44 protein-coding genes and 1 pseudogene (2 of these 45 only partly in view) are annotated in these 57671 nt (G+C 54.2%); 18 read left to right on the top strand and 27 right to left on the bottom strand.

Annotation, left to right across the window (positions count from 1 at the left end):
• Positions 1–61: the 3' portion of a YwiC-like family protein gene (locus tag NYE24_RS28290; protein ID WP_036690983.1), read on the top strand. 653 nt of this gene lie to the left of the window's left edge; the window shows 61 of its 714 coding nt (coding positions 654–714); the start codon falls outside the window, past its left edge; its stop codon occupies positions 59–61.
• An 83-nt stretch (positions 62–144) separates the two neighbouring features.
• Here the strand turns inward: NYE24_RS28290 and ilvB are convergent, their stop codons facing one another.
• From ilvB to NYE24_RS28270, 4 genes are read right to left on the bottom strand one after another with little or no spacing between them, the layout of a single operon-like run.
• The gene (gene ilvB / locus NYE24_RS28285) at positions 145–1821 is read right to left on the bottom strand and encodes a biosynthetic-type acetolactate synthase large subunit (protein ID WP_076155378.1); all 1677 of its coding nucleotides are present in this window, start codon (positions 1819–1821) and stop codon (positions 145–147) included.
• Positions 1822–1849: 28 nt separating this feature from the next.
• On the bottom strand, positions 1850–2866 hold the full coding sequence (gene moaA, locus NYE24_RS28280) for a GTP 3',8-cyclase MoaA (protein ID WP_342477207.1): 1017 nt from the start codon (positions 2864–2866) through the stop codon (positions 1850–1852).
• A 32-nt stretch (positions 2867–2898) separates the two neighbouring features.
• Positions 2899–4149, bottom strand: coding sequence for a gephyrin-like molybdotransferase Glp (gene glp / locus NYE24_RS28275; RefSeq protein ID WP_342479315.1), 1251 nt, complete (start codon positions 4147–4149; stop codon positions 2899–2901).
• A 42-nt stretch (positions 4150–4191) separates the two neighbouring features.
• Positions 4192–5682, bottom strand: coding sequence for a nitrate/nitrite transporter (locus tag NYE24_RS28270; RefSeq protein ID WP_036690992.1), 1491 nt, complete (start codon positions 5680–5682; stop codon positions 4192–4194).
• 302 nt (positions 5683–5984) lie between these two features.
• On the opposite strand from NYE24_RS28270, the pseudogene NYE24_RS28265 reads away from it, so the two are divergent.
• Positions 5985–6397, top strand: a pseudogene (locus NYE24_RS28265) (Rpn family recombination-promoting nuclease/putative transposase); the annotation flags it as partial.
• 70 nt (positions 6398–6467) lie between these two features.
• On the opposite strand, the gene NYE24_RS28260 reads toward NYE24_RS28265, so the two are convergent.
• Genes NYE24_RS28260 through NYE24_RS28225 form a run of 8 tightly spaced genes read right to left on the bottom strand, consistent with a single transcriptional unit; the run spans position 6468 to position 15727 of the window.
• Positions 6468–6995 (bottom strand): hemerythrin domain-containing protein, encoded by a 528-nt coding sequence (locus NYE24_RS28260; RefSeq protein WP_342477206.1) that lies wholly within the window; start codon positions 6993–6995, stop codon positions 6468–6470.
• A gap of 23 nt (positions 6996–7018) precedes the next feature.
• Positions 7019–7666, bottom strand: a complete 648-nt coding sequence (locus tag NYE24_RS28255) for a response regulator transcription factor (RefSeq protein WP_036691001.1) — start codon at positions 7664–7666, stop codon at positions 7019–7021.
• A 28-nt stretch (positions 7667–7694) separates the two neighbouring features.
• Positions 7695–8705: a sensor histidine kinase gene (locus tag NYE24_RS28250; protein ID WP_051493182.1), complete on the bottom strand. Its 1011-nt coding sequence runs from the start codon at positions 8703–8705 to the stop codon at positions 7695–7697.
• Between the two features lie 32 nt (positions 8706–8737).
• Entirely contained in the window at positions 8738–9196 is a 459-nt protein-coding gene (locus NYE24_RS28245) for a GAF domain-containing protein (protein ID WP_036691004.1), read from the bottom strand.
• A gap of 53 nt (positions 9197–9249) precedes the next feature.
• Entirely contained in the window at positions 9250–9936 is a 687-nt protein-coding gene (narI, locus tag NYE24_RS28240; protein WP_036691006.1) for a respiratory nitrate reductase subunit gamma, read from the bottom strand.
• Positions 9933–10499, bottom strand: a complete 567-nt coding sequence (narJ, locus tag NYE24_RS28235; RefSeq protein WP_036691008.1) for a nitrate reductase molybdenum cofactor assembly chaperone — start codon at positions 10497–10499, stop codon at positions 9933–9935. Before narJ ends, narI begins: the two co-directional genes overlap by 4 nt.
• Positions 10492–12063: a nitrate reductase subunit beta gene (narH, locus tag NYE24_RS28230; RefSeq protein ID WP_036691010.1), complete on the bottom strand. Its 1572-nt coding sequence runs from the start codon at positions 12061–12063 to the stop codon at positions 10492–10494. Before narH ends, narJ begins: the two co-directional genes overlap by 8 nt.
• Positions 12053–15727 carry a nitrate reductase subunit alpha gene (locus NYE24_RS28225; protein ID WP_342477205.1) on the bottom strand — a complete coding sequence of 1225 codons (3675 nt, stop codon included), beginning with the start codon at positions 15725–15727 and terminating at the stop codon, positions 12053–12055. The genes narH and NYE24_RS28225 overlap by 11 nt, the downstream gene beginning before the upstream one ends.
• A 312-nt stretch (positions 15728–16039) precedes the next feature.
• Between NYE24_RS28225 and NYE24_RS28220 the strand changes: the two genes are divergently transcribed.
• A complete protein-coding gene (locus NYE24_RS28220; protein WP_036691013.1) occupies positions 16040–16459 on the top strand; it encodes a hemerythrin domain-containing protein in 420 nt (139 codons plus the stop codon).
• 173 nt (positions 16460–16632) lie between these two features.
• Here the strand turns inward: NYE24_RS28220 and NYE24_RS28215 are convergent, their stop codons facing one another.
• On the bottom strand, positions 16633–17376 hold the full coding sequence (locus tag NYE24_RS28215) for an Ig-like domain-containing protein (protein ID WP_342477204.1): 744 nt from the start codon (positions 17374–17376) through the stop codon (positions 16633–16635).
• A complete protein-coding gene (locus tag NYE24_RS28210) occupies positions 17363–17833 on the bottom strand; it encodes an Rrf2 family transcriptional regulator (protein WP_083677823.1) in 471 nt (156 codons plus the stop codon). The genes NYE24_RS28215 and NYE24_RS28210 overlap by 14 nt, the downstream gene beginning before the upstream one ends.
• Positions 17834–17996: 163 nt before the next feature.
• Between NYE24_RS28210 and hmpA the strand changes: the two genes are divergently transcribed.
• On the top strand, positions 17997–19178 hold the full coding sequence (gene hmpA / locus NYE24_RS28205; protein ID WP_342479314.1) for an NO-inducible flavohemoprotein: 1182 nt from the start codon (positions 17997–17999) through the stop codon (positions 19176–19178).
• A 70-nt stretch (positions 19179–19248) separates the two neighbouring features.
• Here the strand turns inward: hmpA and NYE24_RS28200 are convergent, their stop codons facing one another.
• From NYE24_RS28200 to NYE24_RS28185, 4 genes are all read right to left on the bottom strand, one after another.
• The gene (locus NYE24_RS28200) at positions 19249–19644 is read right to left on the bottom strand and encodes a DUF488 domain-containing protein (RefSeq protein WP_051493168.1); all 396 of its coding nucleotides are present in this window, start codon (positions 19642–19644) and stop codon (positions 19249–19251) included.
• 140 nt (positions 19645–19784) lie between these two features.
• Positions 19785–21071, bottom strand: coding sequence for a cellulase-like family protein (locus NYE24_RS28195; RefSeq protein ID WP_342477203.1), 1287 nt, complete (start codon positions 21069–21071; stop codon positions 19785–19787).
• Positions 21072–21111: 40 nt separating this feature from the next.
• Positions 21112–23064, bottom strand: a complete 1953-nt coding sequence (locus NYE24_RS28190; protein ID WP_342477202.1) for a sugar-binding domain-containing protein — start codon at positions 23062–23064, stop codon at positions 21112–21114.
• A 21-nt stretch (positions 23065–23085) separates the two neighbouring features.
• Positions 23086–26577 (bottom strand): DUF5107 domain-containing protein, encoded by a 3492-nt coding sequence (locus NYE24_RS28185; protein ID WP_342477201.1) that lies wholly within the window; start codon positions 26575–26577, stop codon positions 23086–23088.
• 142 nt (positions 26578–26719) lie between these two features.
• Here NYE24_RS28185 and NYE24_RS28180 point away from each other — a divergent pair, with 142 nt between their 5' ends.
• Positions 26720–27616 (top strand): helix-turn-helix domain-containing protein, encoded by an 897-nt coding sequence (locus NYE24_RS28180; RefSeq protein ID WP_051493169.1) that lies wholly within the window; start codon positions 26720–26722, stop codon positions 27614–27616.
• Positions 27617–27676: 60 nt separating this feature from the next.
• On the opposite strand, the gene NYE24_RS28175 is transcribed toward NYE24_RS28180, so the two are convergent.
• The 3 genes from NYE24_RS28175 to NYE24_RS28165 form a co-directional block, all read right to left on the bottom strand.
• On the bottom strand, positions 27677–28342 hold the full coding sequence (locus NYE24_RS28175) for a serine/threonine-protein kinase (protein WP_036691020.1): 666 nt from the start codon (positions 28340–28342) through the stop codon (positions 27677–27679).
• 143 nt (positions 28343–28485) lie between these two features.
• Positions 28486–29523 (bottom strand): Gfo/Idh/MocA family oxidoreductase, encoded by a 1038-nt coding sequence (locus NYE24_RS28170; protein WP_036691022.1) that lies wholly within the window; start codon positions 29521–29523, stop codon positions 28486–28488.
• Position 29524: 1 nt separating this feature from the next.
• Positions 29525–31057, bottom strand: a complete 1533-nt coding sequence (locus tag NYE24_RS28165) for a DUF5605 domain-containing protein (protein ID WP_342477200.1) — start codon at positions 31055–31057, stop codon at positions 29525–29527.
• A 266-nt stretch (positions 31058–31323) separates the two neighbouring features.
• On the opposite strand from NYE24_RS28165, the gene NYE24_RS28160 reads away from it, so the two are divergent.
• Positions 31324–32364, top strand: coding sequence for a LacI family DNA-binding transcriptional regulator (locus tag NYE24_RS28160; protein ID WP_342479313.1), 1041 nt, complete (start codon positions 31324–31326; stop codon positions 32362–32364).
• 125 nt (positions 32365–32489) lie between these two features.
• Here NYE24_RS28160 and NYE24_RS28155 read toward each other — a convergent pair whose 3' ends face one another.
• The 3 genes from NYE24_RS28155 to NYE24_RS28145 all read right to left on the bottom strand — a co-directional run bounded on the left by NYE24_RS28155 (position 32490) and on the right by NYE24_RS28145 (position 40809).
• Positions 32490–38198: a HAMP domain-containing protein gene (locus NYE24_RS28155; protein ID WP_342477199.1), complete on the bottom strand. Its 5709-nt coding sequence runs from the start codon at positions 38196–38198 to the stop codon at positions 32490–32492.
• A gap of 4 nt (positions 38199–38202) precedes the next feature.
• Positions 38203–39432: an ATP-binding protein gene (locus tag NYE24_RS28150; protein WP_342477198.1), complete on the bottom strand. Its 1230-nt coding sequence runs from the start codon at positions 39430–39432 to the stop codon at positions 38203–38205.
• An 87-nt stretch (positions 39433–39519) separates the two neighbouring features.
• A complete protein-coding gene (locus tag NYE24_RS28145; protein ID WP_342477197.1) occupies positions 39520–40809 on the bottom strand; it encodes a DUF1963 domain-containing protein in 1290 nt (429 codons plus the stop codon).
• A gap of 418 nt (positions 40810–41227) precedes the next feature.
• On the opposite strand from NYE24_RS28145, the gene NYE24_RS28140 reads away from it, so the two are divergent.
• On the top strand, positions 41228–43150 hold the full coding sequence (locus NYE24_RS28140; RefSeq protein ID WP_342477196.1) for an ATP-dependent DNA helicase: 1923 nt from the start codon (positions 41228–41230) through the stop codon (positions 43148–43150).
• A gap of 7 nt (positions 43151–43157) precedes the next feature.
• Here NYE24_RS28140 and NYE24_RS28135 read toward each other — a convergent pair whose 3' ends face one another.
• Positions 43158–44225: an SGNH/GDSL hydrolase family protein gene (locus tag NYE24_RS28135; RefSeq protein WP_051493171.1), complete on the bottom strand. Its 1068-nt coding sequence runs from the start codon at positions 44223–44225 to the stop codon at positions 43158–43160.
• 150 nt (positions 44226–44375) lie between these two features.
• Between NYE24_RS28135 and NYE24_RS28130 the strand changes: the two genes are divergently transcribed.
• Positions 44376–45257: an AraC family transcriptional regulator gene (locus NYE24_RS28130; RefSeq protein WP_036691037.1), complete on the top strand. Its 882-nt coding sequence runs from the start codon at positions 44376–44378 to the stop codon at positions 45255–45257.
• A gap of 109 nt (positions 45258–45366) precedes the next feature.
• Positions 45367–46647: a glycoside hydrolase family 27 protein gene (locus NYE24_RS28125; RefSeq protein WP_342477195.1), complete on the top strand. Its 1281-nt coding sequence runs from the start codon at positions 45367–45369 to the stop codon at positions 46645–46647.
• Positions 46648–46752: 105 nt separating this feature from the next.
• Here the strand turns inward: NYE24_RS28125 and NYE24_RS28120 are convergent, their stop codons facing one another.
• Positions 46753–47802, bottom strand: coding sequence for an NAD(P)-dependent alcohol dehydrogenase (locus NYE24_RS28120; protein ID WP_036691043.1), 1050 nt, complete (start codon positions 47800–47802; stop codon positions 46753–46755).
• A gap of 118 nt (positions 47803–47920) precedes the next feature.
• Between NYE24_RS28120 and NYE24_RS28115 the strand changes: the two genes are divergently transcribed.
• The 6 genes from NYE24_RS28115 (at position 47921) to NYE24_RS28090 (ending at position 52329) form a co-directional block, all read left to right on the top strand.
• Positions 47921–48310 carry a MerR family transcriptional regulator gene (locus tag NYE24_RS28115; protein ID WP_342477194.1) on the top strand — a complete coding sequence of 130 codons (390 nt, stop codon included), beginning with the start codon at positions 47921–47923 and terminating at the stop codon, positions 48308–48310.
• Between the two features lie 104 nt (positions 48311–48414).
• Positions 48415–48621: a hypothetical protein gene (locus NYE24_RS28110; RefSeq protein ID WP_342477193.1), complete on the top strand. Its 207-nt coding sequence runs from the start codon at positions 48415–48417 to the stop codon at positions 48619–48621.
• 185 nt (positions 48622–48806) lie between these two features.
• Positions 48807–49502, top strand: a complete 696-nt coding sequence (locus NYE24_RS28105; RefSeq protein ID WP_342477192.1) for a response regulator transcription factor — start codon at positions 48807–48809, stop codon at positions 49500–49502.
• Between the two features lies 1 nt (position 49503).
• A complete protein-coding gene (locus NYE24_RS28100; RefSeq protein WP_036691052.1) occupies positions 49504–50547 on the top strand; it encodes a HAMP domain-containing sensor histidine kinase in 1044 nt (347 codons plus the stop codon).
• Between the two features lie 121 nt (positions 50548–50668).
• Positions 50669–51619, top strand: a complete 951-nt coding sequence (locus tag NYE24_RS28095; RefSeq protein ID WP_076155331.1) for an ABC transporter ATP-binding protein — start codon at positions 50669–50671, stop codon at positions 51617–51619.
• Positions 51619–52329 carry an ABC transporter permease gene (locus tag NYE24_RS28090; protein ID WP_036691056.1) on the top strand — a complete coding sequence of 237 codons (711 nt, stop codon included), beginning with the start codon at positions 51619–51621 and terminating at the stop codon, positions 52327–52329. Before NYE24_RS28095 ends, NYE24_RS28090 begins: the two co-directional genes overlap by 1 nt.
• Before the next feature lie 11 nt (positions 52330–52340).
• Here the strand turns inward: NYE24_RS28090 and NYE24_RS28085 are convergent, their stop codons facing one another.
• A complete protein-coding gene (locus NYE24_RS28085; protein ID WP_342477191.1) occupies positions 52341–54665 on the bottom strand; it encodes a helix-turn-helix domain-containing protein in 2325 nt (774 codons plus the stop codon).
• A 307-nt stretch (positions 54666–54972) separates the two neighbouring features.
• Here NYE24_RS28085 and NYE24_RS28080 point away from each other — a divergent pair, with 307 nt between their 5' ends.
• The 3 genes in view from NYE24_RS28080 to NYE24_RS28070 are tightly spaced (at most 58 nt apart) and all read left to right on the top strand, a layout consistent with a single transcriptional unit that may run on beyond the window.
• A complete protein-coding gene (locus NYE24_RS28080) occupies positions 54973–55824 on the top strand; it encodes an ABC transporter permease subunit (RefSeq protein ID WP_342477190.1) in 852 nt (283 codons plus the stop codon).
• 21 nt (positions 55825–55845) lie between these two features.
• Complete coding sequence (locus NYE24_RS28075; protein ID WP_342477189.1) at positions 55846–56718, top strand: carbohydrate ABC transporter permease; 873 nt, start codon at positions 55846–55848, stop codon at positions 56716–56718.
• Positions 56719–56776: 58 nt separating this feature from the next.
• Positions 56777–57671, top strand: the 5' portion of a protein-coding gene (locus tag NYE24_RS28070; protein WP_342477188.1) for an extracellular solute-binding protein. The gene runs 668 nt beyond the window's last position; only the first 895 of its 1563 coding nucleotides appear in the window; its start codon is at positions 56777–56779; its stop codon lies beyond the right edge, outside the window.

Below are 57671 nucleotides of genomic sequence, written 5' to 3'. Positions count from 1 at the left end.
AATCATCGAGATCGGCTTCTCCGTCATCTTATATGTGTCTGTGCTGGTGCTGTATTTCTAGGAGAATCACAATGCTTATTCGGACAAAAAACAGGAAGCTCCTTCGCCAATCTGCGCGAGCGGAGCTTCCTTCGGTCTGCCAGCCTATTCTACGATCATATCCTGATTGCTTGAGCCTGGCGGTACAATGGGATAGACATTATCCTCCTCGGTGATATCAAATTCCATCACAACCAGTCCTTCCGTATGCAGAGCCTGTTCAATAATCTGCTCCGCTTCAGCCAGCGTTCGCGCCCGGAACCCGTGGGCGCCGAAGGATTTGGCTAAGGCCACGAAATCCGGCGAACTGATCCGCACCGAGGAATAACGCCGGCCCAGAAACAGCTGCTGCCATTGCCGTACCATTCCCAGATACCCGTTCTTGAAGATTGCCACCTTGACATTCAGGCCGTGATCCACGGCGGTCATAATCTCCTGCATATTCATCTGGAAGCTTCCGTCCCCTGTAATACACACCACATCGCGGTCAGGAAAAGCAACGGCCGCCCCAATCGCAGCAGGCAGGCCGTACCCCATCGTTCCCAGCCCGCCGGAGGTCAGGAAGGATCGGGCTTCCGAGAATTCATAGTGCGTAGCCGTCCAGATCTGATGCTGGCCGACATCGGTGGCAATCATCGCATCGCCTGCGGTAGCCTTTTGGAGGGCGCGGATGACTTCCTGCGGGGTCAGCTTAGCGCCTTGTTCCCGGCCCGGCTTCGGCTTGCGCTGACGCCAGACCTTAATCTGCTCCTCCCAGAGCAGATGCTCCGCGGTATGTACCTGTTCCTGTATTCCTCTGAGCAGCTCCTCACAAGAGCCAGTCACTGCAAGGTCTACGGGGATGTTCTTGTTCAGCTCTGAGGTATCCAGATCCACTTGGATTTTATACGACCCCGGCGAGAATGCCTTCCGCTTGCCCGTTACCCGGTCGCTGAACCGTACCCCGAGACATAACACGACATCGGCGCCTTGCAGCGTACGGTTGGCTGCCACCGTTCCATGCATCCCGACCATTCCCAGATGCAGGGGATGCCCGGAAGGGAAAGCCCCGATCCCCATCAGCGTACTTGCTACGGGGAAGTGATGCCGCTCCGCGAATTCCCGCAAGAGGGCAGGGGTCTCTCCCTGCATGCAGCCTCCACCGACCAGCACCAGCGGCCGCTCTGCACGGCTCAGCCGCTCTGCCGCAAGCTGAATATCCGCAGGATCAATGGACGGATTCGGCTCGTATCCCCGGATCACCGGCGCAGAGCAAGGCTCAGCCGCTCCACTGACAGGAATGAACTCCGCATTCATCACGTTCTTCGGCAGATCAATCAGGACGGGGCCTGGTCTTCCCGTGACCGCTACATGGAATGCTTCGTGGACGATTCTGGGAAGCTCGGCAATATCTCTGACGATATAATTGTGCTTCGTGACCGGCATGGTCATTCCGTAGATATCCACTTCCTGAAAGCTATCCAGACCAATAAGGTCAGTGGCTACCTGACCTGTAAGCACAATTAACGGAACAGAATCCATGAACGCAGTAGCAATTCCGGTTACTGCATTGGTGGCTCCGGGACCGCTGGTTACCAGCGCTACCCCCGGCCGTCCCGTTACTCTGGCGTATCCGTCTGCAGCGTGAACCGCAGCCTGTTCATGGCGGACCAGCACATGCTGAATCCGGTCATTATCATAGAGCGCATCATATAGAGGCAATACGGCACCACCGGGGTAGCCAAACAGGGTCTCTACCTTTTTATCAATCAGCATCTCAATCAGCAGTTCTGCTCCGTTCATAGTTACACTTCACCCCTTGTCATGCGAATTATCCTCCAATATAGGACATACCAATCTTGGCCTTGCTTCTGCGGGTCGCTTCCGTCCGCTCATCGGAATAACGGTCGCTGCGCTGCTCCCATACCTGCTTAATTGCTGCCAGCAGCTCTTCGTCGCCAGCCCCTCCGCGCAGCATGGCCCTAAGGTCAAAGCCCTTGGAGGCAAACAGGCAGGTATACAGCTTACCGTCAGAAGACAGCCGGGCACGCGAACAGGTGGAACAGAACGATTCGGACACGGAAGTGATGAAGCCGACCTGGGCCGGACTGCCAAGATAGCCGTAGCGCTGCGCGACCTCGCCGTTGTAATTCTGCTCAAGAGCTTCCAGCGTATAGACGCTTTGCAGTTGCTGCAGGATTTCTTGCTTGGTGACGACCTTATCATAGCTCCAGCCGTTATCGTTGCCGACATCCATGAACTCGATGAAGCGCAGCGTGATCTTCCGCTTCTTGAAGTAGGCGGCCATCGGAAAAATCTCTGATTCGTTCACGCCCCGCTGGACGACCATATTCACCTTGACCTCGAACCCGGCGGCTGCTGCCTGATCTATAGCCTCCAGAATCATTCCCGGCCTGAAGCCGCGCCCGTTCATTCTGCCGAACAGCTCGGGCTCCAGCGCATCCAGGCTGACATTCAGCCTGCGCAGGCCCGCAGTATACAGCGGCGCTGCCTGTCCGCCCAGCAGGACTCCATTCGTCGTCAGTCCCATATCCTCTACACCGGGAATGGCGGAGATCTTGGTAACCAGCTCCGGCAGATGGCGGCGCATTAGCGGCTCGCCCCCGGTCAGACGGATCTTGCTTACGCCGAGCGAGACGAACAGTTTCGCCAGCCGGGTGATCTCTTCGAAGGTGAGCAGCTCACCGGATGGAAGAAAAGCATAGTCGTCACCGAATATCTCCTTCGGCATGCAGTAGGAGCAGCGGAAATTACACCGGTCCGTGACCGAAATCCGCAAATCATGGATAGGCCGCCGCAGCTGATCTTGCAGTGGATGATGATTCATGTGCGTCTATCTCCCTTCCCGTACACTTGGCCTTACAATACCCAATCATTCATGCCCTCTTCCACCCCGAGCAGCAGGACATCCACCTTATCCCCTGCGGCGAAGCCTCTTGTTCCGCCAGGCAGTACTATCAGGGAATTGCCGCGTGCGATGGACGAGACAGCATTCGATTTATTGAAGCCGGCAGGCCGGACCGAAGTGCCGTCATATACCGCCCGGACGAACCGGGTGAACGGATTCGCCTTGGCGAAATTCTCCGCCAGAACAGCTGTGGTACGCGGCAGATACAGATGGTCTGACCCCATCATCTTAAGTAGCGCAGGTCTTACAAACAGCTCGAAGCCAGTGAAGCACGCTGAAGGATTGCCGGACAGTCCGAACAGGAATTGATCCCCGGCCACTGCCACTGTAGTCACACTGCCGGGACGCATCGCCACCTTATTGAACAACACATCGGCTCCAAGGCGCTTGTAGATCTCCGGCAGGTAGTCATAATCACCCACTGATACTCCGCCCGTTGTGATCAGACAGTCGGTCTCAGCGAGCGCCCGACGGACAGTCTGCAGGCATTCCTCCAGCCGGTCCGCTGCCGTATCATAGATCCGGTACGGGATACCCATCCTGGCGAGCTGAGCGGCAATCATCGGCCCGTTGCTGTTACGGATTTTGCCAGGTACGAGCGCGTCTGTCACTGCCAGCAGCTCGGTGCCCGTAGACAGAATCCCCACCACCGGCCGCTTCCCTGCCTTAACCTCCCCGTAGCCGAAGGTAGCCAGCAGTGCCACAACCCCAGGATGAATGAAGCTTCCGGCCGGAATGACCGTTTCACCCGCTAGCATATCCTCCCCTTGCAGGGACAGATTCTCCTGCGGCGCAAACGCCTTACGGATCGTAAACGTCCGCCCCTCTGAGACTGCTTGTTCAAACATAACTACCGCATCTGCCCCAGCAGGCAGCGCTGCCCCCGTCATCAGCCGTACCGCTTCGCCAGTGCCGATTACAGCCTGCGAGACTTCCCCTGCGCCGATATGATCTACCACGGTGAAGCTGACCCGGTTGCTGCCGGAAGCCTCGGCCGAATCCCGGGAAGCGATGGCATAGCCGTCATACGGGGAACGGGTGAAATGCGGTACATCATGGGTTGCCGTGAGCGGCTCAGCCAGAATACGTCCATAGCTGGCGTGAAGCGGAACGGTCTCTGTACCTGTGCGGCATACTCTCCCGGTTACCCTCTGCACAGCTTCCGCTACAGTAACCGGAGTTCTGGTCTTCTCCACCTTCATCTGCTCCTTACCGGGTGACGGACTGAGCATCCGTACATCCGTTTATTTCTCTGTAATATCGCTGAAGGTGCCTACATACCGGACATCTTCACCGGTCTCATCCTTCACAGCGCTGATATTCAGCCACTGCAGGTATTCTTCTCCATTCTTGCGCTTGTTCCAGATCTCTCCCTGCCACATGCCCTTTGCCTTGACTTCACCCCACATCACGCGGTAAAAGTCCTTCGGCTGGCGGCCGGATTTCAGCAGGCTTGGCTGTTTGCCAAGCACCTCTTCCTCGGTGTAGCCGGTAAGCTTCGTGAAGGCCGGATTGACCGTCTTGATGTGGCCGGACACATCCGTAACCAGAATCCCCTGGCCGGTCGAATTGAACACCTCAGAGGTGAGAGCAAGCCGGTCCTGGAAGTACAGCCATACCACGAGCACCAGACTGGCCAGCGCCACCTGGGACAGCAGCATGAAGCCGATGGAATATTGTCCGGTTGCCGCATGAATCACAGATAGCATGATCGGAGGGAAGAATCCGCCCAGACCGCCCATCATCGACACGATCCCGTTGGCAATCCCCGCCTGCTTATTGAAGTACAACGGCACCAGCTTGAAAATAACACCGTTGCCGATTCCCGCACTTACAGCAATCGCCAGGCAGCCTGCTGTATACAGGCCCATGTCCGGCATGAATGCCAGAATAATGGCAGCCACGGTGTATACACTGAAGGTAAAGATAAGTAAGAACAAGGGCTGGAACTTGTCAGCCAGCCAGCCGCCAATCGGACGGAAGAAGGTCGCTACTGCGATGAAGCCGGCGGTGCGCATCCCGGCGTCCACTTTTTCCAGGCCAAAACTGGATACCAGAAAATTCGGCAAATAAATGGTAAAGGCTACGAAGGAGCCAAAGGTAATGAAATAGAACAATGAGAACAGCCAGAGCTTCTCGTTCCTTGACACGCCCTTGATCTGTTCAATAATCGGAGTGCGGAGCTTGGGCTCCTGACGGTCCCCGAAGAAGAAGTTAAGGACGATGAAGACCAGCAGCAGAATCAGATACATTTTGACTGCGTTCGCCCAGCCGAACTGTGCTGCCAGGATAGGCGCCGAGAAGGTTGTAACCGCTGTGCCGAGATTTCCGATTCCATAGATACCGTTAACCAGACCATGCTTTTCCTTCGGATAATACTTCGGCAAAGAGGTTACCCCTACAGAGAAGACCGCGCCGCCGACACCCAGGAACAGGCCGCCGATAATCAGATGGGTTACGGTTGAAGCCACACTGATGAAGTAGACCGGGAACAGCAGCAGCACGAAGCTGGACATAAAAATAATCCGCGCCCCCAGAATATTCGCATAATAGCCCAGCGGAATTCTCAGAATCGAGCCAAGCACGACCGGAATGGCCGTCACCATCGCCAGCCGCCCGGGAGGGATGCTGATATCCTCCGAGATAAAGGGCATCAAGGAGGAGATAATGACCCACACCATGAATCCGGTAATCAAGTTTAAGGTTTGCAGCGGCAATTGCATTTTTTTAATCATTCGTTTCACCTTTTCGCCGTTTTTTCTTGTGATGATTTCCTGTGATCTATACTTCCTGTACTCATTGTACCCGCCGTTCCCCGGCTCAGATATAGGGGAGTCCCCTTTCCCTGACAGGGGAAACCCTAAAATAACCCCACAAAGTGGGGCTTTAGCGTAGGTGATGATTCAGGTACTTTGCGGGGACCCCAAAACATATAAATCCTTGTAAAAAATAACGCCGCCTAATGGACTGTATGCGTTACAGAGTTTTAGGGACAGAATAGCATTGTTTGTATACAAAAAGGCTGATTTTGTTTACGTTAACTGAGATCATATTAATGAATCCTTACACAGATAAAGATGCTCCGGCTGAAAAGCAGTCCATACTGGACATCAAGGCGAAAACGGCAGAGGGCAAGCGAATTAACATCGAAATGCAATTGTTCAATCCTTACAATATGGAGAAGCGGACACTTTTTTACTGGAGTGAGATGCCCGGATGAAGTATTTGCGTGATGAGGCTTCACGGATGAACGGTGCTAAAGCGGAAGGACGTGCAGAAGGACGTGCGGAAGGAATTGCGGAGGGAATTGCTAAGGGTGAACAAAAAAGAGCAGAGGCCATAGTACTTGAACTTCTTGCGCTTGGAGTAGAGACCTCAGTTATTCTTAAAGCTTCAGGTCTCACAGAACAACAAATCCTAAGGTTAAAAGCACAGATGGGGAAGCACTGACCGTGAATAGTCCCCTGTTGAAAAAATATCAAAAAGCCGCCCCAGTTCAATGGAGCGGCCTGTTTTTTTGTCACGTAATCAGCGTATTTAACTGTTCACTTAAACGTTCCTTGTCCTTCGGACTCAGCTGGTTCTCGCCCATCGGGAAGATCACGGTCTCTTCTTTGACAAAATGGACGGTCAGCACCTCGAAGGCCTCTCCCGCATCGTGCACTGCTGAGCGGATTCCCGCGAGCGTCATTTGGTTAATATCTCCCTCAGAGTGATGCAGGAAATGCCCGATGTACCCGTCAATCTCGCGGTGCTCCTCCTGGATGCCTGCCAGCGGGCCCTGGTCGAAGCCGATATACTGACCCAGCAGCGGGAAGAAATACGTCTCTTCCTTCTCCGTGTGCCGCTTCAGCGGGACGCCGAACTCCTGCACTGCCTTACGCAGCTTCTCAAGCTGTGTCTTGGCCTCTTCCAGCGTAATCTGCTCCTGCTCAAACCAGAGGACAATGGCATGCCATTCCTCCATCAGAAAAGTCAAATAGCGGTGTTCATTCTCAAGGATGCGCATCGCGGGCAGCGTAAACTTAAGGTTTGTATGTTCCGGCATACAGCTAACCCTCCAGTGGCCGGTCAGAAATCCAGCATTTTTTTCCTCAAAGCGTATTCGACCAGCTCGGGCCGGCTTTTAAGGTTAAGCTTCTCCATAATTTTGGCCTTGTGGGCCTCCACGGTCTTGACAGAAATAAAGAGCTTCTCGGCAATCTCCTTATTCCCGTATCCCTTGGCAATGAGCGGCAGAATCTCCAGCTCCCGCTTGGACAGCAGCTCGAACAGATCCTCGGTCCCGCCGGTCTTGTCCTGCTTAATGAACTCACGGACCAGTGAGGTAGCCATCTTGGGATGAATATAAGTACCGCCTTCATAAATCGTGCGGATCGCCAGCAGCAGCTCCTCATCCGGTGCACTCTTGAGCACATACCCGGAGGCCCCGTTCTTCAAGACATGGAAGAGATATTCATCATCGTCATGCATCGTCAGAATGAGAATTCGGGTATCGGGATAATCCTCCTTGATCTTGCCGGTCGCGGTCAGCCCGCTTTCTCCAGGAGGCATGCTTAAATCCATAATCAGGATATCCGGCCGGAGCTTGGCGACCATGGTGTAGGCTTCCCTGCCGTCCGCCGCTGCTCCGATCACTTCAATATCATCCTGAAAATTAAGAATCATGGAGAATCCGCTGCGTACGATCGCATGGTCGTCTGCAATGACGATCTTCATCAGAAGCTCATTCCTTTCCTCGGGCCCATCATACAGGAACCTGCAGCATAATCCGGGTCCCCTTGCCGGTCTCTGAATCCACACTGAAGGTTCCGCCCACCAGTTCCGCCCGCTCCTGCATCCCGAACAAGCCAAGCCCGGTTCCAGTAGGCTCATCTCCCAGATGGAAGCCGATGCCGTCATCCTGAACCAGAAGCTGCAGCATGCCGCCGTTCTCGGTGAGCGAGACCTTGACGCTGTCTACCTGGGCATACTTCAAGGCATTCAGCACCGCTTCCTGGCATACCCGGTACATGACCGTCTCGATCTCACTCCCGTACCGCTTCTCGGGCAGCCGGGATTCATACTCAATCACAAGGCCATATGTTTGTTCTACCCGCTTGAAGTGGGAGCGGAAAGCCGCCTCCAGACCGAAATCATCCAGGGCAGCCGGCCTAAGCTCCACCGACAGGTTGCGGATATCACTCAGCAGCCGGGTCATCGACACTTCGGTTTGCTTCACTTTCTTCAACAGGCCATCATCGGCTGTCATATATTTCAGCACACGCAGATCAATCACGGCACTCATCAGCTCTTGCGCAACGCTGTCATGCAGTTCACGGGAGATCCGCTTGCGTTCATTCTCCTGGGCTTCAATAATATGCTTCATCATCTTGTTCTGGTAGAACTTCTCTTGCGTCTTGAACTGTCTCGTTAAATCCCTGAGCATAAAGATCCGGATTCCGTTCTCTTCATCTATCGTGTGAAAGGTCGCGGCATAAGGCACAATCCCCTTGTCCCTGGTCTCCAGATAGACCTGATAAGAGGTGAACTCCTCTGAGTCCGGGGTGTGAAAATAACAATTCAGGCAGGTACGCAGCTCCGTCTCACTGGTATATCCCCGGCAGGTTCCGCAGAGCGCTTCAGGATTCCCCTGATACAGCTGCCTTAGAATATCCTTGTCGACAATCGTCTCGGCAGCCGGATTCATCGCCAGGGCTTTCCCTTGCCGGTCAAAAAAGAACATCGCCTCCGAGCTGTTCTCGAACAGCTTCGTCATAAGCTCACTGCGCAAATCCGTAGCAGGGTTCCTCAACTGAGCAACAATTCCTTCCCGTTCAAGTCTCCAATGCCGCCCCGCGCTGTCGCTTCCAGGTCACGCAGCATCTCAGCGGTCACCTGCCGGTCCCCTCTGAAGCCGCCCAGAAGCACGCCAGCCACACGGGCATCATTCCACATCGGCACCGCCCCGATGCTGTTCAGATTCTCCATCTTAGTGATGGGGTAATTGAACAGGCTGTCGGGCTTCACCATAAGCTTCACCGAAGGGATCAGGAAGGGCTTGCCGGTCTTGAACACGATGCCGGCAATCCCTCTGCCGGATTGCAGCACAATCCGTTTGTAGCGGTCACTTATATTGCCTGAGGCGTATTTCCAGCGGATCGCATAGTCATACTCCGCCGGTTCGGCGAACGCCAGCGACATGAAGTCATATCCCAGGCACTTACGGATCTGGTCAAGCCGGGTCTGGTAATCCACCTTATTCATCATCGCTTTCTCTCCTCGGATTGAACAGGGAAAGAAGTCCACGCTGCTCTCTTCCGTTAATTTGATTTATTTCTTCTGTATAGGATATAACTTCTGCCTACATAATTCAACGGAACACTCCATACGTGAACCAGCCGGGTGAACGGCCAGAAGGCAAAGATCGCGAACCCTGACAGAATGTGCAGCTTGAAGGAGAACGGCACTCCGCTCATCAGCGACGGGTCCGGGCGGAACATGAACAAGCCGCGGAACCACACCGAGATCGTATCCCGGTAGTCGAACTCAGGCTGTACCACATTCGTGACAATCGTGGAGTACATCCCCATGAACACAATGAACAGCAGGAGCGTGTTGACGATCAGATCGGAGGCGCTGCTGAGCCGGCGGACGTTCTTCAGTGTGAAGCGCCGTGAGGTCAGGATCAGCATCCCTGCCAGGGTAGCCGCACCGAAGATTCCCCCGATGTATACAGCACCGATATGGTACATATGATCGCTGACACCGACAGCCTCCAGCCAGGACTTGGGAACGGCGAGACCGCCGATGTGGCCCAGAATGACCGGCATGATGCCGAGGTGGAACAGAATGCTGCCGAATTTCAGCTGTTTTTTCTCAATGAATTCGCTGGACTTAGCTGTCCAGTTGAATTGATCCTTACGGTAGCGGGCAATATGCCCGCCGATAAATACGACCATACACATATACGGGAAAATAACCCATAAAAACTGACCCATCATATTCATTGACTTAGGGCCTCCTGTTCCGCACAAGCTTTGAAGGTTTCTCGCAACCCTTTAACCAGGTGATAATATGGACTCTCCCGCTGCTCCAGCGCCTTCACCAGATGATACGAGCCATCCTCCAGAATCGCCATCAGCATCCGGAAGTTCTCCGGCGCGCCGGGAACGTCCAGCCACTCTGCAGCATAGATGAATTCGCACATCAGCGGCAAGTAATCGGGCAGCTCGCTCTCCGGCATTTCAAGGCCGAACATTTCGTACAGCAGCTTCAGTTTGGCGAGCATTTGCCCGCGTTCCTTGGCATCCTCGAACTTGAAATAGGTCATATAGAGCGCACAGTCCTTCTGAAAATCAAACGTAGCCGCATAGTTCTCCTGAATCTCTTCCAGGCTGAAGCTCTGCATGTGCTTCCAGTACGTCTGCACGTGGGCATATCCCGGGTGAGCAGGGTCAAACGCCTCTTCCAGAAAAGCCGGATGGAAATCCAGCTTCTCCGGGTACATAAGCTGCAAGGCGAAATAACCGAAGGACTCCTTGTATTGATGCAGTTTGTTCAGATCAATCACGCCAGATCCCCCCGTAGAAATTCTCTTCATACATCTCCTTGCCGGTCTTCATGGTGTCGCCGGAAGGACTGGCCGGTCCGCAGCCGTCACAGCCGGAGCCGAAGCCCGAGCCGCCCATGTCGCTGCCATAGCCAGCCGCGCCTTGCGCGCGGTAAGGGTTCATGTGCTGCTCCTTGTGGGAGGTCGGGATCACGAAGCGGTCCTCATATTTGGCAATCGCCAGCAGGCGGTACATCTCCTCGGTCTGCTGCGCCGTCATGCCGACACGGTCCAGACGGCTAAGATCGAATTCCTGACCGGTCGACTGGGCGCGCATGTAAGAGCGCATCATCGCCATCCGCTGCAGGGCTTCCTTCACAGTCTCCGTATCGCCAGCCGTCAGCATATTCGCCAGATATTGAATAGGCGTACGCATCTCTTCGATGGCCGGGAAGATCATATCCGGGTTCTTCAGTGAATCCTTGCCCTCAAAGTAATTCATGATCGGGCTAAGCGGCGGTACATACCATACCATCGGCAGCGTCCGGTATTCCGGGTGCAGCGGGAAGGCCAGCTTATGCTCAATCGCCAGCTTGTAGACCGGTGAGTTCTGCGCAGCCTCCAGCCAGTCCTCAGAGATGCCGTCCGCCCTCGCCTGGGCTCTAACCTCTGGATCATGCGGATTCAGGAACAGATCACACTGGGCCTGGTACAGATCTTTCTCGTCAGGGGTGGACGCAGCCTCCAGAACCTTGTCGGCGTCATACAGCAGAACACCAAGGTAACGGATACGGCCCGTACAGGTCTCGGAACAGACCGTTGGCAGGCCTGCCTCCACACGCGGGAAGCAGAAGGTGCATTTCTCCGCCTTGTTGGTCTGCCAGTTGAAGTACACCTTCTTGTACGGACAGCCGGTCATGCAATATCTCCAGCCGCGGCAGGCCTCCTGGTCCACGAGGACGATGCCGTCCTCATCGCGTTTGTACATCGCTCCCGATGGACAGGAAGCCACGCAGCTCGGGTTCAGGCAGTGCTCACAAAGACGGGGCAGATAGATCATGAAGGATTTCTCGAAGTTGAACTTGATCTCTTCCTCGATCTTCTGAATGTTCGGGTCCAGCGGGCCGGTCACATGCGCACCTGCCAGATCATCCTCCCAGTTCGGTCCCCATTCCAGATCCATCTTCTCGCCGGTTACAGCAGAGTGGGCCCGGGCAACCGGGGAATGCTTCTGCTCCCCGGCATTAGTCAGATGCTCATAGTTATAGGTCCAAGGCTCATAATAATCCTTCATTTCCGGCATATCAGGGTTGTAGAAGATTTTGCCGAGCGCGATCTTGGACAGCTTGTTGCCGGATTTCAGCTCCAGCTTCCCCTTGCGAAGCTGCCAGCCTCCCTTGTACAGTTCCTGGTCTTCCCAGCGCTTCGGATAGCCGATGCCCGGCTTCGTCTCCACGTTGTTGAACCACATATATTCCGCACCCTTGCGGTTCGTCCAGGTGGTCTTACAGGTCACGCTGCAGGTGTGGCAGCCGATGCATTTATCCAGATTCATTACCATTGCAACTTGCGCTTTAATTTTCAAGCCAGTTGACCTCCTTCATTTTGCGAACGGCTACGTAGACATCACGCTGGTTGCCGATCGGACCGTAGTAGTTGAAGCCGTAGCTGAGCTGTGCATATCCGCCGACCATCTGGGTAGGCTTCAGATGAATCCGGGTTGGCGCATTATGGCTTCCGCCGCGCGTATCCGTAATCTCGGAGCCCGGTACTTGAATATGCTTATCCTGGGCGTGGTACATGAACATGGTGCCTCTCGGCATCCGGTGGCTGACTACGGCGCGTGCAGTGACCACACCGTTCCGGTTATAGACCTCAAGCCAGTCGTTGTCCGCAATGTTATGAGCCGCCGCGTCCTCGTTATTGATCCACACCGTCGGACCGCCCCGGAACAGAGTCAGCATGTGCTGGTTATCCTGGTAAGTCGAATGGATATTCCATTTGCCGTGCGGCGTCAGGTATCTCAGAACCAGTGCATCCATCCCGCCCTTCACTTCCTTGTCGCGGGGTCCGAAGACCATTGGAGGCAGGGTCGGCTTGTAAACCGGCAACGCTTCGCCGAACTGCTGGAAGATCTCATGGTCAATATAGAAATGCTGTCTTCCGGTCAGGGTACGGAACGGAACGAGACGTTCGATGTTCGTCGTGAACGGCGAATACCGGCGGCCTTGCTTGTTCGAGCCGCTGAATACCGGTGTCGGAATCACCTCACGCGGCTGAGCGGTAATGCTCTGGAACGTAATTTTCTCAGCGGCCCGGTCTGCCGAAATATCCCGCAGCTCGACCCCGTGATCCTTCTCCGCCGACTCATAAGCCTTCTGGGAGACGCGGCCGTTGGTGGCGGAAGACAGATGAAGAATGGCATCCGCCGCCTGACGGGCCGTCTGCAGCTTCGGCAGTCCGTGCCGGATCGATTCATCGTAATGCACACCGCTGATCTTCTTCAGCTCTTCGTATTCCTCCGCAACCGAGAAGCTGACGCCGTGTGCGCCTGCTTTGCCGGTAGCCAGGTTCGGTCCGAGCGAGCTGTATTTATGATGAATCTGCGTGTAATCCCGCTCGACAATGGTGAAGTTCGGCATGGTTTTACCCGGAATGGCCGGCACTTCGCCCTTGGTCCAATCCTTGACCAGACCCATCGGCTGTGAGATTTCGCTAATGGAGTCATGGCCCAGCGGGGACATCACTACATCCTTATAGACTCCGGGCAGCTGCGATTTCGCCATCTCGGAGAATACCTCCGAGAGCTGACGGTAGATATCCCAGTCCGAACGGGATTCCCACAGCGGATTCACGGCCGGATTGAACGGATGGACGAACGGATGCATGTCGGTGGACGACAGATCTGTTTTCTCATACCAGGTTGCGGCAGGCAGAACCACATCGGCATACAGCGGCGTAGTGGTCATCCGGAAATCCAGCGCCACCATCAGATCCAGCTTGCCTTCCACATCCTCACGCCAGACGATCTCCTCCGGCTTCTGCTCCTCATTCGGCTCGGCCAGCAGACCATCTGATGCTCCGAGCAAATGCTTCATGAAGTATTCCTGTCCCTTAGCGGAGCTTGAGATCAGATTCGAGCGCCAGATGAACAGGGAGCGCGGGAAGTTCTCAGGTGCGCCGGGATCTTCTACAGCAAAGCGCGTCTTCCGTGAAGTAACCTCTTCTACAGCATGGCTGATAATCTCCGCATCCGTCTTCTTGCCTTGCTGCGCCGCTTCCTCGGCGAACAGCAGGCTGTTCTTGTTGAATTGCGGGAAGGACGGCAGCCAGCCCAGACGCGCAGCCAGTACGTTGTAATCTGCCGGGTGCTGGTAAGCAACCTCTCCGCCTGTCGGCGATTTCAGCGAATCGGTGCCGCTCTCCTCATAACGCCACTGCTCGGTAGCAAAATAGAAGAATGAGGTTGCATTCTGCAGCCGCGCCGGGCCCTGCCAGTCCTTGGCGAAGGCAATGGTGGACCAGCCTTCAATCGGACGGCATTTCTCCTGGCCGACATAATGCGCCCAGCCGCCACCGTTGACGCCTTGGGATGCAGTCAGCACCACCAGATTCAGAATTGAACGATAGATGGTATCGCTGTTGAACCAGTGGTTGATGCCTGCGCCCATGATAATCATGGAGCGTCCGCCGGTCTCAATGGAGTTCTGGGCGAACTCGCGGGCAATCTGCACGACCACGCTTGCTTTTACTGTAGTAATCTTCTCTTGCCAGGCCGGAGTGTAATGGGACAATTCATCCTCATACCCCTTAGCGTTCAGCAGACTGTCTCTGCGCTTAATGCCGTACTGGCTCATCATCAGGTCGTATACGGTGGCGACATAACGTTCCGTGCCGTCCGCAAGCTTCATCTTCTGGGCCGGAATGATCCGGCTGAAGGTGCCATTACCGGCATTGTCGAAGTAAGGGAACACAATCTCTGTCCATTCTTCCCCGTGCCCTTCGATGGTCAGAGCCGGCTCCACCTTGCTGCCGTCCTCCCGCTCCAGAATCAGGTTCCACTTCTTGCCTTCCTCCCAGCGCTGTCCCATTGTCCCGTTCGGCACGATCATCTCGCCAGTTGCTTCATCGAAGATCACCGGCTTCCAGTCCGAGTGCGGGGAAGCATCGCCCAGATCACTGGCCCGCAGGAAGCGTCCGCCCTTCAGGCTGTCCTCATGCGGATCAAGCAGAATCAGGAACGGCATATCCGTATATTGCTTCGCATAATTCAGGAACATCGGCTCCTGGCGTTCCTGGTAGAACTCCTGCAGGATGACATGCGTCATCGCCTGGGCAAGCGCCGCATCCGAGCCGGGGTTCGGAGCCAGCCAATTGTCGGCGAACTTCACGTTCTCAGCAAGATCCGGGGCGACCGATACGACCTTCGTGCCTTTGTAGCGCACTTCAGTCATGAAGTGGGCATCCGGCGTCCGGGTCAGCGGTACGTTCGAGCCCCACATCATCAGGTACCCGGCATTGTACCAGTCCGAGGATTCCGGGACATCCGTCTGCTCGCCCCAGATCTGCGGCGAAGCCGGAGGAAGATCGGCATACCAGTCATAGAAGCTCAGCATCTGACCGCCCAGAAGGGAGATGAACCGCGCCCCTGAAGCATAGCTGACCATCGACATGGCCGGAATCGGGGTGAATCCGGCGATCCGGTCAGGACCGTATTTACGGATCGTATAGATCAGCTGCGCTGCGATTAGCCGCAGTGCATCATCCCAGGCCACCCGGACATGGCCGCCCTTGCCGCGTGCCTTCTTATACTGGCTGGCCTTCTCAGGATCTTCTACAATGCTGGCCCAGGCATCGACATAATTGTCATGCTCCTGGAGCGCCGTCTGCCACAGCCGCCATAGCTTGCCTCTGATATACGGATACTTCACGCGCAGCGGGCTGTATTCATACCAGGAGAAGGTAGCTCCGCGCGGACAGCCGCGCGGCTCGAACTCCGGCATATCCGGTCCGCAGGACGGATAATCAATCTGCTGGTTCTCCCAGGTGATAATCCCGTTCTTCACGAACACCTTCCAGCTGCAGGAGCCTGTACAGTTCACGCCATGGGTGGTGCGGACTACTTTATCGTGAGACCAGCGCTGGCGGTACATGTTCTCCCAATCTCTATTTTTCTCTTCAAGAATGGACCAGTTCCCGGAATAGCTCTCCACCGGCTTAAAAAAGTTAAGGCCGAATTTCTTCTTCATCTGTCCAGAACACTCCTTTGTTCGAATCTATTCAATTAATCTCATTATGGATCTCCCCGGCCGTGCTTCCCATTAGGGAAACACCTATTGAACCTCGGGAATTCCCTTGATCTCATCCCGCAGCAAAAAAGCCTTTCCCCCTGAGGAGAAAAGCTCTGATTCTGCGCTGCACCGCCGGGCCCGGAGTTCCATTAGGGACTTCCCTCTTTATATTCGGGGGAAGTTCCTAGCGGGAATTCCATGGCAGCACTCTATGCTATACTGACCAGTAGATACGTCTGAGATAGTTATACTACGGGAGGATGAAGAATAATGTCAGGACCCTCACTACGCCAGCTGCATGCCCATCATGCCATACATCAGGGCGGGCTATCCGGCGCTGTAGCCAAGACAGAAGAAGTGGAAGAACTGCTGGCGCTTAAGGAAGTGGAGGTGGCCCGCCAGGCGGCTGACCACTTGATTGAGTACTGGGAGACGCGGATACTCAGCCATGCTGATGCGGAAGAAGACGGCTTCTATCAGGAGATGATTGCGAAGAATCCCGCTCTGGAAGAAGCCGTTACCCGGCTGAAGCGGGATCATGAGCTGCTGCGGATCATCGTGCAGGATGTCAAAAGTATGCTCGCCGAAGACGGCCTCACCTCAGAGGTGCTGCACCAGTTCCATGCGCTGCTGGTAGTGAATGCTATTCACAGCCGGGATGAAGAGCGGCTGCTGTTCCAGGAGCCGTAATGCCGCCCTGAATAGAAGGGTACACAAAACACACGGACTGCATAGCGGATCTGAATGTTCCGGTTGGAGTCCGTGTGTTTTTCTATATGCGGCCGGAGTCTTATTCCTACGGGCCCCGGCTGCTTAAACCAATAATTTTCTTGTCATCATATTTGACCAGATGATAAGTTAATTTATCCTGATACCCCCACGTTCGAACCGCTGTTAGATTTATATAATGTGACGCTGAATGATCCGAGATTCCACATTGCGCTGCTGTCTGATTTGGTCTCTTTGAAACCGAACAAAAGATTGTCCCCTTTGATTTCTACAGTTCCTTTTCCGCTGTTTCCCCAACCATCATTAGTGTAGGAGAAAACCCCTTTGCCATTCTTAATTTCTGTTCTGATCTCAACATCAGCTATCCGATTGGATGGAGGGGAACTAATAGAGAAAAAATGTCCGGTCAGCATATTATTTTTGAAGCTTTTCAGTTCGAAATAAATAGCACCATCAGTTAACAGCTGTTCTTCTGAATTTTTAATGTCCTTCTTTTCTACCCACAGCCCTGTACTGAGACTTACTGTCTTAGAAGCTACATTGATTACTGCATATGTGCTTTTGCCGCCTGAGCTTGTATATATGATTGCTTTTCCTGGATTGACAGCCGTTACTAAACCGCTCACATTTACCGTTGCTACCTTAGTATTGGTTGAAGAGTATGTAATCTTTACATTTGTACCTTTGGGTGAAGTAACTACGTTTGGCTTTAATTGAAATGTCTGTTTTGGTTTCAATGCGTTTGACGGACTTGCGACCGATATTGAAATCACTTTTACCGCTTGATCTGCATAAACCACGAGAGTTGGAATAGTAACCAAGATCACAGAAGACAGGGTTAGAACAGATACCAGTAGAATATTTTTAATTAGTTTCATTGTGAAGCTCCTCTCCATTGCCGCTCTCCTGCAGAATAGCACGCAGATCATCTCTATTCATCAGCAGATCCTCGAGCGTATACTCATCCAGCACCTTCAGATAGGCGTGCAGAGCCTTGCCCAGCACGCCTTTGAGTCTGCACACCGGAGAGATCGGGCAGCTGCCGCCTGTGGGATTGAAGCACTCCACGAGATAGAAATCATCCTCCATCCGGCGCACAACCTCCCCGATATTGATCATCTCCGGCGCAAGCGCAAGCCTGATCCCTCCCCCGCGCCCTCTCACTGTTTCGAGATAACCCGCCTTGCCGAGTTCATGCGAGACCTTCATCAGATGATTCTTGGAGATACCGTAGGCACTAGAGATATCCTGTATTGTAGTTAACTCCTCCCGCTGCTTGGCTCCTAGATACATGAGGATTCGCAGGGAATAATCGGTATATAACGTCAGCCTCATAGTCATGCTCCGTTCTATATTAACTCAGCTTAATGTAAGTGATATTTATTGCAAAGTTTATCATATTCTTTGTCTAATTTGTTAAAGTGGTATTTTAAATATATCTTTTCTCTTCAAAACCGTATATATTAATTTTGTACTATATGGAGAGGGGATGATCAATATTTTAACACAAGAGACTCGTGACATTGTCAAATCCACAGCGCCAGTCCTGGCGGAGCACGGCACCACCATTACAACGGTGTTCTACCGGAATCTGTTCGAGGCCCACCCGGAGCTGCTGAATGTGTTCAACCACGCCAACCAGGCGCAAGGCCGCCAGCAGGCAGCACTGGCCAATGCGGTCTACGCAGCGGCAGTCCACATAGACAACCTTGAGAATATACTGCCGGCGGTGGTTCAGATCGCACACAAGCATGTCAGTCTCGGTATCAAGCCGGAGCATTACCCGATCGTCGGAGAATTCCTGCTGAAGGCCATCAAGGAGGTGCTGGGCGATGCCGCTACGGATGAGATCCTGAGTGCCTGGGAAGCCGCGTACGGAGTGATTGCTGATGCATTCATCGGTGTGGAAGACAGCATGTACAAGGAAGCGCGGGAACAGGACAACGGCTGGAACTTCTTTAAGCCTTTTACCGTGGTGCGTAAGGTTGAGGAGAGCGGCAGCATTACATCGTTCTATCTGAAACCGGCCGACGGCTCGAATGTACCAGACTATAAGCCGGGCCAGTACATCTCTGTCCGTGTGCTGATTCCTGGAGAGCAATACACCATGATCCGCCAATACAGCCTGTCCCAAGCGCCGAAGCCGGATGAGTTCCGCATCTCGGTGAAACGCGAGGAGACGAATGACCCGAATGGCGTGGTATCTGTCTATCTTCATAACGGAGTGAATGAGGGCGATACCGTTGAGGTGAGCGCTCCTGCCGGTGAGTTCCTGCTGGATACTTCTATAACTACCCCAGTAGCCTTTATCTCAGGCGGCGTAGGCATCACCCCTATGATGAGCATGCTCGAGACCGTGGCTAATGTAACACCGGACCGGCCGGTTGTCTTCCTCCACTCTGCACGGAACGAATCGCTTGCTGCCTTCGGAAAGGATATTGAAAAGCATGCGGCGGCGCTGAGCAACGTCAAGACCCGAACCTTCTACTCCGGCGGACCGGATGGCGTGATTACCGGCGAAATTCTAAAGAGTTATGTAGATGTTACCGGAGATGCTTACGTGTGCGGGCCTGTTCCTTTTATGGAAGCCATGATTGGTGAACTGCGGAAGCTCGGAATGACCGAGTCTCAGATTCATTATGAGTTCTTCGGACCGGCACTGCAGCTAAGCAACGCGTAGATTGTTCAGCTAAAAGCACACGGGCCGCCTGCCGAACGGATATTTATTCGGAGGAGGCCCGTGTGCTTTTTTAACCGCAGATCAGCCATTCATAGAGTACCTTCGCATGGTTATGGACCGGGTCCTTCGCGGCATAGACCAGCGTGACCCTCTGTTCAAGCGCCCGCTCCCGGATCGCTTCCGCAAGCCCCGCGCATTCCGGATTCTCCTCCAGCTCCATAGTATACCGTTCCTTGAATGCCGCGAACCGCTCCGGCAGATGCCCGAACCACTTGCGCAGCGCCGGGCTTGGCGCGATCTCCTTCATCCACTCGTCAATGGCCGCCTGCTCCTTCGTCACTCCGCGCGCCCACAGCCGGTCCACCAGAATCCGGTATCCGTCTCCGGAGTCCGCAGGCTCGTATATCCGCTTCAGACCTATAGAGTATGGAGCATCAGCGGCTTCCCCGCCGGACGGCTCTCCCATGCTGCATCCCTCCTGCTCACCACTAAGTACACCCAATATAACACGGAGCCCATTCTGCTTCCAGCGGCTGTCCGCCCGGAGGGACGCAGCATAACAAGTTGGCGGGCTACCGCACTGTCTGCTGCTATTCTGCTACTCCTCTACTCCGCTTCAAGAATGTAGCGGTTCCACCGCTGCTGCCAAGCCACATCCTGCCAGAACGGATGATGCGGCGCACAGTTGGAGCACAGCGTCATGCCCCAGAAGCCCAGGGCCATCCCCTTACGTAGCGCATACTCGGCAATGAACTTCCCGACCGGCCCCTCCTCGAAGCCTGCAAGCAGCGGGGTATAGCCGACATAGCCTTCGCCGATCACCACCGGCAGGCCCCAATGTGCAGCCCATTCCTGCGCTTCTTCCAGGCGCATGTCCGCTTTTTGCAGCATCGCCAGCTTGTGGGCTCCGTAACGGTCATACAGATAGAGATCCCATAGATCAGGGTCGGCCCAGTCATGCAGATAGATCAGCTTCATCCCCACCGGATTGCCCTCCATCCGCCACTCCTGCCCTGCGGGCAGGGTCCATTCCCCGAAGGGCGGGGCCTCTTCCCTCAGCATAGACCGGACAAAGGCATTTGGAAAAGGCACCTCATCATCATTCAACCCCGCCGCGTCCATAAGCTCATTCAACACGCCTTTAATATAGAGATGATAGTGGGCCACCTGCAAATTACGGGCTACATATGCCTTCGGATAAGCTTCGTTCAGCGTATAGCTGGCCGTGATTAGAATATCGGGATGCTGTTCCCGAAGATACCCTACAGCTGCCTCAATATAAGGCTGCATGGCCTCCACCAGCCTGGGCGTATCCGCTGCGCCGATTCCCTGCTCTGTGCCCACAGCGGTAAGCTGTCCGAATTCGACTTCATTATGCAGCTCGGCATAGACAATCTGACTGGCAAAACCCTCCGCCTTAATGTACCTGATTAGCTGGTTCATCGACCGGGCCAGGGTCATGAACCGCTCTGCGGGAGTAATTGCAGCCAGCTCATCCCGCAGCGCGGGATAAGCCAGGAAGCTGGGGCTCTGCTGATATTCCCAGGAAGACAGCATAATATAGAGTCCGTGCGCCTTGGCCTGTCTGAACAGCTCCAGCAGATGCGCATGCCCGTCCAGCTCGGCACCGCCGCGGCAGTTGTACCAGCGGGTACGTTGACCTACTTCCCCCAGACTGCCGAAGTGCAGCGGTCCGGGGCGTTTGCCTTCCTCCGTGAACAACAGGAACGGCATCGCACAGATCCGGATGGTGTTGTACCCTCTGTCCGCTGCTTCCCTGCATCTTGCCGCCAGATCATGATAAGGCTCGCCCGGCAAGGTCATCGTATACCAGGAGAAATCCCACATGGTTAGGGTAAGCTTGCGCGGCAGCCTGCTCAGCACTGTATCCATTCTTTTCACTCCTTAGGATTAGGTTGTATTACCGGGTCAACTACTGTCCCAATCCCAGCTCCAGCACGCTGAAGCCGTTCGGACGATAGACCGTTAGTATCAACTCCGTTACAGGAGCATCAGGCAGCTTGAGGCTTAGGGTGAGGACCTCTCCCGGCTGCATATCAGGAATCACCTGTGCTGCTCCTTCCACGCCATCTGTAGACAGTGTTACATAATAACCCTGCACAGCATAACTGGGAATATCCTTCCGGCATTTCAGGGTAATTTCAAGCTCACGTTCCTTCAGCACAGGGGCATCTGCGAGCAGGAGCGGTGAAGCTATCTCACGCAAGGCGGCAAAAGAGGGCTTCACCCGGTTATGCACATCCACCGAACCATGAACCCGCTGCTTCCATCTTCCCTGCCCGTCTTCTCCCATTTGCGTGCGGTAATCATTCAGACTGAAAAAGATCAGGGCTGCAAACTGGGGATACTTGCGGTATAGCTCTGTTTTGTGTATAAGGATCTCTGTTCTTCTAGGGTCTCCGCCTTCGTAGACCGGCTCGCATAGGCCATATTCAGCCACCACCACCGGCTTATCCGGGTAATCGGCCAGAATCTGCCGGATAACCTCATCCTCATCCAGCTCGCCGTGCCAGGTTCCGATATAGTCATTCCACATCAACAGATCCCCGGCTCCCGTAGCATCACTACACGGCTGCAAGTGGACCGTGTTGCTCACATAGTTAATCAGCCGCTGTGAATCCAGCTTATTGATCTCCTGCTTCAGCTGCTCCATGTACCGGAGGGTAGTCTCCGACTGCCCGTCCAGCTCATTCCCCATCCCCCAGGCGAAGATACACGGATGATGGGAATGGCCGCGGATCATCTCCTTCGCCTGGGATAAGGCTACCGCGAACGTGTGCTGATCCGGCTCCGCCGGCTGCTGCCAATGCGGGATTTCCTCCTGCACAAGAATGCCGTTGTGGTCACACCAGTCCAGCAGCTCATTGCCCTGCTGCCAGTGGAAGCGCGTGATCACAGCATTCGCCTCCTTCAGCCGCTCCAGCATCGCACTGAGATCCTCCCGCTTCTCGGCCATGCCAACCACAGGGTTAGAACCCGGCATCCATTCTGCGCCCATCAGGCGGACAGGCTCGCGGTTCAGCCATAGCTCTTGCCCTTTGACCACAATCTCGCGGAACCCGAAATTGACGGTTACCTCGTCATGAAGCTGTCCGCCCTCATGGATAGTGAGCTGAAGCTGGTAGAGGTGCGGGTGATCGAAATGCCACAGCTCTACCGGTAACCACTCCATCTCTGCAAGTTGCCAGTCCGCGCATTGCGGAGGCAGGGGGCGGTGATCCTCCCAGATTTGTGCTCCGTCCTTGAAAATAGCGGCCCCTATTGTTGCTGAAGCAGAGGGTCCGCATAGCTGCACTTCTGCCAGCAACCGGCCGGACGCCTGCTGGTGCCCGGATCCAAACCGGACTTCCGGGAAGACGCGGATATGCTTGACGGCCGTTTGCCCGGTCACTATAAGCTGTACAGGCCGGATGATCCCTCCATCATCCGCCCAGTCGAAGCTTAAGTCTTGCGGAAGCGCCTGAGCGGACGGGGAATTATCCGCTTTTACCGTAATCCGGTTCTCCTTGCCATGCAGAATATGCGCAGTCACCTCCAGCTCAAAGGCAGTATACCCTGAGTTGACATGCGAACCAGCCTTGCGGCCATTGACCCAGACTACCACATCACGGTAGACGGCTTCAAAATGCAGGCGGAACCGGCTGCTGCTCCACGCCTCAGGAATACTGATGCTATACTCATACCACCCGGCCCCCCGGTGCTCCTCCAGACCTTCCTCCACATTCCAGGTATGCGGAACCGCAACCTTCCTTGGGGCTGGCAAGCCTGTAATCTGCCATTCCTCATGCTCCCCTATACCTGCTGTGTCCGCCTGAAAACACCAGTCTTCGTCCAGAATAATCGTATGCCGTCCTGTTGTATGCATATTATATTGTCCCCCATCTGCTTAGAATTGTCCCCGGTTCAGGGCACTGCCGGCCATCCGTCTGTGAACCCCGGCTCCCTGATGATTAGGGTCCAGGTCAAGGGCTAGATCCAGCTCTGATACCGCTGCTTCATACCGGCCCAGCCCGAGAAGCCCGAGGCCCCGCATATAGCGGCAATGAATGACATTGCGCCGGTTAAGGTCATCCTCAAACACCAGGAAATCCGGCAGCGACACAGCGAAATAATCCAGCTTGATATCGTCGAAGAGATGACGCTCGGCATAATCAATCAATCGATTGAAGCGGCGTTTCGCCTCCATCGGCTCCTGAAGCCTCAGCCAGGCCAGCCCCTGGTAGAAAATCATCTCCGGCGGCTGGTCATTGTAGAACACTGCACTTGCCGGCTCCGACAGACCTTGTGAGGCCGCCCTGTAGCAGCGCTCAGCCTCTTCTTCCTGCTGAAGCCCTTCGTATACCCGGCCAAGAGCATAATGAATATTATTCTCCTGCGCCCCTTCCAGCCTCCCTTCGCCCAGATTATGCGGATAGGCCAGTGCCAGCCGGAAATGCTCAAGCGCGGCTTCAAATTGCCCGATATCCAGCGCCTGTCTGCCAAGGCCGCTGTGGGCGAATTGGTATTGCCCGGTCACCTTACCCTCTCCTCCCTCCCAGGGATGGAAGTTACGCGAGCTTAATGCCCTAACCGCTTCGTCATAGCGCTCAAGCTGGTTAAGCAGCGTAACATATTCGATATACAGATCATCCCGCTGCGCCACCAAATTGCACTGTGCCTCTAGATGACCCAGTCGTTCCCCGGCAGACCAGGCGAGCTTCTTGCACAGCTGATCCAGCTCATACAGAATCCGCGCATCCTGCGGCGCACAGGCGAAGGCCTGCTCCAGTGAAGCAAGCGCCGCCTCAGGATTATTCTGCTTGTTGTAATAGGCCAGGGCCAAATTGCGGTGAACGATGGCGAAATCCCCTCTCAGTTCACGCGAACGTTCCCAGCTCGCCGCCGCTTCCTCCGGCCGCTTCTTGTCATAATAGAGATTGCCGAGATAGTAGTGGGCCTTATCATCCAGGGGATTCGCCCGAATGGCGCTTAACAGCCAGTCAAGCTCGGACAGCGTGTTCGGGAAGCAGTGCAGCGGACAGGCCGCTTGCCCCTTGCTACGGGCCTCCCGTGCCTGCTCGCCTTGTCCCGTACGTTCATAACATTCGCCAAGGGCATAATGCAGCATTGGATAGACCGATTCGGATTCTAATTCTAGTCCGGGTTCAGATTGAGGGTCGGATCTGCCCCGCTGGGCCCCTCTCTCTCCTACAGCAAGAGCTTCCGCATACAGTCCGCAGCCTATATAATCCGCCATAAGATTAAGGTAGTTGTGTGCGTCACCACGCATAAGCCGCTCTAATTCTATCAGCGCCTCTTCTGCCGCAGCAGGGTCATCCAGTGCTGCAAGAGCCAGGACAAGTTCGTTATAGGCGCCAAAATCAGCAGGATCAAGCTGCACAGTCTCACTGGCGAATCCTCTCGCCTGCTGCGGCCGGCCAAGTCTGCGCAGGAGAGCAGACCTCAGATTCCTCGCCTTATAATTACGCGCATTGCCGATCAGCGAACGCTCCACCAGCTCCAGCGACTCGGTATACCGGCCCCGCTGGCAGGCAATCTGAGCAAGTGAGAAATACCCCGCATCCTGCCAGGCTGCCGACCATACCGCCTTGTAATAAGCGGCAAAAGCCTCATCCAGACGGTTCTGGCCGCGCAGGGCAACCCCCAACTGGTAATAGGCTTCGCTGTCATACGGGTTAGGATTACGCGAGGTCAGACGTTCAATGGCGCGGCGGAACAAGGGCTCACTCTGCGCATATTGCCCGCGGCGGAGCAGCAGCGTTCCATACGCTACATTCAGCCGGATATCCCCGCAGTCCCGCTTAAGCCCCTCCAGATAATAGGCCTCCGGCTCAAAGGTGGCATGCCGGTACTGCTCCAGATGCAGGCCGGCCAGATATAGCTCCTCTGTTGAACGCAGCTCTTCCGGCGCTGCCAGCGGCTTCGCCGCCTCGGGGATGCGCTCGATCTCCGGCCGCTTCGGCTGATAGGCGACCAGCAGCCTGCCCTCTGCACTATGGACCGTCAGCTTGAGGTTATGCTCCTGCTCTCCATGGTGCAGTATGACCGTACGCTCTATAGCCTCTGCCGGGGACAAATCTGCAGTCTCCCGCAGATACTCGCCAGCGGCACCGCTTAAGCGGATAACAGCCTGTGCAAGCTGTGAGGTCACGTATACCTTCACCACCGCCTGAGCTGATACCGCATCAACTTCCAGATTGACCGCAGCGTCTACCGAGGCATTTTTCACCAGACCGATGCCTTTATACGGCATGAAATACTGGATGAAGCTCTTCTCCTCATACGGCTGCAGCCAGGTGAAGTCAGGCTGATTATCGGTGTACACGCCCGTCATGAGTTCAATATAAGGCCCGTCTTCATCGGTCAGCTGGCGGTCCCAGGCCTGACCGAACTCCCCGTTCCCCCAGGTCCATTGCTTCTTTCCCGGTGAGATATGATGATCAGCCACATGCAGCAGCCCCGCCTGGACGCCGTGATCATATCCGCCGACGAAATTATAATCCGACTTATAGGCCATATAAGAGGTCGGAACCGGAATATTCTTGTAGCGGGAGATGTCCACGCCTTCCGAATAATCCTGTTTGTAGTAGGTACCGGTCGCAATAGGGAACCGTGATACATCCCTTTTTCCATGGTCGAAGACGGCTGTAACATCAGGCGGAAAAACAGACTGCGTCTGATCATTGACCGCAACCGCCGGATTGGCCCACCAGAGGAAGGTCTGCGCCTGCGGCGTCCGGTTATAGCACTGGGCCCGGGCCTCCAAATAGGCTCTCCCTGGATAGAGTCTGAATGCAGCGGTAACCTTCGTCCCGTACATCCGGTCAATCTCGCTCACCCATACGGCAGCGCTCCCATCCAGAGCAGCCTCAAGCTTATATTCTACGGGCCCGAACGTATTCGGGCGGTGATGCTGCGGCCAGTTGAACTCAATGCCCCCGGAGATCCAGGGACCCGCAAGGCCGACCAGCGCAGGCTTGATTACGCGGTTATAGTAGACAAAATCATAGTTATTCGTCTTGTCCAGCGCCCGGTAGATCCGCCCTCCAAGCTCCGGCATGATCTCTATGCGCAGATATTCATTCTCCAGAATAATCAGCTTGTACACCCTATCCTGCTTCACATCCGAGATGCTCTCGATCACGGGATGAGGGTATACACGCCCCGAGCTCCCCTGATAGACTCTTTTCTCCAGAAACATAGGATTTGGATCAGCAGCCCCCGCTTCATAGGTTGGTATAATCACACAGGTCTCCCGTACCTGCACCCGGTCCGCGTTGTCCGCGTTGCCCGCATTATACGTGTTGTCCCCATTGCCAGCGAAGTCTGTGTTCCCCCCGCCTGCCTCCGGCATCTTACCGCTACCTGTATGCTTCATCCCTTCACTGCCTCCCTTGACTTGATAGTTCTACTCTAGCCCCTGGCCGGGAAGGTTCCAATTGACGAAATGCGGGAAGTGATGGATTATATTCTTATTCTGTGCAAGATTGTTTACATACTATCTGTTAGGGGGAGCCCGCGTGAATCAGGGTCATATCCGCAAGCCGGAAGGGTTTGTCGAGGAGAAGCTGTATGTGCTGCCTGAATATTGGATGAAGGAGCTGGAGCAGGAGGAGTTGACCGCGTCCTTGTTCATTACGGACATCGGGTACTTTCCAAATGCCCGGTATCATTTCAGGGAACGCCTCGAAGGCAGCCCGTCGCATATCTTGATCTTATGTGAAGCTGGGGAGGGTTGGGTGGAGCTGAACCACGGGGAGCAGATGAACATGCAGCCGGGGGATATGGTCATTATTCCTCCAGGCACCCCGCATCGGTACGGGGCCATGCAGGAGAATCCATGGAGCATTTACTGGTTCCATTTCAAAGGAAGCCATGCCGACCGGCTGGTGAAGCTGTTCGGATTGTCCGGCGCCCCCCTTGCCCTAGCCCCGAGCGGCAAGGCCCGGCTTATCGACTGGTTCGTCCCTGCCTACGAGCTGCTGGCTGAGCGGACCTATGCCCTGGCTACCCATGTGCACATCGCCCAGACGGTTAGGCAGCTGCTCTCCGGGATTGGCCTGAGTACCGGGAAATCAGCTCAGGAGAAGAAGCGGGAGACGTATCTGGAACAGGCGATCCAGTATATGAACGGACGGCTGGGCAGCACCCTCACCCTGCCTGAGCTGGCTAAGCATGCCGGCGTATCGAAGCAGCATCTGATCTATATTTTCAACGCTGGGACCGGCGTCTCCCCGATTGAGTATTTCCTGCGGCTCAAAATCCAGCGCGCAGGCCATCTGCTCGATCTTACCGAACTCAGCATTAAGGAGGTCGGCGCTGCCGTAGGGATCAATGACCCTTATTACTTCTCCCGGCTATTCAAGCGAATCTCCGGCTTCTCTCCCTCCAGCTACCGCCGCATTCCGAAGGGCTGAGGCCATGCCCGCTGCACTCCTGAGATCCACATCTGTAAGCACTACTAATTGAAGCCTTTGTCATTTCCGGAAAAGAGTGAACCGGCTCCGCCCCTGCTTCCGCCGACGCCAGAACCGGTACCCTCTGCGGACCATTTCCAGAATCAGACGGGGAACCGGAAATACCCGGCGGGAAGCCACCGGCTGGTACAACCGGTAATACAACCGCTTATAATCCTCCCACATACTGCAATCATCATCCTTCAGGAAATCCGAGACATCTACAATCAGTCCCCGGCCCTCCCGGAGCATCACATTCTTGGCGTGGATATCATGCGGGCGCAGTCCCCGGGATCTGGCATACTGAAGCGCGTTGTCAATGTCTTCAATAGCCTGTCCGGTAATGAGAATGCCGCGTTGCATGGAATCGTAGAAGGTGACTCCGCCCAGCCTTTTGAGGACCAGGAAATCTGCTCCGGCATAATAGCATTCCGAGAAGGCTGGATGCTGCCCAAGGCGGCGGTACACCTCAGCTTCTTCCTCAATGCCCGGCCTGCCCGGCGCGTAAATCTTCACTGCGTATTCCTCTGCTCCCTGACGGCAGAAGACAGCCGCGTAATTTCCGGTTCCGAGCACCCTCCAGAGCCTCCCTACACCGCTGACCTTCACCGGCTCCAGCGGATTCACGCTTTCTATTTCAACCTGTCCCAGCAGCTCGCCTGTGATCTGCTCCAGCAGCTTGTCCATCCTTCTCACCCCGCAGCTCAAGTTCAGTAATGACTCTATTCACCCAGTGTACGCTATTCCCCGGCGATCAGCCAATCTTGCCGGTAAGCATGGCAAAGAACCGGACAGTGGCTCCCCGGTTCTTCGTATACCGCCCCTTAGAGCTATGCCAAATGAATGACCTCATGCTCTTCCGCACTCCGGTAGGTCCCGAATACAAGCTCCAACGTCTTCAGATTATCTTCGCCGCTCGTCTGGAATTCCTCACCCGTGTTCAGGCATTCAATGAAATGCGACTGCAGCCGGTAATGGCTCTCTTCAAAATCAAGGCCGTTCTTCTCCGACACAACCGTCTCGGCCCCGCTGTTATCAATCAGGCTGAGTGTACCGCTGCTGTACAGCTTGATCGTTGCCTGATCGCCTTCAATAATCAGCTGTTCCTTATGGTCCGGCAGCACAGGCAGCGTGAGCTTGCCCGGCAAATTCTGCCGGGTGGCCCAGCTCATATCCATTAAGCCCATGTAATCCTCGTAACCGAGGGTAATCAACCCGGCATCCTCCCCGGTAATATACGGGCTGACCTTCCGGGTCTCCGCATAGAGCCGCTTCGGTTCCCCGAACAGGAAGCGCCACGTATCATACCAGTGAACCCCCATCTCATAGAACAGCAGCTTCGGCATCTCCCGGAAGAACGGCTGCGGCAGCTCATTCTCCGGGGCAAACCGCGGTGAATAATAATCCGTATGGATATAGCGGATCGTCTGGAGCCGTCCTGCCGTTCCCTCATCCAGCAGCTTGCGGATAGCCTGAATCGGCTGCAGCCAGCGCCAGTTCTCTGTAACCATCAGCCGGACGCCCGCAGCATGGGCTGTTTCCACCATCTCACAGGCTTCCTCCATAGAACGGGCAAACGGCTTCTGGCACAGGATATGCTTCCCGGACCGTGCAGCCAGTCCGACCAGCTCGGGATGGGTATCCGGCGCGGTAATAATATCCACTATATCCAGCTCCGCAGAAGACAGCATGTCTTCCAGCGTGGAGTACAGCATGTCCCGGGGAATTCCGTATGCCACACCCTTACTGTGCAGCTTGTCCGAATCCAGGTCGCACAGGCCTTGAATCTGAACGCCGGGGATACGCTGCCATGCCTGCAGATGCTTATCTGACCAATACCCGGCGCCCACAACACCAACCTTCCACATCTTATTTCGCCTCCAGGTCTTGCTCTTCGTGCAGGCGCGTCATTCTCAACGCCATATAAGTCCGTCCCGGCAGATCGACCCTGAAGGTTCCCTGATAGCTACCCGCAAGCTCCTCCACCGTCATGTTCCAGGTATCCAGCAGCTCCACCTTATAGCGGATCTCCGGGTTCATGGTAAACTGGCGGAAGCCCGGCCGGTTGAACCCGAAATAATACAGATAATATTCGTCCTCCACCCCGGCTCTGGGCAGATCCCAATCCGAAGACAGCGGGTTCAGTCCCTCTGAAGGCCCTTCCTCCAGCACACGGCGCAGAAAAGCAATCCGCTCAGGACTCGTGCCATACAGCCGGCCGCCCTTGGCCCACCAGAGCTTATCCTCCGGGTGCAGGTAGGTTTCCCCATGTCCGACATATCCTCCACGGACCGCGCCTTCCCAGAAGCGCCGGACCATCTCTTCCCCGGTAATATTTCCCCAGCCATGCTCGATATTGCCCTCGTAGACACATTCATCGATCACGACAGGCTTATTCCAGCGCCGTCTCCATTCGTCTGTATTCTCGGAGGTCTTGTACACATCCACACGCTGAATACTGCAATGCGTAACCCAGGGCTGGTTGAAGTCATAGAAGGCAATACCGTTGTGGTTAGAGATCAGGTGCCCGTAAGGATCATACGACGTTACAATATGCGCATACCTCTCCCAATCGGCCAGCAGCTTGTTGCTCATGAAATCATATTCATTAGCCAGCGACCACCAGATATGGCGGTAAGCCGAGAGTCTGGCTACAAGGTACCGGAGATAGCGGTCATCCGCCTCTTTGCCCATATCTGCGAAGCCCCAGCGGTCATACGGGTGGAACAGAATCAGGTCAGCCTCGACGCCCAGCTCCCCAAGGTCTGCAATCCGCTCCTCCAGATGCTGGAAGAACGCCGGGTTGAACCGGCTGTAATCCCACCCTGCCTGGACCGAGCCTTCATAAGGATAGTACTCCGGTTCATTCTCGTTATAGGAGTAGGATTTCGGGAACACGCACATTCTTATTTTGTTAAAAGAAGACGCTTTCAGCGTATCCAGCGTCTGGCGCTCCATTTCATCCCCCTGATGGGTCCAGGCGTAGCAGGTGGTGCCGACAGGAAGATAGGGCGTTCCGTCCGCATAGGCAAAATGAAAGGTATTCCGCACCCGGACCGGACCATGATTCCCCCCTGCCGCCGCTATGCATTCCAGTTCCCCTTCAAGTCCATGCAGAGCAGGCTCATTGCTGCTGGTCCGGAACATCCACTTCCCCTGATGCTCCGGCATGAAGCGGATGCGGTACACCCCGTCTCCATCATAGAAGCCTAGAGCCAGAACCGAACGATCTCCCATCGAAAATTCCGCCTGCAGCGCTACCTCCGTAAACGGATTGCCCCCAGCCGGGCCTCCGTGCAGTACAATTTCACATACATCCCACTGTGAAGTCTGGTCCGGCACCGATACGGAGACCCTCCCCTGGAATGCTTCAGCCTGCCCTGCTTCCTTCGGATTAGCCATAAGTCCTGCTCCCTTCTGTATGAATCCTTAGATATACAATTAGCAACATCGAACTAAACACTAACTAAACAAAACCAGATCATTTAACTATACAACTATTCTAAATCAATCCTACATCACCTTATAATTATCGTCAACGTTATCATTTTCAGCTAAACAACACTAAACAAACGAACTAAAAACCTGGTTCATTGCTAAAATCTGTGCCTTCCCTTACACTAAACATACTTAAGCTACGATGCTGAATGGAGGTCTTGTCATTGAATATGGAGGAGCTTGCCCGGCTGGCCGGGGTCTCCAAAGGGGCCGTCTCGCTGGCGCTGAACGGGAAGCCGGGGGTCAGTACGGAGACACGCGGGCGAATCCTGCGCCTGGCGGAGACCTATGGATATACCGGCAGGGGAAGAGCGGCCGCCGCTGAGGCGAACCCCACCACCTTGCGGTTCCTGGTGTTCACCAATGCCGGGCTGGTTCATGAGGAGTACTATCAGCAGCCCTTCTTCCGGGAGCTGATTCATCATATCGAGGAACGCTGCCGGATGGGGGGCTACAGTCTGATATTCTCCGCGCTTGAAGAGAAGAACTATGAGCAGGGCATTCAATCAGTGATGGAGGAGCCCACCAGCGGCGTGATTCTGCTCGGGACCAGCCTGGATGCGGCCAGAATAGCCGATATTGCGGACAAGCTGCCCGGCTTGATCGTGCTGGACACCTGCTTCGATGCGCTGCCTGTCCATTTTGTCGAGATCAACAATTATATGGGGGCTTATCAGGCAGGCACCTATCTGACCGGCCACGGGCACCGGAGAATCGGTTATATCGCATCCGAAGAGCGGATTCATAACTTCGGGGAACGGCAGCGCGGGTTCATGGACGCCATGGCGGAGGCGCAGGTGGAGATTCCCCGGAGCAGCATGCTGGCGGTGCCGCCGACCTTATTTTCCTCTCAGGGGCCGTTACGGGATAAGCTGCAGCAGCTGAAAGACAGCGGACAGCCCTTTCCCACCGCCTTCTTCTGTGAATGTGATTACATCGCCATCAGCGCGATCAAGGCGCTCAGCGAGCTGGGCTTCTCCATCCCGGAGAATGTATCCGTCATCGGCTTCGATAATATCAATGAATCGCAGATTGTAGCCCCAGAGCTGACCACAGTTCATGTGGAGAAAGAACGGATGGCCGCATGGGCAGTCGATCTGTTCACCGCTTCTCTTCACCGGCAGCCCGCAGTCAGCACCAAGGTCAAAGTCGATACCCTCTTTATCGAGAGAGCTTCCTGCCGGCGGCTCGAACCCTCTGCGGATCATTAAGCTATATTCATCGAATATTTGCAAAAAAACAGGAGCCAGCCCTAACCGCCTAATCGCGGCTAAGGGGTTGGCTCCTGTTCCTGTTCCATGGCCCTGTTCTAGGGTCCTGTCCTATTCGTCCTGCTCTATTCGTCCAGCCAGGTACGCATCATCGATAACAGCTGTCCGCTGTTCACCGGCTTGGTAATATAATCTGAGCAGCCTGCTTCCAGGCACAGCTCCCGGTCCCCCTTCATCGCCTTGGCTGTAAGCGCAAGAATCGGGAGGTTCCCCCATTCCGGCTTCTCCCGGATCGCCCGGGTCGTCTCGTAGCCGTCCATTCCCGGCATCATGATGTCCATCAGGACAATTCCGATATCCGGCGTCTGCTCCAGCAGCGTGATCGCATCCTGGCCATTCTCTGCAGGGATCACCTTCATCTGATGGCGCTCCAGAATGGAGGTGAGCGCAAAGATGTTGCGGATATCATCATCCACTACAAGCACCTTTTTATACTCGATCATCTCATCCGATTGATACAGCTTCACCAGCTTGTCTCTGGAGAGCGGCGGCAGATTCTCTGCCTTGCGGTGCAGGGCGAGGGTGGATTCATCAATCAGCTGGGCATCCGATTTCACCTCTTTGAGCACCGCCATCTTCGCCAGCTCATCCCATTCGGTTTCTTCCTCCGGCGTCAGCTTCCGGTTCATCTGCACCAGCACGGGGATTCTCTTGTTCCTGGCGTTCTTGTACATCTCCCTGAGGAAGCGGATCAGATTCATGTCTGCCAGGCTGCTGTCCAGGACGATCGCATCGAACGTCTTGCTGTTCAACTGGTTCAAGGCTTTGCGCCCGGTCTCTACGGCGGTGAGCGTAAGATCCGGGTTGTCCAGCAGCTCGGCTATATGCTTGCGCTCCTGCTCATCCTGGACGGCGACCAGCAGATTAGCCGTGGCGTGATCCGCGAACCGGTTCAACCGGTCCAGCGCATTCTCCAGCTCCTCATTGGTCACGGGCTTGCGGAAATAATCGTAAGCCCCCTTCTGCAGCAGCAGCACCTCGTCTTCATCCACAGTCATCACACAGACCGGAATATGCCGCACTCCGATATCGTTCTTGAGCTGCTGAAGCACCAGCCAGCCATCCGTATCTCCGCCAAGATGCAGATCCAGCGTGATGGCCGACGGCTGGTATTTCTGAACCAGCTCCAGGACATCCCAGCCGCTGGTGGCGATTACCGCTTTAATTCCTTTTTTGTGGAGCATCCCCAGAATGATCTCGTTGAACTTCTGGTCATCCTCAACGATCAGGAACACCCGGTCTCCCGGTTCAATCTGATCGCGGTCATCCGCGAAGGGCTCCTCTTCCGGCCTTGCAAGGCTGCTTCTGCGTTTGGCCGGGGTGATATCAATGACCTCGGGAACATGAGCCTTCGGAGGCTCCGGTTCTGTGAATTCCGCTTCTGTCGGCAGGTACAGGTTAAATACACTGCCCTTGCCTACTTCGCTGTATAAGCTGATCTCTCCGCCGAGCATCTCGGCAATCTCGCGGGAGATGGCAAGCCCGAGACCCGTTCCGCCGTATTCCCGGTTCGTACTGCCATCCGCCTGCTGGAACGCTTCGAAGATAATCTGCTGCTTCTCCGCCGGAATGCCGATTCCCGTATCGCTTACCGAGAAGCAGATTACGGTTGTGGCCCGCTCAAGCGACTCCTTATCCGGGTGCCACCCGTCGGCCGCTTTGCGGATCTGCAGCATGATCTGTCCTTGCTCGGTGAACTTGAAGGCGTTCGACAGCAGGTTCTTCAGGATTTGCAGCAGACGCTTGGAATCCGTAGCGATGCTGGCCGGTACACCGGGATCAATCTTGATCCGGTAGTCGAGCTTCTTGGCATCCACCATATGGCGGAAGGTACGGTCCAGCCCATCCGTCAGCTCCGCCAGCGAGACTTCGCTGAAATCCGGCGTGATCGTGCCGGATTCGATTTTGGACAGATCGAGGATATCATTAATCAGGTTCAGCAGTTCCAGCCCGGAGTCCTGAATGGTCTTCGCGAACTTCACCTGCAGCTCATGCAGATTCTCATCCGGGTTCTCGGCCAGCTGTTCTGCCAGGAGCAGCAAGGAATTCAGCGGCGTGCGCAGCTCATGGGACATGTTCGCCAGGAATTCGGATTTGTACTTGGAGGTAAGGGCAAGCTGCTCCGCCTTCTCTTCCAGGTAACGCTTGGCTACCTCCACCTCATGGTTCTTGCTCTCCACCTCTGCCTTCTGCAGCACCAGCAGCTTCGCCTTATCCTCCAGCTCGTCATTCGTGCTCCGCAGCTCCAGCTGCTGCTTCTGCAGCTCCTCGGTGAGCGACTGGGACTGAATCAAGAGCTCCTCCGTACGCTGGTTCGCCTGCATCGTGTTGATCACACTGCCGATGGATTCAGTAAGCTGATCCAGGAAGGCGATGTCGATATCGCTGTAAGGCCGGAAGGTCGCCAGCTCCAGAATCGCCAGCACCTGATCCTCGAAGATGATCGGCAGCAGAATGATATTGAGCGGAGTGGCTTCGCCCAGTGCGGACGAGATCATCACATAATCGCCCGGAACATTAGTCAGCAGAATCCGCTGCTTCTCAATCAGGCACTGGCCAACCAGCCCCTGGCCCGCACGGAATTCATTCGCCAGATGCTTGCGGTTCTGATACGCATAGCTGGCGAACAGCTTCAGGACCGCCTCCCCGCCGGAGGGTTCATTAATATAGAAGACGCCATGCTGCATCGATACCAGCGGAGCCAGCTCGGACAGGATCATCCGGCTGACTGCATACAGATCACGCTGCCCCTGGAGCATCCGCGAGAACTTGGCCAGATTGGTCTTCAGCCAGTCCTGCTCGGTGTTGATGCGGGTCGTCTCCTTCAGATTACGGATCATCTCGTTGATGTTATCCTTGAGCGTGGCAACCTCCCCAGAGGCGGACACATCAATCGCCCGTGACAGATCGCCGTTGGTCACCGCTGTCGCCACATTGGTGATGGCCCGCACCTGTGTGGTTAGCGTACTCGCCATGTAATTGACGTTGTCGGTCAGATCACGCCAGGTACCTGCAGCCCCCGGCACGCTGGCCTGTCCGCCCAGCTTCCCTTCGGCTCCCACCTCGCGTGCCACGGTAGTCACCTGATCAGCGAAGGTGGCCAACGTCTCGATCATGTTATTGATCGTATCCGTCAGCTCGGCAATCTCACCCTTGGCTTCAACCGTCAGCTTCTGCTTCAGGTTACCGTTCGCCACCGCCGTCACGACCTTGGCGATGCCGCGCACCTGATCGGTCAGATTGGTCGCCATGATATTCACGTTGTCGGTCAGATCCTTCCAGATCCCTCCGACACCGCGCACCTGGGCCTGTCCGCCCAGCTTGCCGTCCGTGCCGACCTCGCTCGCTACACGCGTCACCTCGGAGGCGAACGAATTCAGCTGATCCACCATCGTGTTGATCGTGTTCTTCAGCTCAAGCAATTCGCCTTTGACATCCACCGTAATCTTCTTAGACAGATCCCCGTTCGCTACCGCCGTGGTTACACCGGCAATGTTGCGCATCTGAATCGTCAGGTTGCTCGCCATGAAGTTGACTGTATCGGTCAGGTCCTTCCAGGTCCCGGAGACATCCTTCACCTCGGCCTGTGCGCCCAGCTTACCATCCGTGCCCACCTCGCGCGCTACACGCGTCACCTCAGAGGCGAAGATCGAGAGCTGATCCACCATCGTGTTGATCGTATTTTTCAGCTCCAGAATCTCTCCCTTGACGTCTACGGTGATCTTCTTCGACAGGTCGCCCTTGGCTACCGCCGTGGTCACATCAGCAATATTACGCACCTGATCCGTCAGATTGCGGGCCATGTTATTTACGCCTTCGGTCAAGTCCTTCCAGGTGCCGCCAACCCCCTTCACCTGTGCCTGGCCGCCGAGCTTGCCGTCTGTACCCACCTCGCGCGCTACTCGCGTCACCTCGGAGGAGAACATGGAGAGCTGGTCCACCATTGTATTGATGGTGTTCTTCAGCTCCAGAATTTCGCCTTGCACATCCGCAGTGATTTTTTTGGACAGATCGCCGTTCGCCACCGCTGTCGTAACCACCGCAATGTTGCGCACCTGATTCGTCAGGTTGGACGCCATGTAGTTCACGCTCTCGGTCAAATCGCGCCAGGTCCCGGCTACACCCTTCACCTGCGCCTGCCCGCCCAGCATCCCTTCAGTGCCGACCTCACGCGCCACACGCGTCACCTCGGAAGCGAAGATCGATAGCTGCTCCACCATGGTGTTAATGGTGTTCTTCAGCTCCAGGATCTCGCCGGTCGCATTCACCGTAATCTGCTTGGACAGATCCCCCTTCGCCACGGCTGTCGTCACTTCAGCGATATTGCGCACCTGATCCGTCAGCGTACCCGCCATGAAGTTCACGCTGTCGGTCAGATCCTTCCAGGTCCCGGAGACGCCCTTCACATCGGCCTGTCCGCCGAGAATCCCTTCTGTTGATACCTCGCGCGCCACTCGCGTGACCTCGGAGGCGAAGTTGCTGAGCTGGTCCACCATGATATTAATGGTGCTTTTCAGCTCCAGAATCTCGCCCTTCGCATCGACGGTAATCGTCTTCGACAAGTCGCCCTTGGCTACCGCCGTAGTCACTTCCGCGATATTGCGCACCTGATTCGTTAAGTTGGACGCCATATAGTTGACGCTCTCAGTCAAATCCCGCCAGGTGCCGGACACACCCTTGACGTCAGCCTGCCCGCCGAGAATTCCTTCCGTACCCACCTCACGTGCCATTCGGGTGACCTCGGAAGCAAAGGTCGATAACTGATCCACCATCGTATTGATCGTGTTCTTCAGCTCCAGAATTTCACCCTGCACATCGGCCGTAATCTTCTTCGACAGATCGCCGTTGGCAACCGCCGTAGTCACCACCGCGATGTTCCGCACCTGATTCGTCAGGTTGGACGCCATATAGTTGACGCTCTCGGTCAAATCCCGCCAGGTGCCGGAGACATCCTTCACATCAGCCTGTCCGCCGAGCTTGCCTTCGGTCCCGACCTCACGCGCCACCCGGGTCACTTCGGAAGCGAACATGGAGAGCTGGTCCACCATCGTGTTGATCGTATTCTTCAGCTCCATGATTTCGCCACGCGCATTGACCGTAATCTGCTTCGACAAATCGCCGTTCGCTACGGCCGTGGTCACCGCCGCGATGTTGCGCACCTGATCCGTCAGATTCGTCGCCATATAATTGACGCTGTCGGTCAGATCCTTCCAGGTGCCGGAGACCCCCTTCACATCAGCCTGTCCGCCCAAAATACCTTCGGTACCGACCTCACGCGCCACGCGTGTAACCTCGGAGGCGAACGTGCTGAGCTGATTCACCATCCTATTAATATTGCTTGCCGTTCGCTGGAACTCGCCCGTAAGCGGCCGTCCTTCGATCGCCAGCTCCACCTGCTGGGACAGATCGCCCTTGGCTACGGCGTTAATCACCCGGACCATCTCGCTGGTCGGCTGAATCAGGTCAATCACCAGGCCGTTCAAGGAATCGGTCACCGTCTCCCAGGACCCGCCCAGATTCTTCTGCACGAACCGCCTGGACAGGTTCCCTTCCTTGCCGACCACTCTGGCCACCGTCTGAACCTCGTTCACCAGACTCTCCTGAATATCCATAATCTCGTTGAACGTATCCGCTACCTTACCAGCGAGCCCCGTCCGGTCATAAGGCATCCGGTGGGAGAAATTGCCCTTCTTCATCGCCATCAAGGCGCTCAGCAGTTCAGCGGCGTCTATTCCATCGCCCTGGTTTTCTTTGATTTGGTTGTCATCGCTCATAGTATCAACCCTGCCCCTTATTCAGCACGTATTTTTGCTCCAATCCAAGATGCTCACGAACGGCAATTGTAAAAACAAACGTAGCCCCGGGTTCCTCCGATGGCTCAACTCGGATGCTTCCACCCATCAGCTCCACCAGAGCTTTGCTGATCGATAAGCCAAGCCCCGTGCCTTCGAACCTGCGTGTGGTAGAGGCATCGAGCTGGGAGAAGGGCTGGAACAGCTCGCCGATTTTATCCGGGGGAATCCCGATTCCTGTGTCTCTGATTGTGAATTCTAGCGTAAGCTTCCCAGGCGGTCCCTCCATCTTGTTAACCATTATGTATATACTGCCTGCATGGGTGAACTTCACGGCGTTGCCCACGAGATTATTCAGTACCTGGCGGAGGCGGTTCACATCTCCCACCAGATCAAGCGGCACAGCAGGATCAATCTCCACCACCAGATCAAGCTTCTGCTCTCGGATCCTCGCGGTGAATAGAGCAACCGTCTCGCTCAGGCAGTCTTGCAGAGAGAACGGCGCCTCTTCCACCACCAGCTTCCCGGATTCCAGCTTGGAATAATCGAGAATCGGATTGATCACCGACAGAAGGGCATTGCTGCTCGTGTGGATAATCCCGGCCATCTCACAATATTCCTCCGGCAGATCCGAGGCCAGCAGCAGATCAGACATTCCGATGATCCCGTTCAGCGGCGTGCGGATTTCATGGCTCATCATCGCCAGGAATTCCGATTTTACCTTGGAGGCAATTTCGGCAGCTTCCTTCGCTTCCCTCAGCTCCTGATTTGTCCTCTCCAGCTGCCGTGCCTGCTGCTTGAGCATTTCGCTCTGGAGCTGCAGCCTCTTGTTCGCTTCATACATGCTGACGTAACCCTCAATCTTGGATTTGAACAGCTGCGGGACGAAGGGCTTCGTCATGTAATCCATCGCACCGACCGAGTAACCGGCGAAGATATCCTCCATCGTCGTACTATTAGCGGACATGAAAATAATCGGCACCACATGATTCTTCTCCCGGGTACGGATGAGGCGCGCCGTCTCCAGCCCGTCCATCCCCGGCATTTGCACATCCATCACGATGACGGCGAATTCCTCCTCCAGCAGACAGCGTAAAGCTTCAATCCCGGAATAGGCCCGAAACAACCGGTAAGGCGCTCCGCTGAGAACGGCCTCAAGGGCAAGCAGGTTCTCGGGATGATCGTCTACGAGCAGGATGTTGACCGGAAAATCCATGAGAACCCTCGCTTTCCAGGCTGTGGCTTGCTTACGTTTATATTTCGAAAATATAGCTTATATACCCAAAATTCCAAATCACGAAACTCAGGTCTGCTGGTAATTCACCGCTGTAATCAGGCAGTCCCGGCACAGAAAAGCATAATAAATACCCTCGTCCTCCGCCACCTGGCCCATATCCGCCTGCGCTGCAAAAGTCATCGTCTGTGCGCAGCAGGGACACGCCGGATAGTCCGCATCCTGAATCCAGGCCGGATGTCCTCCGATCTGCGAGGCCGGCGCCTCCAGCACCCAGTGTGCACTCTCATAAGTACCTGCCGGCTGTTCCGACAGCTGCATTACATGCCATGTGCTACACGCCAGTGCTCCTCCAGTATTGTCAGGCAGATATCCAGGAACAACATTATATTCACTCCATGCATAACCGCCCTCCAGATCAGCCTTCATATATACAGTGCCGTAACAGTTGCAGTGCATACAGGCTGCAATTCTTAGCCGCTTGCCGGGAAGCTCCATGAATCTAACCTGCGGATGCTGCAAATCGTAATCGAATAAGACGGTTAGCGCACCTCCGCACCAAGGACAGGCGCGCGTTCCTGTCTGGAGCATTTGAACCGCCGCCGGAGCACCAGGCGCTTCCGGAGTGTCTTCCCTGCTTACCAGGAAGGGATAACATTCAGAAGGGTACAGCTGCCTTTTGCCGCCTCCGGAATCCAGCTCCCAGCCTGCTTCAAGGGCATACATCTCGGGTGCCTGATATAACGCCGCAGCCCACTCCGGCGGGGAGTGCCGCCACTGCGCAAATAGCCTGACCACCTCTTCATCGCCAATCCAGGCCAGCGCCAGCAGCAGCAGATTACGGTTAGCCGGATCGGAATCCACCTGGGCAATGAGCCGGTCCCGGACCTTCGCGTCAGCACCCTTGAAGAGGATAGCAGGCGCATAATTCCCTGTGCGGAGGAGCATTTCCAGAGCCGGCCCAAGCCGTGTATCCGTGAAGCAGAGGAGTGACACCAGAATCATCTCCGCCTGGTCTATATCCTCTTCTTCCAATAAATGAACAGCGTAGCTCTCCATCCGATCTCTCTGTTCCTCCGTCAGATCATGATACAGCTCCTGTGCGGTCCGGGGGTACGGGACTTCCTTAATTAGCGGATCAGGCTTCCGCGGGCTATGCATAATGGTGAGAATTTCAACCGGATCATGGATACCGGCATACCTGTTCACCTCTTTGCGGTTCTGTTCAATATAAGCCTGTTTAGCCATCGCTTTCTTCTGCTGGTAGCAGGGCATACAGATGCCCCCGGTCTTCAGTGCGGTTGCAGGAAGAATCGTTCCCGTGCAGCCCGGGGTCTGGCAAGGCAGACGTTCGCTCATATCCTCTCTCTCCCTTCATGATCAGTACGCAGATTATGCCCTCATTATAATAGATGTAGACCTTCCGATCGAATGTAGACCCGCTCCCGCCTGCAAGGGACGAAATTCCAGAATCTAGAATACAGATTCAGCCTTAACCCTTGACTGTTCGCCCGCCATCTAAGATAATAACAACCTCTGCCGTAATCCATGCAGGACAAGACTAACATTGACAAGTGGAAACAGCTTTGCCGTCCTTTTAGGGATGGCACTGTTTCAGCGAGAAATAGAAGGATCATTTATAACGTGAAACCTATAAAACCTTATATTTCAAAGAAAAGGGGCGGTCGTCATCAGCTGGTTAAATGATCTCTACAAATTACAGAAGAAGGAGCCGGCCAAAGACGCCGAGCCTGCTCTGGTCAATGCCATCTTCCGCATGTATGACCGGTTCAAACGGCTCGGTCTCACCGAACGGCTCGGCCAGCAGGATATGTCGCTGGATATTGCCGACGCTTATATCCATGGCCGGAATGCAATGATTGAAGCCGGAGTCGGCATCGGCAAATCCTTCGCCTACCTGATTCCCGGCCTGCTCATTAACCAGCTCTCCCGGCAGCCGGTCATTATCGCCACCTCGTCCATCCAGCTCTCCGAACAGATCCATAAGGATCTGCGGTTCATCGGCAGCCGGCTCGGCTTCTCGATGGTCCGCTCTGTAGTCGGCAAGGGCATGGGGCAATATGCCTGCCGGTACCGGGCAGCGGACCTGTTCCCCTCCGGGGAGCCCGGTTCCCCGCTCACTGTACTCGCAGAAGGTATCCTGAATGCAGAAATCAACGAACGGGCAGATCTGAAGGGCGGGGTCAGTGATGCCTTGTGGTCTAACGTGTGTGTGACGGATTGCAAGTTCGAGCACTGCCACTACAAGCATACCTGCGCCTTCTATGACATGCGGGCCAAGATCAACGCCGGCCCGGGCGAGATGGATATCATCATCGTGAACCAGGACCTGCTGATCCGTGACCTCATTAAGAAAAAAGAAGGAACCAAGGGCCTGATCACCGAGGGGCCTGCGCTGATCATTATAGATGAAGCGCATAATCTGGAGGCCAAGGTCCGGGATGCCCAGACACTGGAATTCACCTTCCGGGGGACCTCACGGGTGCTGGAGGATGCCATGCAGCTGCTGTACAAGCAATCCGCAGACCGCAGCCTGATGAAGTCCTTCCAGTTCGTCCGGCGCTGCGCCAAAGAGCTGTTCAGACAGATAGAAGCAGACCTGCTGCATACGGCCAAGCAGGACACTGACCGGATTAAAGTATCGGCGATTACAGGAGTCCCGCTAGAGCAAGCTGTGCAGATTCTGCAGGAGTTCCGCCTCAGTCTCTCGGTCCTGACTTCCCGGCATGAGCGGGAGATCGACAATACCTTCGAAGCGGTTAACGGAATGATTGACCTCTTCCAGGTGCTTGCCGGGACAGAGGACAACTATCTGCTCTGGGCCAGCCAGCCCCGGGGAGAAGCTGCCGTCAGCATCTGCCCCAAGGGGATCAGCCAATTCCTGAAATACAGTCTATTTAGCGGCAAGACCTCTGTCATCCTGACCTCCGCAACCCTCAGCCAGTCCGGTGATACGCTTGCGGAGCAGTACGCTTATCTGTCCCGTTCACTGGGCTACAGGGGGGAGTATATGGAGCGTCAGGCTTCACCGTTCGATTATGACCACCATACGATGATGTATATTGCCAAGGACGTTCCTTACTATAACCACAACAACCGCGAAGCTTATCTGGAAGCGGCGTATAAGGAGCTGCTGCGGCTATGCAATGTAACGGACGGGCGGACGCTGGTGCTTTTTTCGGCCAAAGAGGATATGAAGTACATTCACAAGAAGCTGAGTGCTGAGAAGCTAAACTGGGCGCTGCATATGCAGCGGGAAGGCTCCTCCCAGGACGGGGTGATCACTGAGTTCCGGGCGAGTAAGGGCGTGCTGCTGAGTACCGGTGTGTTCTGGGAAGGCGTGAATATCGAGGGGGCGGATCTGTCGCATCTGATCGTCTTCCGGCTGCCATTCCCGGTTCCGGCCGATCCCGTCTACGAATACAAGGCTGCGCAGGCGGCGAATCCGCTTATGGAGGTCTACGTGCCGGACATGCTGCTCCGCCTGCGGCAAGGCACCGGGCGTCTAATCCGCAGCGAGACAGACCTCGGCGTGCTCAGCATTCTGGATTCCCGCCTGTCGGCAGGAGCCCGCAACCCGTACCGGGAGCAGGTCCTTGCCGCGCTGCCCTTCCCCAAGGTGACGGAGGAGTTCGGGGTGCTGGAGAGGTTTGTGCGTGAGAAGGGGATTCACCGGTGATCGGCGATCACCACTTCATCAGCCTACGGATCTCGGACGTTAATCTGTCTGCTGCTTTGCGGTGGGTCAGCTGGGAGGGATGGAAGTCAACGGCGTAGCCGTCCTCTTCGCGCTGTACCTCGAACTTCATCACTGAGATCCTGCTGTCGCCGGTTTCCTTGGTATAGCGGCCAACCGCTTGCTCTAGGACAGGATACAGCCTGTCTCCCATGATCCCGAGCGTACATAGAATGGTGGAATCGGGATTATTCCGTCTGACCTTTTGGAGAAAAGAGACATAGTTCTCTGCATAATCCGCCTGCTTGGCGGAGTCCTCCTTGGTGTACGAATCGTCGTTGGTCCCCAGATTAATGACGATCAGCTCCGGCGTGAATCTGCTGAAATCCCAAGGTGTCTCCTGAGGCAGCAGGCTGCCGCCGAACCTCCCTTCAGACTTGCCTACCCTCTCGTAATAATCGGGCAGAAGATGTGTGGTCAGCTTCTGATCATTTTCTGTATACCCGGTAATAATGCCGTATCCGCTGTAACACACCATACTGTAATCCGCACCAAGCTGCTCTGCGCTCAGGTAAGCATAGGCCTTTGTCACATCTTCTGTAGCCGTAGAAAAAGTATGTAGCGCCTCTTCATCATCCACACCATACCCGCAGGTAATGGAATCGCCGATGAATTCAATCGTATGCTGCGGAGATGGAGTCGGCATAATTCCGCCCTCGGCTTCCACCTCAATCTCGCTTATTCCAACCGTTGACATGGCCGCTTCAGACAGCTTCGTAATTCTTACAGTAACCTCTTGCGCGGTGTCGCTTTCGAACACTGTATAGGTTTTGCGCGGCTGATCCACCTGATCGTCTATCACCCGCCGGCCGTTAACGCTGATCCCGATCCGGGCCAGATTGTTGCCGGTTGCAGCAATATCATCGCCTTGCAGAGTGATCCGGGCCGCCCGGCCGTAGAAAGAGAATTCCACCCCGCCGCCGGAGAGCGCCAGCCACAGCACCTCCCCCATCCAGTGGGTGCGCCCGATAATTCTGACATGATGAGCTGCCGGTTTGTACGTTTGCATCTGGGACATTCCATAACCTTCCTTCTTTCGTTTCTATTCGTAACAGTAGCAAAGGTGCTTTATCTTGGCAATGAAGATTGTTTAGCAGTGCTTTTCATATAGCTGCTTAGGTTGGTGTGCTAAGATAATAAGTACTTGTCAAGAAAAAGGAGGATCTCCATGGACATCCCCAGAGGAACCTATGGCTTTCGCTTTGCCGAAGATAAGGAGCTGCAGCTGTGCGTATTGTTCGCCGCCGGTTATGATTCCGTCTCCGATCCCGCTTACCGCTGGGACGGTATGGAGCGCAGCGACGGCCCGCTGCTGCTGTTCCAGTACACCCTCTCCGGTGAGGGCGTGTTCGAGTCAGAGAACCGGACCTACCGGGTCCGGGCCGGACAGGCTCTGCTGGCGGAAATCCCGGGGCCGCACCGGTATTATTATCCGCCGGATGCGGCAGAGCCCTGGGAGTTTCTGTTCCTCCTGCTGCGCCCCAGCCTGATCTTGCCCCACTGGCGCAGATTCCTGCGCGAAGCGGGCGAGGTACCCCGGCTGCCCGCAGATTGTGCCCCTGTCCGGCTGGCGCGGATGATGGTAATGGATGCCGGAGCGGGCAGAATCTCCGATCCGCTGATCGCCTCGTCCAGCGTCTATCAATTCATGACCGAATTGACCCGAATGCAGGCAGCTACGCTGCGCGACAGGGACAACTGGTCAGAGAATATCAAGCGCGCCGCCGCATTCATCGAGCAGCATTATTCGCAGATGATCAGCATCGACCAGCTGTCGGAGCATGTCTCCCTGTCCAAGTATCATCTCATCCGCCGCTTCTCGGCCAGCACCGGCCATACGCCCGGCGCTTATCTGACCCGGGTCCGCACGGAGAAGGCGATGGAGCTGCTCCGGGGGACGAGCTTAAGTATTGAAGCCATTGCCCAGCAGATCGGCTACTCCAGCGGAAGCTACTTTATCAAGGCGTTCCGCAGCCTGACCGGACTGACACCGGGCGATTTCCGCAGCGGGGGCGAGAGCCTGACTTACCGCCAGCTCTTTTTTGACTAAGCGCAATATAGTGCTATTCGGCTTATAAGATTACTATAGATATTGGATTTATCCTTGATTATGATGGACTTATGAAGAGCAATAATCCATCTGACAAGGAGATTATACAATGAATCATAAGCTTGCAGCACCTGTCCCACCGCTGGGCTGGAACAGCTGGGATTGCTACGGCGCAGCCGTAACAGAAGCGGAAATCCGCGGCAATGCGGAATATATGGCCGAGCATCTTAAAGACTTCGGCTGGAGCTATATCACCGTTGACATCCAGTGGTATGAGCCTTGTGCCGTGTCCTCTCTGTATCGTCCCTTCGTCCCTCTAATCATGGATGAATACTCCCGGCTGATGCCTGCCGAGAACCGCTTCCCTTCGGCAGCGGGCGGACAGGGCTTCAAGCCGCTAGCCGACTATGTCCACAGCCTGGGACTGAAGTTCGGTATTCATATTATGCGCGGCATTCCGCGTCAGGCCGCCCATGCGGGAACTGCTATTCTGGGGACGGAGGCAACTGCCCGCGAGATCGCGCACACGAACTCCATCTGTCCGTGGAATACAGATATGTACGGTGTCGATGCATCTAAGGAAGGTGCTCAGGCCTACTACAATTCACTCTTTGAACTGTACGCCCAGTGGGGCGTCGATCTGGTCAAGGTGGATGACATCGCCGCCTCCAGACTGTACGATACCCATCAGCCGGAGATTGACCTGATCTCCCAGGCTATCGAGAACTGCGGCCGCCCGATGGTACTAAGTCTCTCACCCGGCCCTGCTCCGGTAGAATACGCACAACATTTCACCGGGCATGCCAACATGTGGCGCATCACGGATGACTTCTGGGACCGCTGGGAGCTGCTGCTGGACATGTTCAGCCGCTGCCGCAGCTGGCAGGGCGTCCCGCAGGCCGGCTCCTGGCCGGATTGTGATATGCTGCCGCTCGGCCACATCGGCGTCCGCTCCGTCGACGGCGGCGGGGATGACCGCTGGACCCGCTTCACCCGGGACGAGCAGCTGACGATGATGTCGCTGTGGAGTATTTTCCGTTCGCCGCTGATCTTCGGCGGTGAGCTGCGGGACAATGACGACTGGACCCTGTCCCTGCTCACCAACCGCGAGGTGCTGCGGATGCAGCGCGAGAGCCATGGCGCCAGGGAAGCCCTGTACCGCGATGAGCTGATCGTCTGGACCGCAGCTCATGACGACGGCACCCGGTATGCAGCCGTCTTCAACATTGGCAACAGTCCGCTGCCGGTCGACCTGAGCCTCGAAGAGATCGGCCTCGGCGGCGTGGCCGCAGGTACGGAGCTGTGGAGCCAGACGCCAGCTGAGCTTAGCGGCGGTGTGCTGCAAACTACCGTGCCTGCGCACGGGGTACGGTTATACAGCTTCTCGTAGGAGAAGCTAGGCAGAATTACTAATAGCCTGCGGGAATGGAGTAGTTCCATTCCCGCAGGCTATTTTTCAAACAATATAGATTAAAGATCTTACTCCTCTAAAAACTTATGCCTTCCCCATCGTGCTGATATCAATTACAAAGCGGTAACGCACATCCGAGGCCAGCACACGCTCCCAGGCTTCGTCAATCTGGTCAGCCGAAATCACTTCAATCTCGGAAGCAATCTGATGTTCAGCGCAGAAATCAAGCATCTCCTGCGTCTCGCGGATTCCCCCAATCATCGAACCGGCAAAGGAGCGGCGGTGGCCGATCAGCGAGAAGGCGTTAACAGCTAAGGGATCAGCAGGCGCACCAACATTCACCAGGGTTCCGTCCAGCGCCAGGAGTGACAGGAAAGCATTGATATTCACCTGCGCACTGACCGTATTAATGATCAGATCGAAGGAACCGGCTAGCTGCTTGAATGTCTCCGCATCACTGGTCGCATAATAATGATCTGCGCCCAATTGCAGGCCGTCTTCCTTTTTCTTCAGGGATTGGGATAACACCGTAACCTCAGCCCCCATGGCATGAGCAATTTTGACTGCCATATGCCCCAGGCCGCCGAGACCCACTACAGCTACCTTTTTGCCGGGAGCAGCTCCCCAGTGGCGCAGTGGTGAATAAGTGGTGATTCCGGCACACAATAGAGGTGCAGCAGCGTCAAGCGGAAGGCTGTCGGGAATCCGCACCACGAAGTCTTCAGTGACAACGATATGTGTGGAATATCCGCCTTGTGTATAGTGCCCGTGGCGGTCAGTCGCTCCATAAGTTCCTGTGTTCCCCTCCAGGCAATATTGCTCCTCACCTTGTTGGCAGCTGCTGCATTCGCCGCAGGAATCCACCATACAGCCTACCCCTACACGGTCGCCAACAGCATATTTCGTCACTCCAGAACCGATCTGGCTGACAATCCCGGCAATCTCATGCCCCGGAACCAGCGGATATTTCACCGGTCCCCATTCTCCGCGGGCGGTATGAATATCGGAATGGCAAATCCCGGCGTATTTAATCTCGATCAGAACATCCTGCGGGAGTAACTCCCGGCGTTCGATCGTAGTCAGCTTGAACGGGCCTTCCTGGCTGAATGCAGCGCGTGCGTTAACTTGTATCATAGTGAGACCTCTTTTCAATAGAATAGTAGACATCTTGCCTTAAGCTTTACAAAGCCTATGATATTCCTTAAAGTTAACTCTAAGTCAAGCCCGAAATATTCAGGACAGGAGATATAAGATGAAGACCTATTCCATAAGTGAAGCCGCAGCGCATTTCAACATGACCCCGCATACCCTTCGTTATTATGACAAAGAGGGCCTACTCCCTTCTATAGAGAGAACTCCCAGCGGCAAACGCGTATTCAAGCCCTCCGACATGGAGGCCCTGCGGATCATTGAATGCCTGAAGGCCTCCGGGATGCCCATCAAAGAGATTAAGCATTTCATTGAATGGTGCTCCGAAGGAGATTCCACCCTGCAGCGCCGATACGACATGTTCCTGGAGCGAAAGGCTTCAGTAGAAGCGCAGATGGAGGAATTAAGAAAAACGATGGAAGTCATAGACCATAAATGCCACTATTATAAGACTGCCCTGGAAAATAGTATGGAAGTGGTCCGCCAATCCTAACCAGCCGGATGGTTCACCAGTCTCCGCTGCGGTTATCGTTACATAGAACAGTTATCGCAGACACATCCTAAGACAGAACCTGTACTTAGAAGGGAGACTTACAAATGAAGGATGATCAAAAAGCTCCGCTCGACGGACGCACCGCAGGTGTCCACCCGATCCCGGAGGGCGAATCCAGTCCGGCGGACGGCCAATCTGAAACAGACAAGCTGGATGAGATCGTAGGCGCCGTGCTGGGGAATGACCCGGAAGTAGCAGCTCCCGGCCTTGCACCAGATTCGGAAGAGAAGAAGGAACGCAAGAATCCCTAAACTAACTACTAGGCAGTAAATAACCGGGCCGGACAAGAGTATCTCTTATCCGGCCCGGTTATTTGGCATGCTGCTCTTGCCGCTGCTGGTGGGTGTTGTTAGCAGGCATTTCTCCAAGAATTGCAACAACAAGGTCAAGCAATTATGATTAACCTCAGAATGGTTAGTGCCCGGGAGGTAGTCCAATGTCAAAAACGATATTAGTTGTAGACGATGATGAAGAAATCGTGAAACTCATCACCAAGACGCTAAGATATGAGCAATTCGCCGTCATCACAGCCAGTTCCGGGCGGGAAGCCCTATCAGCGGTGGATGATCACCCCATTGATTTCATTGTTCTGGATATAGTGATGCCTGATATGAATGGACTGGATGTCTGCAGAACGATCCGGTCCTCTTATAATGTTCCCATTCTGTTATTAAGTGCGCGGGATCAGGACATCGATAAAATTATCGGTCTGGAAATCGGCGCAGATGATTACATGACCAAGCCGTTCAGTATTCAGGAGCTGGCCTCCAGGATCAAGGCTCATTTCCGTAAAGTGGACAGGCTGCATAAAGAGTGGGGCGAGCTTATTCCCGCCAAAGACCCGGCTGATGCTCCGCTCATTTTGAATGACAAAACGTATGAAGCCTTCCTGTACAGCCGGAAGCTCGACTTATCCGCGAAGGAATTTCAGATTCTGTCTATCCTGATGCGTCACCCTAACCAGGTACTCAGCCGTGAGCAGATCTATGAGAATGTCTGGGGAGACGAATACGGAGAGATCAATACTGTAACGGTTCATATCAAGAATATCCGCAAGAAACTGGGTCCTGAGCATAACTTCATCAAAACCATTTGGGGCATAGGCTATAAATACACGGAAAGAGAGCAATAGGATGAAACTGAAAATAAAGCTTCCCCTGCTATTCCTGCTGATGCTGCTGATTCTGATGTTCTCTATTGGTTTGTATTTGAAGTTTGTCTTTGCGGTATATTCCCCTATACGTACCACCTTACTGGATTCACCATATATAGTATTACTGCTACCCATCTTCGCCATCGCGGGCTGTATATTTTTCATTCTGATCATCTATATTCATTATTATATTGAGAAGCCTATCCGGCGTCTGAATGCCCGGCTGGGGGAAGTCAATGTGGTCCATCCCTTGCCTCCGCTGGCTTTGAAGCGTAAGGATGAGATCGGAGAGCTCTATAAGCATTTCAATAAAATGGAGCATCGGCTTCAGCTCGCCCACAGAGAACAGACCGATATGCTTGCCGCCATCGCCCACGATTTGAAGACACCCCTCACCTCAATTAACGGCTTCACTGAACTTCTGGCTACACATAGGGACTTACCCGAAGCTGAAAAGCAGGAATTTTATGAATTGATTCAGCGAAAGTCAGCCTTTATGGTTGAGCTCCTTAATGATTTCTCCAGCTTCACCAAAGAAAAACTGGAGCTCGAATCCATGACAGCTACACCTGTAAAAGCGACAAAATTGTTTGAAGAGATTGCTTTTGAATACGAATACGAGCTGGCGGGACTTGATATTGAACTGACATGCCGCCATTCCTTCACGGACAGCATTTGGCTGACGGTCAATGAACCGATGCTCCGCCGGGTGTTCGGCAACCTCTTCAGCAATGCCGTACGATATGGTGGAAAGAATGAGCTGAAGGTGTATATGACCGGATACCTGCGGGAGCATCATGCTTATTTTCAGATTGAGGATAATGGCATTGGCGTGCCGGATAAGGATATGTCTTCGCTGTTCCTCAAATTCTTCACGGTGGACCCGTCGCGGCAGATCCGGAAGGGCGGACTTGGCCTGGGGCTGGCCAGCTGTAAATCGATTATTGAGCATCACGGGGGCGAGATTGTGGCCTACTCCTCCGAATACGGCGGTCTCGGGATTAGATTCAGCCTGCCTTTATAGTTTTTTATATTTTCTTCAGATCAATTTATTTTTCTTTTAATAAAGCTTCATGTTTGGATGTGACAATACGTTGTAGAAGGATGCAACAATCACTGGAACCAAGCAGGAGGTTTGAGGAAGAATGAGTATTTTATCCAAGAAAAGAATCGGCAGCACGCCCGCTATACAAATTGACGGAGTGCACAAAAGCTTTGGCGACTATACCATATTAAACAATCTTTCGCTGGAGGTCAGCCGGGGAGAGATCTACGGATTCCTGGGACTTAACGGCGCCGGGAAGACAACGACGATCAAGATGCTCCTGGCGATGATTAAGCCTACTTCCGGCAAGCTCTATATGTTAGGTGAGAAGGTCGATGCTGGAAACTCTAAATTATGGAGTAACGTCGGATATTTGGAGGAGGCTACCTTTTATCCGGATCTGACGGTAACGGAGAATCTGGATATCGCACGGCGTATGCAAGGCTTGCCGGACCCGGATGCCGTACATCAGGTGATCTATAAGCTGGGGCTGGAACCGCACAAAAAGAAAAAAGCAAAGCATCTCTCACTGGGGAACAAGCAGCGCCTGGGACTTGCCAAAGCGATGATTCACAACCCGGAAATTCTAATCCTGGACGAGCCGATCAACGGCCTTGATCCCGCAGGCGTGGCGGAGATACGGAATATGTTATACAATCTGGCGCACAATTTCGGCATCACTGTTTTTATATCCAGCCATCTGTTAGAGGAGCTCTCGAAGGTGTCCACACGGATTGGCATTATCCACGGCGGCCAGCTGGTGCAAGAAGTCGCAATGGATAAGCTGGAGCAGTCCTTAGAGAAAAGCCTGGTCGTGAACGGCCGGAACAAACCTGCCTTAAAGAAGGTGCTGGAAGAGCATGGCTATGACTTTGTGGATACCCCGGACGGCTCTATTAAACTAACCAATGAACATGCGGCAGATCATCCTGAACGGCTGGCCGAACTGCTTGTTACCTGCAATCAGCCGCCAACGTCACTCCGGGTAGTTACAGAGGATCTGGAAGGCTATTTTCTCCGCACCATCGGGGTTAACAGGGGGATTAAATAATGAATATTCTATCGGTGTTACATTGTGAGCTACGCAAGATTATCCGCTCGAATGTGTTCTGGATTATGTTTCTGGTTCTAGGCTTCGGGCCCATCATGATGGGCGTCGGAAATGTATTATCCAGTGACGGTGTCAACTGGGAAGCGTATTTAAACGGATTGCTGGAGACACTTGCCCCGCTGGGACTGATCGGATACACCTTTGTAGCCGCATGGGTATTCGGACGGGAATTTTCGGACCGGACCATCAAAGATTTACTGGCCAAGCCCATTTCCAGAGCGAAAATTGTATTGTCCAAATTCCTGGTCATTTTAGCATGGTGTCTGTTACTTTCCATCTATATGTTTGCCGTAGGTCTTGCCGTAGGGGCCATCCTCGGCGTTGCAGGCGGGTCCGCCGCTTTCATTTGGAGCTTGTTCATTAAATTCCTGATCACCTCACTGCTGTACATCTTTGTGACCGCGCCAAGCATTCTTTTGGCTAATGTGACCAAGGGCTACCTGGCCCCCCTTGGGCTTATCCTGATCATCGTCATTCTGTCCAATGTATTGGCCTCCTTCGGATTCGCGCCTTATTTCCCATGGACCATCCCCTCGGTATTTCAAAGCACCGGTTCGCTGCAGCTAAGTAGTATCATCATACTTGCCTATACCGGGATTATCGGAATCGCCGGAACCTTTGCCTGGTGGAGATATGCGGAGCAGCCTTAAGCGGGAAATGATCACTCCTCATCACCTGCGGCGCCTTTCATCGCCTCCTGCTCACGGAAGGCCGAGGGTGTCAGTCCGTACTTTTTCTTGAACAGGGTGGAGAAGTAAGTGATGTTGTAGATCCCGACCGCTTCACTGATCTTGGCCGCCGTGTCAGGTGTAGCAGCAAGTAACTCCCTGGCTTTGTCCAGCCGGGTGTTGTTCAGGTATTCACTGAAGGATTGCCCGGTTGCTCCTTTGAACAGCTTGCCCAGATAGCTGGGTGACAGTCCGGCGATTTTGGACACCAGATCGAGGGAAATATTAGGCTCGGCATAATGTTCATGGACATAATTCTGTACTCTTTCAATGAGACTATTATGCTTCTTAGCATTCATCCAGTGATTTTTGTCTTCAATTAACTTGCAGATCGTGGAGCAATAGCGGCCAAACAGGTTGCGGATCTCCGCCAAATCCTCAGCACCTTCAATCTCGGTTACCGCCTGCAGGTAATCATTGAAGTTAGAATCCGGCACATGCTGTAAATAATCGAAATGTTTCAGCAAAGACAACATGAGCTGAGTGCTAAAGGTAATGATCTGATGAACCGAACCGCCGGATATGGTATCGATAAATTCTTGGGTGGCGCTAATAATAGGCTCCGGCTTGCCCTGCTGCACGGCATCAATCAGCTTCTTCTCGCAGGCGCCGGGATAGCTTAAGGCCGTTAACACATGGTGCCTTGTCGCCGCTGCATCCAGAATCGCTTCTTTTCCATAGATTAAGCGGTATTTCACATACTGCTGCGCGGAAGTATACGAGGACGGAATATTTCCCTTGCCAAAGGCTATATCTCCTATACCAATAGATACTGTCACCTTGAAGTAACGGTTCAGGAAGCTTTGAACATCACGCAAGGCAGGCTTCAGCTCCTCCGGGAGCTGATTTTTCGTGTATTGAAGGATGGCGGCCGCTTCGTTTCCTCCCATAATGAGAACATCACAGGGGCCGATATGTTCCAGCAGCTCTTTGGCGATATTCCCAAGCGCGAAGCGTAGCAAGGCCTGCTGTTTCCCTTCCATCCTCTCTCCTGCAGGCTCAAGCTCATTAATCTTGAACACCAGCACGCCAAAGAACGGCCCCGCAACCTCCTCGCCGATCTCCTTAATAATTTCGCTTGAGACCGAATTCTCCAGAGAATGACCACGCAGCAAGGCATGAAGATAATGCTCACGAACAGTCCGGGAAGAATGGTTGATGACGAACTGCATCGATTTCTCACGTTCATGATAGGATTGGAACACCTCGTTCATCATCTTGTACTCATCAATCAGTGCCAAGCCGGATGCCGGTTTGACCGGATTTGGCATCACTTTTTCCAGTAGTGCCGTTAAGGGTCTGTTCATGTTCGAGGTCAACAGGATAGAGAGCAACAGGCCTGCAAGTACAATACCGGCTGTGACCTGCAGCGTAATGCTCCGTAGCCTGTCAATGTCAGAGATGAGCTCGGAGTACGGTGAAACGCTTACAAAATACCAGTCCAGTTCCTCTGATTTCACATAAGTGACCAGACTCTTTTTGTTTGCGATCGTCGTGGTGAAGCTGTTCTCCGGTTGGTTCTCAATTAATATCGTCCGCACATACTCCTCCCCGGATAGATCATCCAGGAACAGATTGGAATCGGTGTGAGACAGCACTTTACCTTCATTATTAATCACGAAGACATTATTAGCGGCGTCCACTTTGCCGATCTTGCGGATGGTCGCCAGAATCGACTGCTCCTCCACATTGATATAGATCAGCGGACTACCTGTGGTCTGGTATGCGAAATTCGGGTACAGCAAGAAGGTCAGGAACTGTAAGGGTCTGCCGCTATTACGGCTTGCAACCTTCAGGCTGCGCGGATTGAATTCCATGTACTGCTTCGCGCTGAGCGCAGTGAGCGATGCGTCGAACGGAAGCCCGGCTGTATCGATTGTTGTTCCTGTAGAAGGCCGGTGGATTCCGATACTATGGATATAAGGGTTCAAATTGGCAATTTGTTCGATCTGCTGAAAAATATGATAATTGCTTACCTTGTCCTCCACCGTCTCATCCAGAAAGGTAAGGATCTCCGGTTGAATCAGCAGTGTATTTCCGATCGTCATGACCTGGTTATAGACGACATCGGAGGCGTAAGTAATCTGAGATAACATCGCCCGGGAATTGCGTTCGATCTCCTTGATGGTGCTTCTGGAGAACAAGGAGAAGAGTACACTGGAGAGCAGGCTTACAGTTAGCAGAACGAGAAGGAAATATGAGATTGTGAGTTTTTGAAAGGCCTTGTATCGAACAAGCCGCTTGATGGTTGTCCGCATGCTGAATTCCTCCCCTTGCTGCCCGTTATCATTTCTAAATATAGACCATTTACGGCCGAAAAGGTACTGAATCAGGGGAAAATGAAAGCCATTCCGTTTTTTTGAAAGCCTTGTCAGCTAATTCGAAAGCGTTTGCCGGGTTTCGAAATAGACACTTGCTGCGGCTATGGCTAAGCTGAAATCATGGCAACAGTCATTTATAACAAATAGGGGGGAACAGGAATTGAAGAAAAAACGGCGGCCAGGATTGAGCATACTGTCTGACATCCGCAGGAATGGCACATCCTATTTGTTAATTTTGCCGGCCATGGCATACACATTTATTTTCGGGTATATGACCTATCCTTATCTGGTCATTGCTTTCCAGCGCTTCAATTATACAAAGGGAATCTTCCATAGCGAATGGGTGGGGTTCAAAAACTTTGAGTTTTTCTTCCGTTCCAATAAAGCGCTTACAGTTACCTTTAATACCATTTACCTTAATTTACTGTTTATTATTTTTGGTACCCTGATGGCGCTGGCTATTTCATTGGTGCTGAACGAGCTGCGCAAGAAGCTATTTGTGAAGATCAGCCAGTCGCTGATGTTATTCCCGAATTTCATCTCATGGATCGTCATCAGCTATGTGCTGTATGCGCTTTTCTCCATGGATATGGGCGTGATTAATAGAATCCTGAACCAATTCGGAATGGACTCCGTGAACTGGTATACCGATGCCCAGTCCTGGCCGGCGATTCTGACCATCATGCATGTGTGGAAAGGCGCCGGTATGAGCGCTATCATCTACTTGGCAACCATTACCGGCATTGACGAGACGTTGTATGAAGCCGCAGAGATTGACGGGGCGAACCGCCTGCAAATGTGTTTTAGGATAACACTTCCGCTAATGATGCCAACGGTTATTATCCTGACCATGCTCTCAGTCGGCAAAATTATGTATGGCGATTTCGGGATGATCTATGCACTCATCGGGGACAACGGCACACTGTATTCGACCACGGATATTATTGATACGTATGTATTCCGTTCCTTGCGCCAGATCGGCGACCCTTCCGAAGCCATGGCCGTAGGACTGTTCCAGTCCGTTATCGGATTCATCCTTGTCTTTGGTACCAATGCCATTACCCGCAAGTACTTTAAAGACGGCGCATTATATTAAATCCGGGAAGGAGGAGTTTTAATGAAAAAGTTCTCAATCAGCAAGACGGTCATGTACACACTGACTGCGGTCTATTCGGCGCTGTGCCTGCTTCCGATGCTGCTTGTGCTGATGATCTCGATCACGGATGAGGATGCCATTCTTAAGAACGGCTATAGCCTGTTTCCGGAGAAATTCTCTCTGTATGCCTATAAGCTGATCTTCACGAGCGGCTCCCAGGTCATTCAGAGCTATGGCATTTCGATCTTTGTCACTCTCGTCGGTACCACGCTGGCCCTGCTGATTACTTCTATGGCAGGCTACACCCTGGCGAACAAAAATGTGAGGCACCGCAATCTGCTGGCCCTGTACTTTTTTATCACCATGATTTTCTCCGCCGGCATTGTGCCCTGGTATCTGATGAACCGGGCGCTCGGCTTAACCGATAATATTCTCGCTCTGATTATTCCGTCCCTGCTGTTCAGCCCGTTCAACCTCTTCCTGGTGCGTAATTTCATGAACGGCATTCCTGACTCGCTGCGGGAATCCGCCACCATAGACGGGGCCAGTGATATTGTCATTGCTTTCAAGATCTATCTTCCGTTATGTAAACCGGTACTGGCGACCATCGCCCTCTTCTATGGACTGGATTATTGGAACAATTGGTGGAATGCGATCATGCTGATCGACACGAAAGACTTGTACCCGCTGCAATTTATGCTTCTGCAGATGCAATCGGAGATCAGTATGCTGAACGATATGGCCATGCTGGCCGGAACAAGCGACGTTACGCTTCCTTCGGAGTCGGTCAAGATGGCGACAGCCATCGTAACCATCGGGCCGATCATCTTCCTCTATCCTTACTTACAGAAGTACTTCGTGAAAGGGCTCGTGATCGGTTCAGTCAAAGGCTGATGTCATCCCTTAGGGGTTAACATATAGAAGACAACATAAGAGGAGGTCCGTATTATTCATGAGAAAATCCTATGCAACCCTGTTAGCTGTGGTGCTTGCCCTGTCCACCCTGGTCGGGTGCGGCAAGGCGGATAATGCCAGCCCTGGCGCAAATGGAGAAAGCAATGCTTCATCCCCGAATGCAGAGAATGCTAATAACTCTGAGGTCGTCAAGATCAAATACGTAGTTCCCGGCACCGAGCCGAAAGACTACCAGAAGGTGTTCGAGAAGGTCAATGAGAAGCTGGCTGCAGACGGTGTCGGCGTTGCCGTGGAGAAAATCTTCATCCCCTGGGATGCCTGGGACCAGAAGCTGAACCTGATGCTGTCTACCGGTGAAGAGTTCGATCTGTTTCATGTCATGCAGGACCGTACTCCTTTTTCCAACTATTATACCCGGGGTGCACTGGCCGATATCTCAGAGGAGATTGAGAAGTACGGAGCCAACCTGAAAAAGAATATTCCGGAGGACATCTTCAATGGAGCCACCATCGGCGGGAAATATTATATCGTCCCCTCCTACTGGGTTGAAATGGCCAGTGAAGGCCAGTTCAATATCCGCCGCGACATTCTCCGCGAGAACAATTTGCAGGAGCCTACAACTCCGGCTGAATTGATTAGCGCCTGGGAGACGGTGATGAAGAACTGGAAGGGGAAGAACAAGCCTTACTTAGGCACCCGGGCTGATTTTGACCCGATCAATCTGCATACCTCCATCCTGCACCGGACCTATGATACCTTCCCGTTCACGGTTAAGGATAAGTTCTTCTATGTCAACCAGAACGGAGAGGTCAAATCCTGGATTGAAACCGATGAATTCAAGCAGGATGCCGCCTTCATGCACGAGCTGTACACCAAAGGAATTACGAACCCTGACATCCTGGTCATGAAGCAGGAACAGGTAGATGCCCAGC

The sequence above is a fragment of the Paenibacillus sp. FSL H7-0350 genome (assembly GCF_038593195.1).
Lineage (GTDB): Bacteria > Bacillota > Bacilli > Paenibacillales > Paenibacillaceae > Paenibacillus_AQ.
The sequence above is the reverse complement of the archived record's forward strand: the minus strand, read 5'-3'. Positions and strand labels throughout refer to the sequence as shown.

Coding starts and splice junctions, on each gene's coding strand:
- NYE24_RS28120 (WP_036691043.1), bottom strand. CDS start 47,802: ATGATACAAGTTAACGCACGCGCTGCATTCAGCCAGGAAGGCCCGTTC.
- NYE24_RS28085 (WP_342477191.1), bottom strand. CDS start 54,665: ATGCGGACAACCATCAAGCGGCTTGTTCGATACAAGGCCTTTCAAAAA.
- NYE24_RS28210 (WP_083677823.1), bottom strand. CDS start 17,833: ATGAGGCTGACGTTATATACCGATTATTCCCTGCGAATCCTCATGTAT.
- NYE24_RS28145 (WP_342477197.1), bottom strand. CDS start 40,809: ATGAGCGAACGTCTGCCTTGCCAGACCCCGGGCTGCACGGGAACGATT.
- narI (WP_036691006.1), bottom strand. CDS start 9,936: ATGAATATGATGGGTCAGTTTTTATGGGTTATTTTCCCGTATATGTGT.
- NYE24_RS28115 (WP_342477194.1), top strand. CDS start 47,921: ATGAAGACCTATTCCATAAGTGAAGCCGCAGCGCATTTCAACATGACC.
- NYE24_RS28190 (WP_342477202.1), bottom strand. CDS start 23,064: ATGCATACAACAGGACGGCATACGATTATTCTGGACGAAGACTGGTGT.
- glp (WP_342479315.1), bottom strand. CDS start 4,149: ATGAAGGTGGAGAAGACCAGAACTCCGGTTACTGTAGCGGAAGCTGTG.
- NYE24_RS28110 (WP_342477193.1), top strand. CDS start 48,415: ATGAAGGATGATCAAAAAGCTCCGCTCGACGGACGCACCGCAGGTGTC.
- NYE24_RS28215 (WP_342477204.1), bottom strand. CDS start 17,376: ATGAAACTAATTAAAAATATTCTACTGGTATCTGTTCTAACCCTGTCT.
- NYE24_RS28175 (WP_036691020.1), bottom strand. CDS start 28,342: ATGGACAAGCTGCTGGAGCAGATCACAGGCGAGCTGCTGGGACAGGTT.
- NYE24_RS28165 (WP_342477200.1), bottom strand. CDS start 31,057: ATGGCTAATCCGAAGGAAGCAGGGCAGGCTGAAGCATTCCAGGGGAGG.
- NYE24_RS28260 (WP_342477206.1), bottom strand. CDS start 6,995: ATGCCGGAACATACAAACCTTAAGTTTACGCTGCCCGCGATGCGCATC.
- NYE24_RS28220 (WP_036691013.1), top strand. CDS start 16,040: ATGTCAGGACCCTCACTACGCCAGCTGCATGCCCATCATGCCATACAT.
- NYE24_RS28140 (WP_342477196.1), top strand. CDS start 41,228: ATGTATGACCGGTTCAAACGGCTCGGTCTCACCGAACGGCTCGGCCAG.
- NYE24_RS28075 (WP_342477189.1), top strand. CDS start 55,846: ATGAAAAAGTTCTCAATCAGCAAGACGGTCATGTACACACTGACTGCG.
- NYE24_RS28245 (WP_036691004.1), bottom strand. CDS start 9,196: ATGATGAATAAGGTGGATTACCAGACCCGGCTTGACCAGATCCGTAAG.
- NYE24_RS28135 (WP_051493171.1), bottom strand. CDS start 44,225: ATGTCCCAGATGCAAACGTACAAACCGGCAGCTCATCATGTCAGAATT.
- NYE24_RS28090 (WP_036691056.1), top strand. CDS start 51,619: ATGAATATTCTATCGGTGTTACATTGTGAGCTACGCAAGATTATCCGC.
- NYE24_RS28100 (WP_036691052.1), top strand. CDS start 49,504: ATGAAACTGAAAATAAAGCTTCCCCTGCTATTCCTGCTGATGCTGCTG.
- NYE24_RS28200 (WP_051493168.1), bottom strand. CDS start 19,644: ATGGGAGAGCCGTCCGGCGGGGAAGCCGCTGATGCTCCATACTCTATA.
- NYE24_RS28080 (WP_342477190.1), top strand. CDS start 54,973: ATGGCATACACATTTATTTTCGGGTATATGACCTATCCTTATCTGGTC.
- NYE24_RS28125 (WP_342477195.1), top strand. CDS start 45,367: ATGAATCATAAGCTTGCAGCACCTGTCCCACCGCTGGGCTGGAACAGC.
- ilvB (WP_076155378.1), bottom strand. CDS start 1,821: ATGAACGGAGCAGAACTGCTGATTGAGATGCTGATTGATAAAAAGGTA.
- NYE24_RS28225 (WP_342477205.1), bottom strand. CDS start 15,727: ATGAAGAAGAAATTCGGCCTTAACTTTTTTAAGCCGGTGGAGAGCTAT.
- NYE24_RS28195 (WP_342477203.1), bottom strand. CDS start 21,071: ATGGATACAGTGCTGAGCAGGCTGCCGCGCAAGCTTACCCTAACCATG.
- NYE24_RS28170 (WP_036691022.1), bottom strand. CDS start 29,523: ATGTGGAAGGTTGGTGTTGTGGGCGCCGGGTATTGGTCAGATAAGCAT.
- NYE24_RS28095 (WP_076155331.1), top strand. CDS start 50,669: ATGAGTATTTTATCCAAGAAAAGAATCGGCAGCACGCCCGCTATACAA.
- NYE24_RS28270 (WP_036690992.1), bottom strand. CDS start 5,682: ATGATTAAAAAAATGCAATTGCCGCTGCAAACCTTAAACTTGATTACC.
- moaA (WP_342477207.1), bottom strand. CDS start 2,866: ATGAATCATCATCCACTGCAAGATCAGCTGCGGCGGCCTATCCATGAT.
- NYE24_RS28105 (WP_342477192.1), top strand. CDS start 48,807: ATGTCAAAAACGATATTAGTTGTAGACGATGATGAAGAAATCGTGAAA.
- NYE24_RS28185 (WP_342477201.1), bottom strand. CDS start 26,577: ATGAAGCATACAGGTAGCGGTAAGATGCCGGAGGCAGGCGGGGGGAAC.
- NYE24_RS28155 (WP_342477199.1), bottom strand. CDS start 38,198: ATGAGCGATGACAACCAAATCAAAGAAAACCAGGGCGATGGAATAGAC.
- NYE24_RS28130 (WP_036691037.1), top strand. CDS start 44,376: ATGGACATCCCCAGAGGAACCTATGGCTTTCGCTTTGCCGAAGATAAG.
- NYE24_RS28250 (WP_051493182.1), bottom strand. CDS start 8,705: ATGACGAAGCTGTTCGAGAACAGCTCGGAGGCGATGTTCTTTTTTGAC.
- NYE24_RS28150 (WP_342477198.1), bottom strand. CDS start 39,432: ATGGATTTTCCGGTCAACATCCTGCTCGTAGACGATCATCCCGAGAAC.
- NYE24_RS28160 (WP_342479313.1), top strand. CDS start 31,324: ATGGAGGAGCTTGCCCGGCTGGCCGGGGTCTCCAAAGGGGCCGTCTCG.
- NYE24_RS28255 (WP_036691001.1), bottom strand. CDS start 7,666: ATGAAGATCGTCATTGCAGACGACCATGCGATCGTACGCAGCGGATTC.